The following is a 45,088-nucleotide window of genomic DNA, read 5'->3' as shown; positions in this document are numbered from 1 at the left end:
GTTGCCATTGCCGTTGCCCTGCGTGCCACCCTGGGTGTTGCCCATGCCGCCCCCCTGGGTGCCGCCCTGGGTGTTCCCGCGGCCGTTGCCCTGCGTGCCACCCTGGGTGTTGCCATTGCCGTTGCCCTGCGTGCCACCCTGGGTGTTGCCATTGCCGTTGCCCTGCGTGCCACCCTGGGTGTTGCCGTTGCCTCCCTGGGTGCCGCCCTGGGTGTTGCCGCGGCCGTTGCCCTGCGTGCCACCCTGGGTGTTGTGCTGGTGGTTATTGCTCTGCATGCTGACCGAATGCTGAGCGTGCATGGGCGCGGCCTCGGCGCTGGCCACACCGACGGTTCCTGCGGCCAGTGCGGCGATGCAGGAAATCCCTGCGATGCGGGCCATGTGACGTCGAGCGTTAAACATGAGGAAACCTCGTATGTTCTAGGTGGACGAACCTTCGTAGATTCATTTCAACTCGTCTGGCCTCTGCTGCACGTCCCCTGATTGGAGGAGCAACAGGTTGATGTGTCTGTCGGCCGAGGAGAGAGGCTTGGCTGATGCTGCAGGCAGTAGGTCTTGATGGGCCCCGTTGCCGTCTTCGTTGCCCCGTAATGGAGCGGTCATCGACAGACCGCTGATGGGGAGTTGGGCACCGGTTCTACTCAGCGGATCGGTATGGGTTGGATGCGGATGAGGTCCTACCGGGACGGCTCTGCGGGCCGCGGCCGGTGGAGACATTCGCGCAGGTCGCTTCGGAGCGCGTGGCCACGACGCCAGGTAACCCTGCAACGAACTGGAAGACGAGATGTCCGATCCGGCGTCGTTGCGGCTTTCAACGGCGCCCGGGCGTGATCGTGGACGTCGGCGCTGTCGAGGAGGGAAGGCCTTCACGTCCGGAACATGTGGGCATGCCGCAACCTGAGCCTGTCCGCCGGCGTCGGGGCACCATCGGGATGATCTCCGTGTGACGGGTGCGATCCCGGTGCCCCAGCCGACTTGAGGCAGCTCCGTTGAGTGGGTTGAACCCGGCTTGCTTCTGCAGACGGATGACAGCGGCAGTTGCGCCGCGAAGGCGTGGATGACTGCAGCGGGACAGCCATGGAGCCTGCCTCTGACGGATCGGACACTGGCTGCCGGTGGCAGCTTGCACCGTCGGTCGTGCTGATGGGTGACGATGAGCATCGGCACCCACTCCTCCAGCACATGTGGAAACCGACGAGGCCCCCGGGGCTGTGGTGCGGAGACGCCGGACATCTCGCTCAACACCCCGGGGGCCTCGCCGTCACGACAGTGGCCTCACTCGATCAGTGACCGACTTCAGAAGACTCGTTGTGAACGCCATGGGTGACGCAGAAGGAGATGGGAGCGGCGCGGTGATGATGCGCCCTGCTGTCGCATTCTGGACACCTTGTGTGCCGCCTTGGGTGTTGCCGGTGCCGCTCTGTGTGCCGCCTTGGGTGTTCTTGGTCCCGCCTTGTGTGCCGCCTTGGGTGTTGCCGGTGCCGCCCTGCGTGCCGCCCTGGGTGTTCTTGGTCCCGCCTTGTGTGCCGCCTTGGGTGTTCTTGGTCCCGCCTTGGGTACCGCCCTGGGTGTTCTTGGTCCCGCCTTGTGTGCCGCCCTGGGTGTTGCCAGTGCCGCCCTGCGTAGCGCCCTGGGTGTTCCCAGCGCCGCCCTGCGTGTTGCCGGTGCCGCCCTGCGTGCCGCCCTGGGTGTTCCCGATCTGAGTGTTGTTGCTGTTGCCTTTCACCTCATTAAAAACATTTCCGTAGGACCCGCCGTTGTTGAAAACAATGGTGACTCCTGCGGGGTTTTCAGGATCGTGGCGGAGTTCCGCGGAAGCCTGGCCCGCTGTTGCGCCTGCCAGTGCCACGGCAGCGACAAAAGGCAGGGTTACGTAGATGCCAAACCTTTTCACGGCACCCCTTTCTTGCTGTAGGCAGAGATAGGAATCTTTGTGGACTAAACTGTCGCAACACATCACTCCATAACTACAGCGACACGGCAATGTCACCCATACAGAGTGTTAAGCAGACTGCACCGTGATTGTGGGATTTATTTGTGTGCGGGACCCCTCATGGACCACCGGGTCCAGGCCGGTGCTCCTGCGGTGGACCCGGCCGGACCCGTCGGGCTCGGCGACGTATTCGAGCCTGTCGCGCACAGCCGCCGCCGCGTGGCCAGGAGGTCCGAGCGGCGCGTCGAGCATGTTCTGCTCGGCCGGTCGACCTTTCTCCAGCCGTTCCAACTACTGGTGGGCGAGGCCTGCTTGGCGGCTCGGTCGACCTGCTCGCGAACGCCGTCTGCCCCGCTCCAGAACGGTGAGGCCGTCGCGATCACGGCTGTGTCGTAGCGCGCCCTGGTCCTCCGGCACCAGGACTTCCAGGTGTCTTCTGTGCCGCTCAACGCAGCGACAGCGCCTGCTGCGGTTTGTTGTCGCGATCAACGGCGTGCCGGCAAGTGAAAAGGGAGTGAGAGCTCGAATAGCTCTTCCCGCGGCCGGAGCCTCGGTTGGCTTTCTGGATTACATGCAGCGCGTCAACGCGTTCATGGGACATTCCTCCATGACCGCCCCGCACATGCTGCATTACCGCTGCGCTCCCGCCGCCAGGCCGCCGACCAGAAAATGCAGAAGTATTATTCGACTGGCGCCCACGAAAGGTTCGGCAGAGAGGTTCCTCGCCCCCGGCAGCGGACCAGGGCTTCGGCGTAGTCGCGTGACGTCCGTTTTATGATCAGGTGAGTCCGAGGAGAGCGAGCGGTCGGCTGGCGTTGTGCCGGAGGCCGGCGGCGATGCTGCTCTTCCCGGCGAGGCGAAGGGCGCCGATGGCGAGGTTGCGCCAGGTCGCCAGGTCGCCATGGCGCGGGGTGCGGAGCCGGTTCGCAGCTGGGAAGCGTCCTCGGCGAACGTCACGTCTCGGACGTGGTGCAGGGCTTCGATCTTCCAGTGGCTGCGGATCAGCCGGGCGAGCTCGGAGGGTGTGGACTGTTCCGCAGTGAGGCCGGTGACCGCGTAGACGGTCTTGATGCTGGCCTTGCCAGTCTTGCGGTCCACTCGGCGGCGCTTGAGCTGGACGGCCTGGCGGGTGCCGGGAAAGAGCAGGCTGTTCACCGTGCACATCTTGATGCGGCGGATCTCGCTGCGGCCATGGTCGGTGTCGCGGGTGCGGCCCTGCAGTGGGATCGGCTTCCAGGGAAGGGACTTGAGCTGCTTGTGGAGCTTCTTCTGGTTTCCTTTCACGATCACGATGCAGTGCGCGCCTCGGCCCAGCGGGTAGCTGGCGTGCTCGCGCTGGGTGTGCATGGCGTCGCTGGTCACGACCACGCCCGCCAGGTCGGCGAGGGTCTCCACAGGCTGGAAGCGGGCGATCTCGTTGGTCTTCTCGCCTACGTCGAGCTGAGCCAGGACCAGACCGGAGAGGTGGTCGCAGGCGGCGAGCAGATGAGTCTTGCGGCCCGTGGCCCTGGCCGCTTCGCGCAGGGTCTTGGCGTCGACCGCCACTGCGTGCAGCTGACCGTCGGCCCCAGCGCGCCGGTCGGTCAGCCAGCGGCCCGCCGCCCGGTCCAACGCGTCGCCGTCGATGCGGCCCAGCAGCAGCCGCACCGTCGCCTCCGCCGGCAGGCACCGCTTCGGGGACAGCGGATCGGGCCGTACGCCAAGGCGCTTCAGGACGGACGGCGGGGCGTCGGTGATCCACTCACCCACCGTCGGCAGGGAGGCCGCTCCGGCCGGAACCGCGCACCCGGTCCGCGCGAGCACGACGACCAGAGCGTGCCGTACGCCGCGCGGATCGCGAGGGCCGGGCACCTCGGCCAGTCGTTCCAGCAGGCCCGGGATCTCCTCGGGCACGGCCCCCGGGGTGCTCGCGGAGTTGGTCAAAGGCAGGCGGGATCGGCGATGGTGCGTCGGCAGGTACGGTCTTCCACTCGGATCACGGGGCGTCGAGGTTCCATGATCTTGGAAGCCCGTACTGTCACGTTCCCAGACCCAGGGTCTTTGCGTGATCGCGTTCTGTCCGGTTTCGTCAGGTGAGGCCGAGTGATGACAGGGGCCGTTGGTAGTCGCGTGCGGTTTGGCGGAGGGCGGCGGCGATGTTGGTGTGGCCGTCCTGCCGGTGCACGCTGATCGCGAGGTTGCGCAGGCTGGCCATGGTGCGGGGCAGGTGCCCGGTGCGGATCTTTGAGTCGTCCTCGCGGTAGGTCCGGTCCCGGACATGGTGCAGGAGATTCTCGATGTGCCAGTGGCCCCGGATCCAGGAGGCGAGTTGGGCTCCGGTGGCCTCACCCGGAGCGAGGCTGGTGATCAGGTAAACACGTTGGATGGTGAGTTTGCCGGTGCCCAGTTCGCGCCGCCAGCGGACGATTTGCAGGGCCTGGCGGGCTTCGGGGTAGTCAAGATGGGCGAAGGCGGCGGTCTTCAGTCGGCGGATCTCCATGCGGTGGTGAGCGCGGGTGCGGTCATAGTGGTCGAGGGCGATGTCGCTCCAGGGCAGGTGACGGACGCGGTCAAACAGGCCGGGATGGTTCTTCTTCACGATCGCCAGGTAGTGAGCGTCACGCTCGCGCAGGTAGGTGCCGTGGTTGTGCTGGGTGTGCAGGGCGTCAGCCGTGACCACGGCGCCGGCCAGGTCCATGGTGTCCAGCAGCGGAGCGAAGGCGGGGATCTCGTTGCTCTTGTCGGCAACCTGCCGCTGAGCGAGCACGCTGCCGGTGTGCTCCATCGCCGCCAGCAGCGCCACGGCCGCCTGGCCCGAGTGGCGCGAGCCGCGCAGTGTCTTGCCGTCCACTGCAATCGCGCGCCGGCCGGCATCGTGGCCCGGTCTTGCGGCACGGTCGGTCAGGAAGGCACCGATCACCTCATCGAGGGCGTCCCCGTCGAGCCGGGCGAGCAGGCGACGCAGGGTAGCCGGATGCGGTGCGGGCACATGGCCGGTGAGTGGGTCGGGCGGGAAACCCAGGGTGCGCAGCACCCAGCTGGGAGCGTCCGCGATCCACTCGCCGATCGCAACCATGGATCGGGCGCCAGCCAGCACGCTCGCGGCGGCCCCCAGCAGCGCACCAAGCGGGTAGCGGCGGCCACGCCGGCCGCGGGGATCGGGCAGCAGGTCCAGGAAATTCAGCAGGCGGGCGGCGTCGGGAACCGGCGCTGGAGCATCAACGTGGGCCAGGTGCTCCAGCGCCGCGGGCATGGGGGATGATTCAGGGGCAGGCACGGACTCGCTCGATGGCCAACGGACTCGACACCCACATGATCACCGAGGCCGTGTCTGCGCTGCTTCCCGGGCCCGACAGGGGAGATGACGTCGCGTCATGCGTGAACCGGAACCAACCGCCATCACGCAAAAGACCCTGGTTCCTGAGTGCCCTTCCGTCCGGTCCCGAAGGGGCGAACTCAGGAATAGGCGCGGTTACGTCGCTTCGGAATCCAGCGGTATCTACGGTGCGGAAGGGCCCGACGCCCTGGCGTCCGGTTGGACGAGTCCGGTCTCGTAGGCGAGGACGACCGCCTGGACCCGGTCGCGCAGCTCGAGCTTGCTCAGGAGCCGCGCCACATGCGTCTTCACCGTCGCCTCGCTGAGCGTCAACGAGGCGGCGATCTCGGCGTTGCTCAGGCCACGCGCGACCAGCCCGAGCACTTCGAGCTCCCGCGGCGTGAGAGCGGACAGGTCCCGCCCTCCCGCCGGGGTGCCTCTGGCAGCGGTCGGGACCGTACCGGGACGCGCCGCGTAGCGATGGACCAGGCGGCGGGTGATCGACGGCGACAGCAGCGCGTCGCCGGCGCGGACGAGCTGGACCGAGGCGACCAGCTGCTCGGGGGAGACGTCCTTGAGCAGGAACCCGCTGGCCCCGGCGGCCAGGGCCTCGTAGACGTACTCGTCCAGGTCGAACGTGGTCAAGATGATGATCCGCACTCCGTCGGGCCCGCCCGGGCCGTCCGCCAGGATGCGGTGAGTGGCCTCGATCCCGTCCACTTCGGGCATGCGGATGTCCATCAGCGCCACGTCCGGCCGGTGTTCGGCGACGGCCGCGACCGCCTCCGCTCCGTTAGCCGCCTCCGCCACGACGTCGATTCCCGCCTCCCGCAGGATCAGCCGGAACCCGCCGCGGACCAGCGCCTGATCATCGGCGATGACGACCTTCATGCCGGCAGAACCGCCCGCACCCGCCATCCGCCTTCGGCGTGCGGCCCCGCATTGAAGTCTCCGCCGTACAGCGCCAGCCGCTCCCGCAGCCCGAGCAGCCCCCGGCCCCAGTTGCCGCCCGTGCCCGGGCCGCTGTCACTGACCGTGATCACGAGTTCGTCTCCCCAGTGGATCGTCACGGCGGTGGCCGCGTTCGCGGTATGTCGCAGAACGTTCGTCAAGGCTTCCTGAACCACCCGGTAGGCGGCGAGGTCCGCGCCCGGTCGCAGCGACCGCGGGGTGCCGCTGACATCCAGCGTGACCGGAAGCCCCGCGGCGGAGACCCGCTCGATCAGGGCAGGCAGGTCATGCAGGCCCGGTTGCGGGTGCAGAGCGACGCTCTCGCCGTCCCGCTGCGCCGGGCTGAGCAGCCCGAGCAGGTTCCGCAGCTCGGCCATGGCGACCCGGCCGCTGGCCTCCGCGGCCAGCAGCGCCTCCTCGGCCTCGCCCGGGGAGGTCTTCAGCATCTTGCGTGCCGCGCCAGTCTGGATCACCATCACGCTGACGTTGTGCGTCACCACGTCGTGCAGCTCGGCCGAAATCCGGGCCCGCTCGGCCTCGATCGCCTGCAGTGTGGCGGTCTCCTGCTCGTCCGCGGCGCGCCGTAGCCGCGCGGCGGAGTCTTTGAGCCGCCGCCGCAGTTCGCGAATACCGAGCCCGGCGATCACCGTGGGCGCGATGGTCAGCACCGCGGTGAGTCGGCCGGGGAACCTGGGCAAGGGAGAGTACGCGGTGGCGGCCAGCGTGACGACTACCGCACCGGCGATGGCCAGGTTCCGGTACTTGCTGTAGGCGATGGCGCTGTAGGCGGCGAACACCGCCGCACCGAGGGTCACCGGCGGGACCGTCGCCTGCTGTACGACCATGATGGCGGCGATGATCACCAGCCAGGCGGCGATGGGGAACACCCGCCGAAGCGCGAGCGGCAGCGCGGTCAGCGCCACGAGGACCAGAACCGGCCCATGGCTGGTGGCCTGCGCTGCTTCGAACACAGCGGCGACGGCCGCACCCACCGCGATCGCTCCGTCCAGCGCGATCCCCCAGCCGGACGCGGCGGTGCGAGGCTCGGCCTGCCGAAAGAACCCGAGCAGCGCCTTCATTATTGCCGCCATAGGAATCATTGTCGCCGCCTCCCCACTGCTGGGCGTCATCCAGCAGGGGTAACTCGCTTACATCCAAAGGATGACAGCGGTCCATGGCCGGCCGATTACGGTAGGCGATTTCGCCATAGCGAGCGACGCGAGATGCGGACCCGGCGACCTACCTTGCCGGGGATGGAGACACTTGTTCACCTGCAGAACGTATCGAAGCAGTACAACGGGGCCGCAACGCCTGCGGTGACCGGAGTAAACCTGGCGATTGCGCAGGGCGAGGCAGTCGCGATCATGGGCCCGTCCGGGAGCGGCAAGTCGACGCTGCTCAACCTGATTGCGGCGATGGACCGGCCGACCACCGGAACGGTGCAGGTCGGCCGGGACCGCGTGGACAAGATGAACGAGACCGCCGCCGCCAAGTACCGGCGGCGCCAGGTCGGCATGATCTTCCAGTTCTTCAACCTGCTCGACGACATGACCGTCATGGACAACATCCTGCTGCCCGCCCAGCTCGCCGGGGGCCGGTCGGACGCCGCGCGGCAGCGGGCCGACGAGCTGCTGGACAGGCTCCGGCTGAGCCACCGCCGCGACGCCTACCCGGCGCGGCTGTCCGGCGGTGAGCGGCAGCGGGTGGCGATCGCCCGAGCCCTGATCAACCGGCCCGCGCTGCTGCTCGCCGACGAGCCGACCGGTGCTGTGGACACCAGGGCCGGCGAGGAGATCGGCGCACTGCTGCTGGACCTGAACTCGACCGGGCAGACACTGATCCTCGTCACCCACAACCCGGAGCTGGCCGCCATGTACGCGAGCCGGGTGATCTCCGTCGCCGACGGCCGGATCAGGTCGGACTCGGCCAACCCGGCCGGTTCCGCGGGCACACCGGGCATGGGGGCCCAGCGATGACCGCGGTCCTCCGCGCGGCCCTCAGCGGTCTGCGCGGACGCCGCCTGCAGGCGCTGATCATCGGCGTGGTCATGCTGTCGGCCACCGCGACCTCGATGGTCGCGCTGGGTCTGCTCGCCAACTCCCACGGCGCGTTCGACCGCGCGTTCGCCAAACAGAACGGCGCCCATGTCACCATCACCGTGAACACCTCGGTCGCCGACGCACACCAACTTGCCGCGACGTCCCGGCTTTCGGGCGTGACGGCTGCGTCCGGCCCGTTCGGCGAGGTCGAGGTGAACGCGCGGGTCGCGGTTCCCGGAGTACCCGGCTCGTCGACGAGGCCGCTCCGGATCGTCGGCCGGTCCACACCGGACGGTCCGATGGACCACATCACGCTGGTCGACGGCCACTGGCCGAACGGCGGCGGGCAGATCGTGGTCGACCGAGGCAACGGGGTGTTCACCGGGTCGACTCTCACCATCGGCTCGCAGAGGCTGACCGTGGTCGGTACCGCAAACTCGATCACCCACACCGCCGCCGGCTGGGTGACGCCGTCCCAGATCGCCTCGCTCCGGAGTGAGGGGGGAACCGGGGAGGCTCAGATGCTCTACCGGTTCACGCGCGCCGAGTCGCAGTCCGCGGTCGCCGCCGACATCGCCTCGGTACGATCGGCGCTGCCGAGCGGAGCGGTGCTCGGCAGCGCGTCCTATCTGGACGTTCGGCAGGCGGAACAGGGTGGGATCCAGCCGTGGGTGCCGTTTATCATCGCGTTCGGCGTGATCGCGCTGGTGATCTCGGTGCTGATCGTGGTGAATGTGGTGGCCGGTGCGGTGATCGCCGGAACCACCCGGATCGGTGTACTCAAGGCGATCGGTTTCAGCCCGGTGCAGGTCGTCGCCTCGTACGCGCTGCTGGTGCTGGTTCCCGCGCTGGTCGGCTGCGCCGTCGGGGTCGTGGTCGGCAACCTGCTGGCGATTCCCATGCTCGAGGTGAACGCGCACGTCTTCCAGGTGGGGACGCTGACCGTCCCTCTTTGGGCCGATGTCCTGGTTCCGCTGGCGGCACTCGTGCTGACCGCGGTCGGCGGGGTCCTTCCCGCGCTGCGAGCAGGCCGGATGAGCGCCATCCAGGCGATCGCCACCGGCCGTGCCCCCCGGCCGGTCCACAGCTTTTTCGCGCACCGGGCCGCGGCGCGGCTGCGGTCACTCCCCCGGTCGATCACGCTCGGCCTGGCCGCCCCGGCCGCCCGGCCTGCCCGGACGGTGACGACCTGGGTGGTCATCGTGTTCGGCGCCGCGGCTGTGACGTTCGGCATCGGGCTGGGGTCGACGCTCAACCGGGTCGGCGACGACTCGCCCTACTCGCGCATGCCCGTGCAGGTGTCGGGCGGCTCAGGCAACCAGGCCCCCTCCCTGAGCGACGCGCAGCAGCGCACGGTCGAGTCGGTGCTGAAGGCACAGGCCGGAACGCGGCACTACATGACCGAGACCGACGCCCAGTTCAGCCTGCCCGGCGCGGCGCAGAAGGCGTCCGCCGTCGCTTACGGCGACACCCCCTCCCTGAGCGGGATTCCGCTGATCTCCGGCCGCTGGTACTCCGCCTCCCCGGGAGCCGCGGAGGTGGACGTGAACACTCTGTTCCTCACCAACACCGGCACCTCGGTGGGGTCGACGTACACACTGATCTCCGGCAGGCACCGGCTGACGGTCCGCATCGTGGGCGAGGTGTTCAAGACCGGCAGTCAGGCCAGCCTGTATCTGAGCCCGGCCACGCTCTCCCGCCTGGACCCGGGCGCACAGCCGCAGTACTTCGACGTGGCCCTCCAGCCCGGCACCAGCGCGCAGGCGTACACCAACAAAGTGTCCGCGGCGCTCGGCCACTCCTACCGGGCCACCTCGTCCCAGGCTTCGACCACGCAGTTCCTCGCCGTACTCACCCTGATCACGATGCTCACCGTCCTGATCACCGTGGTCGCCGGCCTCGGCGTGCTGAACACCGTGGCCCTGCAGATCCGCGAGCGAGCTCACGACATCGGCGTGTACAAGGCGATCGGCATGACGCCGCGCCAGACCCTCCTCATGGTGGTGTCCTCGGTCGCCAGCGTCGGCCTGGTCGCCGGAATCGTCGGAGTCCCCGCCGGAGTTTTCCTGCACCATGCCGTGGTGCCAGTGATGGCACACGCCGCGAGCTCCGGGTACCCGCAGACCCTGCTGACGGTGTACTCCCCGTGGGAGCTGATCCTGCTGGGACTCGCCGGGTTGCTCATGGCGATCGTCGGCGCGCTCGGCCCGGCCGGCTGGGCGGCGAAGGCCGGAACGGCAAACGCCCTGCGCGCCGAATAGACGGCCGGGGGGCGGGCGCATACCGGCCCCAAGGCGCCCGCCCCCGGCCTTTACCTGTAGACGTGAGCCGAAGAGAAGAAGGAGGGGAGTGGCTCAGGACATGGCCACCAGCACCCGGCGCATCACCCGGCCTCACCTGACGAAACCGGACAGAACGCGATCATGCAAAGACCCTGTTCCCAGACCCCCGCCGAACTGACAGATCATCACGAATCAGGTGCCAAGCGGCTACGGCGAAGCCCTGGCTGTCCGCCCGGCGGCGAACTCCCGCCCTTCCGCGCTGGAAGGACGGGGGTTCGCCGCTGGAGAGGTCACGTTCGCAGGTGGCGATCGTCGACCAGGACGGTGCGGCGCAGGTCACCGGAATCCACCCAACGGGGTCAGGACGGTGCTGCGGGTGATCGGCGATCCACGCCCATGTGGTCCACGTGCCGTGTCAGGCCGGTGGGGACAGGCGTTTTCACGTCCGCCCGGGGGCACGTCATCCGCCCGCGGCGTCCTCGGCCTCCCAGCGCAGCAGGTCGCCCGGCTGGCACTTGAGCACTTCGCAGAGCGCGGCGAGCGTCGCGAAGCGCACGGCCTTGGCGCGGCCGTTCTTGAGTACCGCCAGGTTGGCGGGCGTGATCCCTACGCGGTCCGCGAGATCGCCCACGGACATCTTCCGCCTGGCCAGCATCACGTCGATGTCGACGATGATCGGCATCAGATCACCTCGTCCAACTCCGCCTGCATCTGCGCCGCTTCGACGTCGCGCGCGACAGCCTGGGTGAGCAGCATTCGCAGCACGAGCACGATGAGCGCGACCCCCAGGATGGCCAGGCCGACCCCGCCCATGATGACGGTGACGCCCGGGTCGTCCCGCTGGCCCGGCGCATTGACGGCCGTGACCGTGAACCACAGGAGGGCGGCCGACACGATCGCGCCGATCACGGCGTCCACGTACCGGAAGGCGGCATGGGAGAACACGGTTCCGCGTCGCACCATCGTCACCAGCCGCCATACGCTGACCAGGGCGACCTGGGCCGACACCATGCCCAGGATCGTGATCACGCGCAGCGAGGTCAGTGGGAGCGACCCGTCCTCCGGGTCACTCCCGCTGACCAACACCCACACCATCCCTGCCTGCACGAACACGGTGCCGGCGAGCACCACCACGAGCACGGCGCGCAGCGCACCCACTGCCAGCTTTCCCATGACCCATCCCTCCATCGAATTGCGATGGGAATCTATCGAAACTCGATAGGTGAAGCAAGGGGTGGGGCGGGGGACGGGCGGCGGTTTCGCACCGCGGGACGTCGCCCCCTCTCATGGCAGGGCGTTCGCGCGAACCGTCTTGATCTTGTCGAAGTCGGCCTCACTTGAGTGCAAATCGGACGCCACCAGATCCCGTCGAAGACCTGCCGACGGTCGCGTGGCGGCCGGCCCGTCTTCGGTATCGGCGGCAACAGCGGTTCCGGGACTGGTGCCCGTCTGGGGTACGGGGCCCGGCGATCCGCGACTGCGCCGTGTGGGCGCGACGCCGGCCGCGACCATCCTGACCGCCGTCGGGAGCAGCTTCGCGTCGAACATGGCAGGGCGCATCCGGTCCCGGCACGACATCGCCGTTGACCGCGAAGGTCGGGGTGCCGAGCACCCCGTCCTGCTCGTACGCCTACTGTGAGGCGGATACGAAAACGTCGTACTTCATGGTCCGCACGGCCGCGTCGAACTCCTTGCCGTGCAGCCCCATCACCTGGGACGCCATGCGCAGCAGGAACGCGCTCCTGCGGATTGACGGCATTTCACCTCCGCCCGTGTCGGCCGCGAGCCCGCGCCCCCTCAGGGTGCGGTGTCATCCCCAGATCTGACACGGCTTCGCGCGGTCCGACCGAAGTCGCCCATCGGAACGGGAACTGCGGCTGACTTCACGGCCCGCTTACGCCGGGACGATGGAATGGTCCCCGGAAAGCAGTACCCGTAGGGACAAGCGAGCGTCGTGAGCGTCGCCGGACCCAGTACGGCGGTGGCCGGCCTCGGTGCCGTGGGACAACCGATAGCGAGAGGAAGTACCGAAGGCGGCCAAGCTGCGGAGCCTGGACCCGATTACGCCGATGTTCGCGCAGTTCAAGGAGAAGACCGGGCCCATCGTCCTGGCCAACACCTTCGTCGTCCCGAAGGAGAGGACTGAAGCGTTCCTGACTCTCTTTCGGAGGCAGGCGGAGGATGGTGATGTGAAGCCGGCCGCGCACCAGAACGGGCGCGCCTCGGCGGGTCAGGGGGTGTGGGGACCCGGGCGGTGGACCGGGCCGTGGATGTCTTCCTCTTGCGGCGGCTCCCCGCCGTCCTCGGCGCTGCCGTCCGGGCGGGTGGTGATGTGCAGGAGAGGGCCGGTGCCGGTGCGGTCTTCGCCGAGGTGGTCGACCTGCAGGGTGGCATGGCTGATGCCGTATGCCTCGCGCAGGTGCAGCTGAAGGGCTCGGCGCACGGCGTGGCAGTCACCGCCCGGGGTGACCAGGACGTGCGCGGAGAGAGCGGCCTGACCGGAGGTTATCTCCCAGATGTGCAGGTCGTGGACCTCGACGACTTGTTCAGTGGCGGCCATGCGGCCGCCGAGGATGTCAGGGTCGAGGCCGGCCGGGGCGGCCTCCAGGAAGATTCGCCCGGACTGGCGGACCAGGCTGATCCCGGCCTTGAGCATCAGCACCACGACGAACAGCGAGGCGATCGCGTCCGCGCGGAAGAATCCGGTCAGCAGCACGACGGCGCCGGCAATGGCGGTGGCGATGAACCCGTACAGGTCGGTCAGGATGTGCTGGTAGGCACCTTCGATGTTCAGCGAGGAGCGGTTGGCCTTGGCGATCGCCCAGCCCGCTGCGATATTGACCACGATTCCGATGAGCGCCGTGATCACGACCAGGCCGCCGGTGACCTCAGGCGGGGCGATCAGCCGGCGCACCGCTTCATACGCAAGCCAGGCTGACAGCACCAGCAGGGTGACACCGTTGGCCTGCGCCGAGAGGATCTCCGCTCGCTTGAGGCCGTAGGTGTAGCCGCCGCGCGCGGGGCGGCTGGCCAGCCGCATCGCCACAAGGGCCAACACGATGGAAGCCGCATCGGTGAGCATGTGCGCGGCGTCTGAGATCAGCGCCAGCGAATGCGCCAGGACACCCACGACGACCTCGCCGCACATGTAGGCCACGATCAGGGTCAGCGCAAAGCTCAGCCATCGTCGGTCCGCGTCCGCGCTCACGCCATGGCTGTGTCCGTTGTGGGTTTCGCCGTCTCTGGCGTGGCCGTGCCGGTGTTCGTGGTCCTTCATGCATGGTCCCCGTGGCTGTTGTGCCGACGGCCTGGCGGCGGCCGGCCCCCAGGCCAGTGGACCACGCCCCTGCCGGAAGTTCCAAAGGCCGCAACGGTGACGGTGGCCGGCCACGATCCGGCTGACCTGCAGGTTTCCTGGCGGGGGAGTGCGCCGACCCGCCCGGATCATCTGCCGTCGGCGGCCCCGGGTATCAGTCAGCCGTAACCCGACAAGGTGTCCATGGCCGGGTGCGGCGCGCCGGTGCCGGACAGTCCTCAGGCCACCATGGTGGGCGCGGATCGCATTCCAGCTCGGCGGGGTGCAGCCCACGGCGGAGCCACGGCGGCCCGGGCCCTGGCGAGCGGTGTCAACGTCTTCCGGGCAGGCGGAGGAAGCACTGGAGGGCGGCGGCGGAGCCGTCGAGGGCCTGGCCGAACAGCTGGGTCGAGCACGCTCCATCGCGGCATCCGAGGTTTCGGTGCCCGCCCGGGGCGCAGTCCATAAGCGAAGCTGCTGCGCCCCAGGTCACGAAGACTGTCGTAGCGGCTCGGGCGCAGCAAATCTGGCATGTACCGCGACAGCACGTACCGCGACAGGCTGTCCCGGCTGAGTCGGGGGCGCCTGACAGGCCTGTTCGTCCGGTGCGACGGAGTATGGCGACATGAGGATGGAGAGTCCGTCGTTCCGCGACGGTGACTGGATCCCCGTCGAGCATTCAGTGGACGGGGGCGAGTCCCAGGTGCCGCTGGAGTGCGATGCGGTGCCCGCCGGGGCCGCGAGCCTGGCGCTGGTGGTGCATGATCCCGATGTGCCGCGGGACCGGCGGCCGGACGGGAATTTCGATCACTGGGCGGTGTGGAACATCCCGGCGGGGCAGCGCAGGATCCCCGAGGGCGACGGGCAGGTGGGGGTGGTGGGGGTCACCACGCGGGGGACCAATACCTGGATCGGTCCGGCACCACCGCCGGGCGACGGCCCGCACCGGTACGTCTTCACCCTCTACGCGCTGGACACCCTCTACGCGCGGGACACCTTCCTGGACCTGCCGTCCTCCGCCGGGCGGCCTGAGGTGGAGGAGGCGATGGAGGGGCATGTCGTGGAGCGGGCGGTGCTGATGGGCCGGTTCCAGCGGGATTGACCGGTCACAGGAGCTGGGCCCGGCTGTTCGATCCGGCCCCGGGCAGCAGGCCTGCGGCCCTCGCCGGACTGACCAATGGGGTGGCCGTCGGCTTTCCCCTGCTGGTGGGTGTGGCGGCCGGTGATCCTGCGGCGGGCGCGCTGGCGTGCCTGGGCGCGTATGTGGCGGCGTTCACCAACAAGGGCGGCCCCCGCAGGCAGCGGACCGCGGGTCTGGCTGTGGCCGGCGCCGTCAACGCGCTCGCTTTCTGGGCCGGGGAACTGGTGACCGATCTGTTCGCGCTTGCCCTGGCCCTGCTCATGGCGCTGGTCTTCCTCTCCGCGATGGGGCAGGCGGTGCACGGGACGGTGGCCCGCCTGGGCACGATGCCCGCAACCGCCCTGCTGGCAGGCGCCGGACAGACCGGTTCGGACGCGGTGGGAACCGTGCGTGCGGTCCTCCTCGTGCTGGCCGGAGGGCTCTGGTACGCCGCTGCCACCGGTCTGCTCACCCCTGCGCCCCGTCTGCGAAGTGTGCTGGCCGCTGTCGCCCAGCCCTTTCGGGAGACCGCCCGACACCTCGATCGGATCGCCGCCGCCTCCCACCAGGCGGGCGGCGACCACGCACGCGCAGTGGCCGCACTGCGGCGAGCGGAACAAGCAGCGCAGGCGCTGCGCAGCCCGGACGGCGACGAGTATCTGGCCCTTCTCGTCGCCCCGCTGCTGCACCAGGCATCCGTGCTGGTCGATCTCACCGCGGCGCTCGCGGAGACCGGCGCCCCGCCCCCGGCCGTTCTTCAGCCGTTCACCGCTGCCGGCCGGGCGCTGGCCGACCGGATCGCCCGGGTGGCCGGCCTGCTCACCCGCCGCCCGGGCCACGAAACCTCCCTGAAGGACATGGCTGACGCGATGGCGACGCTCACCCTCGCCTGCGACAGGCTGCGTTCGCGCGTGGCCACCGGGCAGGAGCCCTACCCCGCGATGGCCAGGGCCGGGCGCCAGCGCCGACTGCTGGCCCGCATCCGCACCGCGACCGGCACCGCACACCATCACGCCCGCACCCTTCGAGGTGCGGCCGGCACGCGCATCCACCCGGCTCCAGCCCCGCGGGCTCCCTTCGACGCGGCGCGCCTGCGCGCGGCCATGACATTCAGCTCCTCCGCATACCGCCACGCCCTACGCGTCACAGCCGTCGCCGCCGCCGTGTTCACCCTGGTGTGGGCGGCTCGCCTTCCGCATGGTGAATGGGCGACCCTGGCCGTCCTGAGAGTCCTGCGCCCCCAGTACGGCGCCACCCTCGAACGCGCTGGCCAGCGCATCACCGGCAATCTGGTCGGCGGCACGTGCGCCGCCCTGATCATCGCCGGAGTCAAGGAGCCCGCCCTCCTCGCGGTCATGCTGTTCGCCATCATCAGCGCCGGCTTCGCCCTGAGGCCCGTCAACTACGCCTTCTGGGTCGTCTTCGGCACCCCGCTGGTGCTGCTGATCGGCGACGTGACCCAGCCAGGCGACTGGGGCTCCGCCCTCGAGCGAATCGCCATGACCGTTCTCGGCAGCGCCGCCGCGCTCCTCGGCGGCTACCTGCTGTGGCCCACCTGGGACCACGACCGCCTCACCGAACAGACCGCCGAAGCGACACGGGCAGTCGCCGCCTACCTGGACGCGTCGCTGAACCGGCTGACCCACCCCCGCAGCCCCTCGACGGACCAGACCCGCCGCAGAGCCGAAAGCATCCTGGCCAAGGCCCAGACCTCACAGCAGCACGCGCGCCGGGAGCCCGGCCACGACCCCAGGGCCGTCTCGGATGCCTCCACCACCCTCGCCGTCCTGGCCACGCTCATGGAACATCTCACCGCCCTGACCGCTCACTTCACACAGCAGGCAGCCCTCATCCCAGGGCTTTCCGACTACGGCACACACGCTCCCGCAGCCCTGACCGCATCAGGGGCCGACGAACGGACCGCCCACGCGACAGCCCTGGCCGACGCCCTCGACGACATGCGTCTGTACCTCGAGGGGCTTCACACCCAGCGTCTGCGTGAACTGGCAACACGCCAGGACGGTGACACCCATGTGCGGAGCGCGATCCGCGACAACGAACCCGTCATCGGACTCCTCACCAAAATCCAATCGTGCATCGAGCGCCTCCTCCATCAGCCCGCCTGACCGACGCCACCACCAAGGACCGAGCCGACAATGCCCTGGGGAAGCGAGAAGGGGCGGGTCGGCTGGTGAACCTCCCAGGCCGCCGGGGCGCCTCCACCCGGCGGCCGCCACGACGACGGCGGGCCTGCTGATCTCCCTCCTTGGCGCTCTCCTCTGGTCCTGCCGGGCATGGTCCTGATCACGGCGGGCTTCTTCGCCGGCCACGCGCTCGCCGCCTCGCCGGTCAGCAGGACCGCCGCCCACGGTCGTGCCCGGGCCTGTGGCCGCTGCCAGTCCGCCTACTGCATCGCCTCCGGCGTCGGCAGCACGGTGGGTGCCGCTGCCCTCCATGTGGCGGCCGGTCCGCAACTGCAGGGGTCGGCCTGCCGGCGATGCTGGGCGTCGTGACGGTCACGCTGTTCGGTTCCAGGGCGGCCCGGGCCGCTGCACGGCGGGAGACGGCCGCCGTCCGCTGAGGACCCGCCGGTGACCCCTTCGAGTCTGCCTGCATTACGGCAACGAGCCACACATGGCCCGCCGGCAGGGGCTCATATACCTTAGTAAGAGTCATCGAAAACTTGCCGGCGATCGTAAAGCAGTAAAAGCGCAGACGAAAGGTCGGGATTGCCGTGGCAACGCCAAGCCCTCCTCGTATCCGAGTGGTAATTTCCGACGACCACCCCCTGTTTCGCGAGGGCATCTCACGCGCGCTGCAACTAAGTGGGTTCATTGATGTCGTGGCCGAGGCGGAGAACGGCCGAGATGCACTGGAGATTATTCGCCGAGAAATCCCGCAAGTCGCCGTGCTTGATTTGCGCATGCCTGAACTTGACGGAATCGCAGTGCTTCACGCCCTGGTACGGGACCGAGTCGACACGCGAGTTCTCATGCTCTCCGCTTTCACTGACAGCTCCTCTGTCTACCGTGCATTGGAAGAAGGAGCTGCAGGGTTCCTGACCAAAGACAGCAAACGCTCGGAAGTCGTCGAAGCGGTGCGAGCGATCTCTCAGGGCAAAACTGTCGTGCCACCCGAAGTGACAGGAGGGCTGGCCGACGAAATCCGCATGAGGCGATCCCAGAATTCGCCAACCCTCAGCGAGCGGGAACAGCAGGTTCTGAACGGCATGGCCCGGGGACTCAGCATTCCGCAGATCGCCAAAGAGCTGATCCTCGGTACGAGCACGGTCAAGACCCACGCTCAGCACCTCTACGAGAAACTACAGGTGTCGGATCGCGCCGCAGCGGTTGCGGAAGCCATGCGTCGAGGCCTGCTGGAATGATCGCTCATTTCACCGGTACAACGGCTTCGGCCGTCGTACCGCCGGATTCATTTCTTCGGAGGGTGAAAACACCCCCCAAGCCCTCGATCCGCGCACGGTGCGAAGCGATCCCGATATGGCCTGACGAGAGACTCCTGGCCAAGCATTCGCGAGATATTCCTACACCGTCATCAGAAATCGAGAGTTTGACACTCGCTGAATCATTCCGCTGCAAGGTCACAATGACATTATTTGCTTGCGCATGCTTCACCGCATTCTCCAGAATTTCGCGAGCAAGCCAGTAGAGTGGCTGATCCGCAGAACCTGCGGACGTAATACTGGACCGAACCTCTCCATGAAATCTCCCGCGCTCGGAAGCCTGTTGAGTCAGATGCTCCAGAGCGGGCACCAGGCCCCCTGAAACGAGGACTTCAGGGTGCAGGGTCCGTACCGACGAGCGGAGCTGCTTGCTTGCTGCGGAAAGAGCCAGATCGGCACGGTGCAGCGCATCGGTCGCCCCGGGGCTGCATGCCGCTTCGTCGATGGAGTGCCTGGCCGCCAGAACGTTCTGCAATGCGCCATCGTGCAGCACTTCCGCAATTTTGCGCTGTTCCCTCTCCTCCGTCGCCATGATCCGGTCCAGCAGCCATAGGCGATGTTCCGCCAACTCTATTATCGCCCGCACCCTGTGCTGTTGGACATCCGACAGAAGTACACAGCCTGCGCACACCACAAGAATGAACAGGGTGTGCATGAGTATGAAGTTCCAGTACGGCTGCTGCAGATGGCCGACGGCAGTACCGACGGCGTAGCTCGCCGCTGCGAGCACTCCAGATGCCGCAGTAAGAACCGGCCGCATCTGGAATGAGGCGAGGACGGGTATGAAGAGAAAGATGTCCGCAGATACCGGCGAGCTCCAGTTCGGGTCGGAAAAATCGCCGGAAATCGCTATCAATGCGGTGAGCAAAGCCAGGTCGACCAGTGGATAAACCCAACTTGGATATGGCTTGCGCGACCTCCAGGACTCCCAGAGCATTCCAAAGGTCCATAGAGCATAGATGGCAGCCAGTGTCACCGAAATCTGCATCTGCTCAGTCGGCGGAAACACTGCCAAGTCTGCCGTGAGTGCAATAACGATGGCGATTCGAAGTATTGCCTGCCATCTGAAAGCCCTTTGCAGGTGGAGGGCAGGCACTTCGGCCATGTCCCCTCGATCTGGTAGGCCACCTTCTCGAGCGGTCGGGAATGAGTCCGGAAGTGTCATGTCATCCTCTTGCCGGGTGTCGCCACGTCTGCCTCTGTATGCAGAGAGCTGTGCCTTCCTTACGGGCTATGTCCTGGAGCCGGCTGTGCGCAACGGCATCGCAACCGGATCGACTCCGGCACGCCTGCACGGACGGCGCGCCCGCGCAGATACACCACGGCCGGCTGGCTCCCACCTTTCTCTAAGAAGCCGATGTCTCCGTTGACTTCGCCGTGTGGTGACTATTTTATGGCACAGACGGTGCATGGAGCGGTTTTCGTCTGACTCCGGAGAGGAATACACCTTGGCCGGTCGATACCCTCCCGACCCTCCCGCCCGTTGGTCGGCCGATGGCAGCTAAGGGACCGCAGGGAATCGACAGGTTGCTTCACACGCTGCGCACGCGCGTTCCTGATGACCTCCGTGATCAACTCGCGGTGAAGTCCGGGGTGTTGTTTCCGCAGCTGGACGAGCGGCAGCGCCGACTGCTTGATGGGGGAGGGAGTGAGACCACTGTCCGCAAAGGCAAGGGACGAACCGGATCCGAGATGTCCGTGCTGTGCGAGACCCGGAACACGCGGTCAAGCACAGCATGGACCGTCCGCGGCCGACGGGATGCCCCGCGGGTACGCCCATGTCCGAAACGGCCGTAAAGGCTCCGGCGGCCTCAGCGACCCCGCCGCAGGTCGCTGGAAGGCGCTCGTCTTCATCGCGCTCGCCCAGCTGATGGTCGTCCTCGACGCGACCATCGTGAACATCGCGCTGCCCTCCGCCCAGCAGGACCTGGGTATATCGGACGGCAACCGTCAGTGGGTCATCACCGCCTACGCCCTCGCCTTCGGCGGTCTGCTGCTCTTCGGCGGCCGTATCGCCGACCTGTGGGGCCGCAAGCGCACCTTCGTCACCGGTCTGATCGGCTTCGCGGGCGCCTCCGCCATCGGCGGCGCCGCGCAGAGCTCGGCGATGCTGCTCGGCGCCCGCGCCCTGCAGGGCGCGTTCGTCAACTCCGGCCCCGGGCAGTACCCAGACGGCCGGTTCCGACGCTGGCGAGAGCGCCGAGGATGGGTGTCAGCCGGCGGGCGGTTCTTCACCCTCAGGCGCTCAACTCGTCACACGGCGGCCGCGAGTGCCGTTGGGAAGGCCATGCGCTTTTCAAGTCGGTCCCTGAACGGCGGTCATGGCCAGGCGCTTCGGACTTCGCAGCGGAAAGAGCGGCGGAGGAACGCCGAACCAATCAGTCCGGGCCCGGGGGATCCTTCAAGGTCGCGGACATGCCCGGCAGGACGGATCAGGCCCGGCCCGCAGGCCGTAGGAGCAGCTGCCGGTGACGGGGACAGCCGGGACCGGCTGGGCTGGGCCACAGCAGCCATCAGGCCAGCCGGCACTTCCCTGCGCTAGATTCCAGGACCGGAAGACAATTCCCTGTTTCGATTGGCGCGTTCAAGTACGGCCACCTCATGCTCGGCCGAGGCCCGAAGGAGGTGTTCTCCGATGAACCTTCCGCCGCGGGCGTAGACCTCGAACCGGTCGGCTATCTGCTGAATCGTATAGCCGGCTCGGATCTGATCGGGAGGATACTGACACGCCATGGTTCGTGATCCTTCTCTGCCTTGTGGGCTTCAGGAGTCGTCGATGGAACTGCTCACCATTTGAAGGCATTCCAGTGCCCGGTTGGATCCGTCAACCGGGGGACCGCATGGTGGGTGCTGTCGTAGCCTCGTCGGGGTGCTTGCCGCCGGGTACGCGCTGCTCAGGCGCCACACCGGAGCGGGCCGGGAACCGGTTGACCGGACCGGGTGCATGTCCTGGCGGATGCCCCCGCTGGACACGCTCTCCCGGCCCGTATCGGGTCGGGCCCGGCGATGGCGGTGTTGAAGGCGTGGTGGCCGCCGTGAGCAGCCATGTGGTGGGACGCGGCAGGGGAGGGGATGAGGATCCAGGCCGGCAGCGGGTCCAGGACGAGCGCCGCGGATGTCCCGCGTTGACACCGATCGGGCGGCAGCCGCTGAGGAGTCTGTGGCGCGCCGTACGCCTTCTCGCATGCCTGCTCTCGGTCTGCGACGCGGGGCAACCGGACGCTGCCGATGCAGGCGGCGCAACCCCCAGGGGCACACCCGTCACGGTGGCAGGCCAGGCCAGGCCAGTGTCACCTGCGGCCTGGCATCTGCCACGGTGCACGGTGACCATTCCCCTGCGCCGGCGACCACACATTTCGTGTCGGCGCCGACGACGGCCCGCACTTTCGCCGAGAACCGGTAGCTGTGTGAGGAGGCGCCGGCCTTGCGGCCGTGGAACGGGCTGACGGGCTGACGGGCTTCAGTGATGTTGCTTGCCGTCCATCTCGTCCCACCACTCGTCGGACTTCGGGTCGCCGGACGGGGCGTCCCACCAGCGGTCGTCGGGGCCGCGCCGGTTCGCGACGATGGCGGCCACCGGCGGGATCACCATGGCGACCACGCACATGCCGACCGCCGCGGGAACCGACCAGATACGCACGACGCCCCAGGCCAGGACGAAGAGCGCGATACATGTCCCCATCATGGCGAAGTAGGTGTGACGACGTCGTGCGTACATGACTCCAGGGTGGGTCGTGCGTACACGACTCCGGGTGGGCCGAACGGCGGATCCACCACCCCTCATCGTGACCCCCGATCCGGCCGGCAGTTTCCGGTGGGCGCCCGCCGATTCGAGCTTCCACTGCTGGCGCAGGACCGCGGGCGAGCGGGGGATCCGCCAGCCGGCCGACGCGAAGCCCGCAGCCCGGATACGCGAGATTCACCAGGACGCGGACGGTGTCTCCGCCGCCTCCCCGGCCACTGCCGAACTGCGGCCGTGCAGGAATCCGGAGGAGTTCCGCAAGGACGCCGTCGCGCTGTGCCGCGCGTCCGGCGGCACGCGCACCTACGCGGCGGTGGCCGCGGATCCCGGGATCGCCGGGGAGACGCTGCGCACATGGGTCCACAAGGACACACCGTTCGGTCCGCGCCCGAGCCGTCGCACACCGGACCTGGTCATGCGCGACTTCACCGTGAAGACGTTGAACACCAGCTGATGCAGCGGCATCACATATGTCGCCGTCGGCTCGACGTGGCCGTATCCGGCCACCGGCATCGACTTACGGCAATGCCCTGGCCGAGTCGTGCTTCCAGGGCCTGACACGGGAACTGCTCCACGAACGACGCCTCACCTCGAAGGCGCAGACACGGCTGGAGCTGTTCCGCCGGCCGGCCTGCTGCAACCGTCGCCGCCGCCACTCCGCCCTCGGCCACCTCACTCCAGCCGAGTTCGGGCAACAGCTGATCTCATCACCCACTCTGTCGCTCGTGGCATGAAACCCGGTGTCCACTCCCGAGGTTGAGCCTCAAGAAGAGGCTCCCCCAACAGGCAGGTCACCCCCAAGTCCGCCTGCGGCCTGCCGTTCGATCCGACCAGTGAAGGCCGGATCCGCAGGATCAGACGCTGGAAGACCGCACTCAACACCTTTCATGTCACCTTCGACGGCCGCTTCTCCGTAGTCCGCCGACGACCACAACAGCCCCGCCACACCGGTCGTAGACCCCGGCAAGAGGCGCGCACATGAGCAGGGTCCACCGGCTGGTCCTCCGCTCGGGGGACACCGTCCGGCCCGGGTCGTGCGGCAGTTTTGACAGGGCAAGCGAGACGCCTGGGGGTGTGCTCGCACGGGTGGCGGGTGGTGCGGGGCCGACAGTCGCCCATGAGCACCGCTTCCTCCCGCACCACGCAACGGATGCGGACAGGGACACACCCTGTTCGCCGAACAGCACGTCGGCTGTGGCACTCGACCCTTCTCAACGCCGCGCCGTGGGAAAGGTGCCGTATGACTGAGCTCAGCCTGCCCGAAGGCAACGTGGCCTGCCTTTTCGGCCTCGACGGGGTGGTCACCAAGACGGCTGTGGTGCACGCGGCCGCCTGGAAGAAGTCCTCTTCCCTCTGCACCTTCCCTCACGCCCGTCAGACCGCCCGCGCACCCCCATTCCGTCCTGCAACACCGGCTGCACGAACCACACGCCGAGGGGTGCGTCGCCTGACGGCAGCGAGATGGCACCGTCATCCCGCATGCCGCGACCAGTGGAGTGGATTCCATTGCGGACGCGCGCACAACATGCCAAAACAGGCAAAACCCCCTATTGCGATCACAGCGGGAACGGGTCTGCCGACCCTGCTCGTACGAGCCGCTGACACCCACACTGCCGAAGTAAGGGATCCCCATGTCCACAGCCATCCGGCGTGCGACCTTCGCCGTCCTCTCCATAGCGACCGCATTGGCTGCTACCGCCTGCTCGTCCTCGTCCGCGTCCTCGCCGTCGGCGTCCGCCTCGGCCTCGCCGCTGGCTGCTGACTCCGCCTCGCCGGCCGCGTCCAAGGGTGCTTTCTCCTCCGCGAAGGTCGCAGTCAAGGCCCAGCCGGTCGGCACAGTCAAACTCGGCCTGCCGGACGGAAAGGTCGCCGCCGCGTTCGACATCACCGGTCTCGCACCCGGCATCAGACATGCTGTCGACATAGTGCCGGGCAGCTGCGCCCAACCGAAGTCCGACTCCGCGCTGGTGTCCTTCCCGACCGTCACCGGCGACGACTTCGGCAACCTCAAGACCACCGTCCAAAGCACACAGTCAGGACTTCGGGAGCTGCCCGACAACGCGGTCCTGGTAGTACGGCTGAGCGACGGCGACTCCCAGCAGCAGAGGGAACCGATCGCGTGCGTGCCGCTGCCCAGCGGTAAGCCTGACAACTCACCGGTGAAGGTGCAGCCTGTCGGCTCCACCAAGCGGGAGGGCGACGCCACCGTCGCCTACGACGCCGCCACCAAGACCTACACCTTGAAGGTGAAGGCCACCGGACTGGCAGCGAACTCCCGGCACGCGGCGCACCTGCACCAGGGCACGTGCACCAAGCAAGGCCCGGTCCTGGTGATGCTCGGAGACCTTACCGCCGATGACCAAGGCGTCATCGACAAGACCGTAAAGGTCCCCGATCAGTCCGCCCGGCTGACCGGCGCAACCTACCTCAACATCCACCTCGGCGACGGCTCTCAGATCCTGTCCAAGGACAAGAAGCCCACCGCGATGTTCCAGCCTCTCCTGTGCGGCCCCGTCACTACCTGACCATTCACCCCGCGCAACACCCGGGGCGCTCCCTACGCCTGGAGACATCAGGCAATGTTTCTGACCGTAGTAGCCACGGAGGGATCAGATGAAGTCCCGGCGAACGGTGTGTCCTTGTGGACCCATGTGCGCAGCGTCTCCCCGGCGATCCCGGGATCCGCGGCCACCGCCGCGTACGTGCGCGTGCCGCCGGACGCGCGGCACAGCGCGACGGCGTCCTTGCGGAACTCCTCCGGATTCCGGATACGGAGACCGGCGTCCCACCCGGACCTCCCTCCCCGGACCATCAAGATCCACTGCCAGGGCGTCCACCCCGAAGGATCAGCCCACAGATCGGCGGTCCGTCGGTTTCCGGTTCACCGGCCGCGCAGGCCCACACTGATCACGCGGCCGGTCCGCCGGGCGGCTTGCGCCAGCCGTTCCAAGCGGTGCGCGGGATCGGTCAGGACGCAGAGGGCCGCCACCGGGGCGCCGTCCGCTCCAAGCAGCGGCACCGCCGTGCAGCACACCCCGCTCATCACTTCCTCCTGGTCGAATGCGGCACCCCGGTCCCGGATCGCGGCGGCCTCCTGGAGCCAGGACGCGGGAAGCGGCCCCAGCAGGGGATGCGGACGGGCCCCGGCTACCAGCACCTTGCCCGCCGCGGTGAACCACGGCCAGGTCGTACCGGTCCGCAGCGGGGCCGGCTGCTCCGCCTCGCCGGGACACCACTCGACCATCATGGTCTCGCCCCTCCACAGCACGGCGATCCCCACCGTCATACCCGTGATCTCCACCAGACGCCGCACCGGTTCCCTCGCGGCGGACCTCAGCCGGGGATGCGGCTGCCACTCGCGCCCGAGGCTGAACATCCGCAGGCCCACCCGGTAACTCCCGCGGCACCGCTCCAGCGCACCCAGGTCCGCCAGCTGTTCCAGCAGCCGGTACGCGGTCGTCTTGGGCAGCCCGCATTCGGACGCCAGCCTGGTCGGCCCGGCCTCCACGGCCCGCTCCACCGCTTCCAGCAACGCGAAAGCACCTTCCAGCACGCTCCGTCCGCCCACGCCCGCCGCCGAAGGCGCACCAGCCGTGGCAGCCGTGCCCGCGGCCGCACCCGCAGACTCGGATGCCGGTGCCGGTGCCGGTGCCGGTGCCGGTGCCGGTGGCGGCGACGGAAGATTCCCCGGCATGACCTCCGCCCGCTGCACCGCCACCCGTATCCCCGGTGCGATCACTCCACGTCCGGTCACGCTCCCGCCTTTCCGTCCGCCCGCTGCGCGGCCGGCAGGCGACGGCCCCTGTCGCCGTGCCCGGACGAGGCGCGGTCCTCGCCCGCCTGTTCGACCGCACCCCAGCAGACTGGCACTGGAGTGTGGCTTGAAACCTTGTCGAATGCTTGTCGCCCAGGGGAGGACGCTTCCCGGAGGGGAGGCAGACGACATGGTGGACGTGCAGTTGCTCGGTCCTGTGGAACTGTCGGTGGGGGGCCACGTGGTGGAGGTGGGCCCGCCGCAACGCCGTACGGTGATGGCTGCCCTGGCGGTGGACGTCGGCCGGCCCGTCGCCGTCGACGTGGTCATCGAGCGGGTCTGGGGCACACGTGCGCCAGGCGGGGCGCGGACCGCGGTGCACGCCCATGTCGCCCGGATCCGGCGGATGTGCGAACAGGCCGCCGAGACGGCGAGAGAGCCCTTACGCGTGGTGCGGCGCTCGGGCGGGTACCTGCTGGAAGCCCGTCCGGACCAGGTGGACGTGTACCGGTTGCGGCAACTGATCGACCAGGCACGGGCGGTGGAGCGGACCGACCCGGCGCGGGCGGCGCGGCTGCTGGGCGATGCGCTCGGCCTGTGGCGCGGAGACCCCCTGTCCGGTCTGCAGGGACAGTGGGCGGCGCGGATGCGCGAGGCCTGGCGGCGGCAGCGCCAGGACGCCGCCGTCGGGTGGGCCCGCGCGGAGCTGCGCCTGGGTGATCCCGCGTCCGTCATCGGCCCGCTGACCGGTCTGCTCGGTGAGTATCCGCTGGCGGAACCCCTGGCCGAAGCACTGATGCGGGCGCTGCACCACACCGGGCGCAGCGCGGAGGCACTGGACTGCTACGCCGCCGTCCGTGAGCGGCTGGCGGAGGAGCTGGGTACGGATCCGGGACCGGCGCTGCGGCAACTGCACCAGGCGGTCCTGCGGGGCCACCGGTCCGAGTCCGCTTCGCGGCCCAAGCCTCCGGTGCGGCCGCCGTCCGCGGTGGCGCGAGCGGGCGAACGTCCCGCCCAACTGCCCATGGCCGTACGCGGGTTCACCGGCCGTGACGAGGAGCTGGCCCGCCTTGCGGGGATCCTCGCCTCGGCGGAGGGAGAATCCGCGGCGGTGGTGATCTCGGCGGTGTCGGGCATGGCGGGGGTCGGGAAGACGGCGCTGGCGGTGCACTGGGCGCGCCGGGTGGCAGGCGCGTTCCCCGACGGGCAGCTGTATGTGAACCTGCGGGGCTTCGATCCGCAGGGGGCGGCGGTGCCTCTGACGGAGGCGGTACGGGGGTTTCTGGACGCCTTCGGGGTGCGGCCCGAGCGGGTGCCGCCGGGCCTGGAGGCCCAAGTGGGCCTGTACCGGAGCCTGTTGGCGGGGCGGCGGATCATCGTGGTGCTGGACAACGCGCGGGACGAGGAACAGGTCCGTCCGCTGCTGCCGGGCGCGGTCGGCTGCATGGCGCTGGTGACCAGCCGGAACCGGTTGACCGGGCTGGCGGTGACGGAGGGCGCCCATCTGCTGGCGGTCGACTCGCTGAGTGAGGACGCGGCGCGGGACGTGCTGGTGGAGCGGCTCGGGGCTGGACGGGTGGCGGCCGAGCCGGAGGCCGTGGCGGACATCGTCGCCTCGTGCGCGGGACTGCCGCTGGCGCTGGCGGTGGTGGCGGCCCGTGCGGCCGTACAGCCGGGCAGGCTGCTCAGAGCGCTGGCGGATGAACTGCGGCAGGCGGGCGGCCCGCTGGACGCACTGGACGGGGGAGAGGAGGCCAGCCAGGTGCGGGCGGTGTTCTCCTGGTCCTACAGCGCGCTCAGCACCGGTGCGGCCCGGATGTTCCGGCTGCTGGCGCTGCATCCGGGGCCGGACGTGGGACAGGCGGCGGCGGCCGCGCTGGCGGGGGTGTCACCGGAACGGGCCCGGGCACTGCTGAGTGAACTGACCGGCGGGCACCTGCTGGTCGAGCACGTACCGGGACGCTACACGTTCCACGACCTCCTGCGGGTGTACGCCGGGGAGCTGACGGCCGCCCACGACGGCGAGCGGCTGCGGCGGGCGGCGCTGCACCGGATGATGGACCACTACCTGCACACCGCGAGGGCGGCCGATGTACTGGTGACCCCGCAGCCCCATCCGGTGGCGACGGGGCCGGCCGCGCCGGGGTCCAACGTGGAGGAGCCCGCCGACTACGGGCAGGCACGGGCCTGGCTCGTCGCCGAGCACGCGGTGCTGCTGGAGCTCGTACGGCAGCCCCCGCCGGACTTCGACGGCCATGTGTGGCGGCTGGTCACGGTGCTGACCAGCTTTCTGGACCGGCACGGATACTGGCAGGCCCTGCTGGCGGCCGGGCGCAGCGCGCTGGCGGCGGCCCGGCGCGAGGGCGACCTCGCCGGACAGGCAGGTTCCTACCGCGGTCTGGGGCTGGCGCTGGACCGGCTGAAGCGCCCGGGCCCGGCCCGGGAGCACTACCTGCGGGCACTGGAGCTGTTCGCCACGCTGGGCAGCGACGCGGGGCAGGCCCGTACCCATCAGCATCTCTCGCGGATGTCGGGGGCACAGGGCCGCCCCCGGCAGGCGCTCGAGCACGCGTACCGGAGCCTGGAGCACTACCGGACGGCGGGCGACCGGGCGGGACAGGCCGCGGCGCTGAACCACATCGGCTGGCGGCAGGCCAACCTCGGCGACCACCTCGGCGCGCTGGCACACTGCGAGCAGGCCCTCGAACTCGCGCACGAGGCCGGGGACGTGGACGGGCAGGCCCACATCCTGGACAGCCTGGGCTACATCCATCACCACCTGGGCCGCTACCAGCAGGCGGTCGACTGCTATCGGAAGGCGGCGGAGCTGTTCCGCGTCACCGGCGAGCGCCACAGCGAGGCCGCCTGCCTGCTCTGCCTCGGCGACACACACCACAGCGCCCACCAGCCCGACGCGGCCCGCGACGCCTGGACCCGGGCCCTGTCCCTCACCGGCGAACTCGGCCTGCCCGACGACGACTTCCTGCGCGCCGAGATCCTCGGCCGCCTGAGCTCCGCGGCCACCTCCGGCAGGCCGTCCGGCCACATCCCGGTCCGGCCCCAGTAGGCCGGGGCAGCGGATGGGGCAGCGGACGGGCCGTTTCGGGACTTCGGTTCCGCTGAGTGGAACAGGGCACGACAGGCCGTTCCACGCCCACCACACTTCCGAAGGAGTGACGACGCGCTGGCGCTGGTTTCGCACCTTTCGAGTGCCGGTTCCATCGAGCGGCGGAGGGGAGGGAACATCATGGAGAAGACCGTCGTGGAGAACGACCCGCAGATCGACGATCCGGATTCTGCCCTGGTCACAGTGGGAGTCAGCGTCAGTTTCTGACGCTGTCCAGAAGGACCCCGACCGGATTCCCGCGGGGTCCTTCTCGACGCTTCCGGTGCGACCCGGATCTCCGGGCCGCACCGGAAGCGTTCAAAGAACATCGGCATGGCAGGGCCGCCTCGCCGGGGCGAGCCGAATGCCATGCCCGCCCCGTCACCACCGAGCGGCCGGGGGGAGGAGCGCCATGGAGAAGACCGTTGTGCACAACAACCCGCAGATGGAAAACCGTGAAGACGTCGATTCGACGGTGATATCGGTGATGGTGTACGTCACCTTCTGACCAGCGCGGCCTCGTTTCCCAAGCCTTGCTCCGTGCTTCCGCCCGGGAGACACGGGCTCACGCCGGAGGGCATATGAAGATCACGCTGGTCTGCATGCCGTGGGCCACGACAGCAACCCCTTCGCTCGCACTCGGGATCCTTTCGCGAAGGATCGCGGACACATTCCCGGAAATCGAGACGAAGACCGTCTACGCCAACATCGAGTTCGCCGACTGGATGGACCAGCAAGGGGGGCTCGGCGCCCCCGAGTTCAGCTTTTTCTCCCTGCACAGCTATTTTCTGGGATGCGGCGACTGGGTGTTCTCTTCCGCCCTCTACAAGGACCCTTCGTGGCGGGTCGACGAGTTCACCGCCGGGCTGAGGGGAAAGATCACGGACAACCAGCTGGAGACATGTCTGCGACTGCACCGGATCGTTCCCGACTTCATCGAAGCCACCGCACGCCAGATAGTCGCCGACGGTCCCGATCTCGTGGGCGCGACCTCCACGTTCCAGCAGAACGTGGCGTCACTCGCACTGCTGCGCCGCATCAAGGAACTGGCCCCCCACACGACGACCGTCATGGGCGGAGCCAACTGCGACGGCCCCCAGGGGGAGGCGCTGCACCGCAACTTCGACTTCCTCGACTACGTCGTACGCGGCGAGGCGGAGCGGACGTTCCCCCAACTGGTCGAGGCCCTTCGCGCCGACGGCGAGCCGGACACCTCGCACATACCCGGCCTGTGCCGGCGCGACGCCGGCGCCAGCGTGAGCAACCCGTCCACCGACCGGCTCCTGGCGCCGTCCGAGATCCCCGCACCCGACTTCGACGCCTACTTCGAGCGCCTCAGGCGCTCGCGCGTGCAGTCCTGGTACGAGCCGGTGCTCGTGGTCGAAGGCGCGCGCGGCTGCTGGTGGGGCGAGAAGCACCACTGCACGTTCTGCGGACTCAACGGCTCGGCGATGACCTTCCGCAGCAAGAGCCCGCACACCTATCTGCAGGAGATCCTCACGCTCGCCGGGCGCCACCATGTACTGGACTTCTACGCCGTGGACAACATCCTGGAGATGTCCTACCTCGACTCCGTCCTGGACAAGCTCGCCGACGCCCCCTACGACCTGCGCATCCAGTACGAGGTCAAGTCGAACATGAAGCTGTCGCAGATCGCCCGGATGCGTGCGGCGGGGGTGGTCAGTGTCCAGCCGGGCATCGAGAGCCTCAGCAGCCGCGTACTGAAGATCATGGACAAGGGCGTGAGCGGCACCCACAACATCCGGTTCCTCCGGGACGCCGAGACCCACGGACTGTCGGTGGCGTGGAACTACCTGTACGGGTTCCCGGGTGAGACCCAGGACGACTACCTGCCCCTCATCGAGCAGTTCCCGGCCCTGCACCACCTCCACCCCAGCACCGGAGCGAACAGGATCGCGCTGGAGCGTTTCAGCCCCTACTTCGACCGCCCCGAGCTGGGCTTCGCCGACCGGCGCCCGAACCCGCAGTACCGGATCACCTACGACCTCCCGGAGGCCGAACTGGCCGACCTCGCCTACCTGTTCGACACCCCCGCCCGGGGCATCGACCGCAAGCTCGCCGAACGGCTCGCCGAAGCCCTTCAGGAATGGGCCGACAACTACATCCGCAGCAGCCTGTCCTACACCGACGCCGGCGACCGCATCACGCTCACCAACTCCCGGCCGGGCTTCTCCTGGCGGTCCATGACCCTGGAGGACCCCGTCGAGACCGAACTGTTCCGCGCCCTGCACGACCCCAGGTCCATCGCTCAACTGGCACACCGCGCCGCCCAGAGCGGTCACGCCTGGGACGAGAACCGCATCGAGGCCCTGCTGGGCGACTGGCGACGACAGGGACTGATCTTCGTCGAGGCCGACCGTGCCGTCCACCTCGCCACCGAGGACGAGAACCAGCTGCTGTGCCGCATCCGGCGCGACTCACAGAGCGGCGGACCCGAACTGGCCCTGGAACTGGCCGAGGAGCCCACATGCGTGACGATCTCCTGACCCCGCCGTCCGCCACCTCCGACAGCCCGCTCCCCGCCCAGCAGGTACACGACCTGTACGCGCGCGGCGTGCGCTACGCCGAACTCCACGAGCCCGTCAACCTCAGCTCGCCCACCCCCCGCGATCTGCACGCCCTCGACTTCGTGCGGGTCGCCACCGCCCGCGGCCTGCTGGTGCGCTGGCACCTGCGGGCCGGCCGGCGCGCCGATCCGGCCCTGACCACACGCCACCTGACACACCTTCAGCCCCCGGCCTCCCTCGACGGCGCCCGCCCGGCCGAACGCCTCACCGAGTGGCGCAACCGGTTCTACATCGGCCGCTGCGTCTGGCGCCGAGGCCCCGGCTTCGTACAGATCCGCGACCGGCGCGACGGCGTGCTGCAACGCTTCAACCTGCTCCAGCCCGCATACGTGCAAGCCGTGACCCTGCTGGAGCAGCAGGCGAGCGGCGCCGATCCCGACGTCCTCGCCGCGCTGCGCGCCGAACACCTCGTACTGGACCTCGGCGGCCTCGACTGGTGGGCCCCCTGCCTCATCGACCGGTGGCCCGTCCCGTCCATGGTCCTGTGACCGGTGCCCCCACCTCCTGACCCGACCTCCCCAAGGAGCCGGCATGGTCAATGACGTCGCGGCCGCGGCCCTCGCCTGCGCAGCCCTGGCCTGGCTGGTGTGGCGCGGATTCTTCACCGCACCGGGGTCCTTCGGCTCCTGGGCGATGTTCTCCCACATCGGCGGCTACCGCGCCCGCCTGCACGACATACGCGACGGGCGGCCCGTCTGCCCCTGGGAGTACGAACTGCGCCAGGACCACTTCGGCTCCGCGGACGCGCTCGCCTCGCTGGTGCGCTACCTCGACGAGGAACAAGACCTGCGCGTGGTCGGCGACGGCGTACTCCTGGTGCCCTTCGGCTACATCAGGATCGCGGTCAGAAACGGCAGGATCGTGCGTGCATGACCTGCTGCCGACCGCCTTCCCGGTCCACGGCACGGCGTCCGGACCGGCGCTGTGCTGCTTCCGCCTGATCCTGGCAGCCGCCCTGCTGTGGAAGATCACCGCCGACCACGTCTACGGCATGGCGCGGTTCTTCGACCTCCACCCCAAGTCACTGGTGCGCTGGCGGTACGAGCAGGACGACATGGCCGTCAAGGTGCTGCTGAGCCCTACGGCGTTCAAGGTCTTCTACGCCGCCCGGGCCGTGGCGGTGCTGTGCCTGCTGGCGGGGGTCCTCACCCCGCTCGCCGCGGGAGTCGTGGCCGCCTGGTGCATGTTCGAGTTCACCTTCGACCGCAAGTTCAACATCCTCTTCCTGGGCATGATGTGCGTCCCCTTCGTCTTCGCCTCCGGAGCCGACGCCTATCTGAGCCTGCAGTCGCTGCTGGACGCCCCGTCCCCAGCCGCGTTCTTCGATCCCGCGCGGGCACCCGGGCCCACAGGACCCTCCTGGCCGCAGGCCGCCGCCGTCGTGCTGATGTTCCAGGTGTACTGGAGCAGCGCCTGGTTCAAGGCCGCCTCCCGCCAGTTCACCAGCGGGGACACTCTGCAGAAGATGTTCGAGCAACTGGCCTCCCTGCGCGACGAACTGCCCCCGGGACGGCGCGAATACTATTTTCCCGACTGGTTCACACGCCGTTTCGCCACCGCCGACCCCTCGCTCGCCACCCGCCGCTGGCTCCTGCCCTCACTGGCGACGATCGCCGTGGAGGCCGCGCTCCCTCTCCTGCTGATCTTCCCGGCCACCTGGCCGGCGGGCGCGCTCCTGGGCCTTCTCACGCACGCCGCCTTCACCGCGCTCCTGCCCAAACGCCTCGTACCCTTCAGCCTCGCCTCGGTGGGCACCTATGTGCTCTTCCTTCCGCAGCACACGTTCGTGACCCTGATCGGAGGACTGACGTGACGGACCAGGCGGCGTGGGCGCCCACCAGCTTCGGCGCCCGCGCGCACGACTACGACCGGCTGCGGCCCGGATACCCCCTCGAAGCCCTCACCGGGGCCCTGGCCGCCCTGGACGCCGGCCCGCCGGGCACCGCACTCGACATCGGATGCGGAACCGGCAAGCTCGCGGCCGCGCTGACGGCACTCGGCCACCAGGTCACCGGAATCGAGCCGGACCAACGGATGGCGGAGGTCGCCTCGGCAGGCGGGCTGGCGGTCGAGGTCGGCCCGTTCGAGACATGGGAGCCGGGCGGCAGACGGTTCGACCTCGTGGCGTGCGGCCAGGCCTGGCACTGGCTGCGCCCCGGACAACGGACACAGAAGGCGGCGCGGTGCCTCGGCCCGGCCGGCCGGATCCTGCTCGCCTGGAACTTCGGCTCCTACGCGCTGCGCAACGCGCCCCGCCTCAACGAGGTCTACGCCTCCGTCCTCCCCGGCGGCCTGCCGGCCGGCCCGGGCGGCCGGCTCTCCCTGTCGGAGTCCGACCTCGACGGCTACGCCGAGGAACTGCGATCCCACGGTTTTCGGCACGTGACCAGGACCACCGTGCCCTGGCAGACCCGTCTCACCTCCCGGCAGTTCTGTGCACTGCTGGCCACCGAGAGCCGCCACCTCGCCCTGCCCGAGGCGCTGCGGCACCGGCTGCTGGGCGAGGTGGCCGTCTTCCTCGACGCCGAGGAAGGCGGGGAGATCGGCGTGGACTACACCTGCCTGGTCGTGGGAGCCTTTGCCGCCCGGTGACGTCACCGAGCCCCGGGCCGGCGGCCCGTCTCACAGGACGGCCTGCCCGTCCGGGCCGGTGCGGGGCCCCGGTTCCCCGCCGCCTTCCGGCGGCTCGCCCAACTGGCGCACGACCGGCACGACATGGTTGGCGACCGCCAGCAGCGCCAGGCCGGCAGCGATGGCGATCAGAGGGACCTGGACTCCCAGACCGTCCGCCAGCGCGCCGCACACCACCGGGGCGAGCCAGCCGCACGACTGCGAGGCCATGTTCGCCGATGTCATGACGCGTGCGGTCATCGCGTCCGGAACCATCGCCACCATGCCGCTGGCGAACACGACGTTCAGCGGAGTCACGAAGAGGATGCTCGCGCCCAGACACAGGGCCGCAAGCCACGGCCGGGACGCCAGCAGCACGATCCCGCCGACGCCCGCGGCGACCATCCAGGAGACGATCAGGATGATCCGGTAGCCGGAAAGACGCCGCACGACCCATCCGGCGGCGAGCGCACCGCCCAGGCCGCATGCGGTGGCGATCGACTCGGCCGCGCCGATCTGCGAGGGCGACGCACCGTGGTGCCGCAACGTGACGATGAACATGAAACCGATTCCGGTGAAGAACAGGTTCATCAGCGCCATCCACACCAGCGCGTACCGCAGGAACGCGCTGCCCCGGATGAACGCCAGCCCCGCGCCCAGGTCGCGGCGCAGCGTACGGCGGCCGGGGGGCCCGTCGCCGGCGTCGGGCCCCAGGGGGGTGCGCAGGAACAGGCAGGCGAGGGCGACGGCCCCGAAAGAGAGGGCATCCACGAGGAACGGTGCCCAGCGTGCCCATGAGAACAGCGCCCCGCCGAGCGGTGCTCCGGCCAGCTGGGCCCCGTAGTCACGTGCCTCCACCCGGGCGAAGGCGGTCCTGACCTGGGACGCGGGGACGATGCGTTTCACCAGCGGTGCCGCCGCGCCGGCGAACGCCGCCGACGCCAGGCCCTGCACCAGCGCCGCAGCCGCGACCAGCGGCAGCCACAGGTGCCCGGCGGCCACGATCCAGAAGACGGCACCCATGGCGGCCAGTTGGACCAGCGAGGACCCGATCAGCAGAGCACGTCTCGGATAGCGGTCGGCGGCCACCCCCGCGGGCAGCAGACCGGCCACCAGACCGACACTGCCGCAGGTGCCGACGCCCCCGGCAGCGGCGGCGGACCCGCTGGAAGCCAGGACCAGCAACGGGAACGCCAGGGTGGAGACGCTGGTGCCCAGCCTCGACACCGCCACTCCGGACCACCAGATGTTGTAGTCCCGGTTTCGCCACAGCGGGGTGGGCTCCGGCCCTGGTGGATCGGCTTCCGGTCCGTCGTGTGGGGCCACGGTCCAACGTAACAGCCACCCACCGAAGCGTGTCGACCCATGAGCAGACAAGAACGCACCAACTGGCCTCAGAACGAGGCTAGTTGGCCGAATCCGTCATCGCATCCACAGCGTGGGCGCGGTCAGGACAGGCGCGCGGCGAGCAGGACGGCGTCGTCGTGCCGGCGTTCCTGGATGAGGACCTTTGCTGGAGGCCAGGGAGAAGAGGGTCCGGGAGGAGATCGCGCGGTTGCAGGAGGAGGCCCAGCGGGTGCAGGCCGCGCTCGGTGAGGCCGAACGCGGGCTTCAGCGGTTGGTGGATGCCCGGGTGACAGCGACCGAGGTGCCGGCCGGGCCGCCTTCGATGGTCACGGAGCCGACGGGAAGCGCGGTGACGGGTTCGGCGGTGCCCCGGCGGGAGACGGGCATGGCGGCAACAGCTCTCGTGCCGGACTGCCGGCGGATCTTGTCGGTGCTGGAATCCGAAGCGGGCCGGGAGGGCATGCGCTGCCGGCACCTGGCCGTCGCGCTGGGACCGGAGGCCATCCCGGCGAAGGCCGAGGGACTGCGATCGAAGGCGAAACGACTGGTGGAGCGGGGGTGGGCACTCCAGGTGCGGCCGGGAGTGTTCATCGCGCTCGCGGTGCCGGCCGTCTGAAGCCGGCCGGGCGGCGTCCGGCCGGGCGACCGCTCATGAGCATGGTCATCGACCACGGCACCACGGTTTGCTCCTGTCCTCGCGGCCTCGACGCGGCCTTGACCAGGCCCCACGGAGCCAGGCAAGCGCCGCGCGGGAGGGTCTCGCCGGCTCGCGAACGGGGCTCGTCCTCGCCCGCGGCGGATTCCCCTTCCCACGCGCAGGGGCTCCGCCGGGGCAAGGCCCGCGGAGAGCCGCGTTCGCCCGGTTTACGACCCGGACGCGGAAGACGTTCGGCTTCGCCGCGTCAGCGGGGCGGAGCGCGGATCCTTCCAGGACCGGGCGGCCCGTTCCGGTGTTGCCGATCGGGTTCACGCCTATGGTGTGCACCCGCGCCCCTGGCCGGCCTCACACCGAGAACTCGCGTATCACCGTGTTGCGGAACACCGCGCTGCCGCCGATCGTGAACAGTGCGAGCCGGGTGTCCAGCAGGTACGGGAACACCTGGCTGGTGTGCACGTAGCGGCCGTCGTCGACGAACATCTCCACCGACGTGCGGTCCACCAGGATGCGCAGCTTCACCGTGCCGGCGGACGGGTCGAACGGAGTGTGGCTCTCCTGCCACTTGCCGGACGTGTCGGCGTTCACCGTGCCTCGTCGGTTGAGGAAGGCGTAGTCGGCGTAGATCCCGGCATCGATGTGCCGACCGCCGTCGGGTGAGCGCCTCAGCTGGAGCCCTGCGCCGGTGAGTCGGGACCAGGTGATCTCGGTCGTCACCTCGTAGGAGATACCGGTGTAGTCGAGCACCTTCGTGCCGTCCACGGCCACGTCGCCCAGGTTCACGGTGCGGGAGACATGCGAGTCGAGGCCGGCGACGGGCTGGGAGGCGAGGTAGCAGGTGTTGTCGGATGCCTTCCTCAGGGTGATCTCGCGGACGATGGAGTCGGTGCCGTTGAAGCCGTCGCAGTCGATGGTGGGGGTGGTGCCGGCGTAGTCCCAGTCGTTCACCCATCCGATCGCGTACCGGGCAGCTGCGTCCACCGCACCGCTCGCGTCCCGCTTCTCGAAGGTGACGGCGGCGTACCAGTCCCAGCCGTGGTCGAGCCACTGCGGGTCGCTCGCGTCAGCGGTGAACGCGCTGCCGTCGAAGGAACCCGTCCAGTAGGCGTACGTGTTGGGCAGCCCCGAGCTCTTCCCGTTGGCGCTCGCGCCGAGCACCCATTTCACGGTGCCGTCGCCGGCGGTGATGCGGAACAGGTCGGGGCACTCCAGGACGCCGATGCCGTCGTGGACGAAACCGTTCACGTACGTCCAGGACTTGAGGTCGTCGGAGTGGTAGAAACCGATCTTGTCGTTCTCGGCGAGGGCCATCACCCAGCGGCCCCGGTCCTCGTCGCGGATCACCTTGGGGTCGCGGAAGTCGGCGACGCCCGGGTTGGGCAGGACGGGGTCGGTCCCGTAGTTGCTGAAGGTGACACCGCCATCGGTCGAGTAGTACAGGAACTGCTCCTGGTGGTCGGTGCCGCCGCCGGGGGACATGGTGACGATGACGACGACCGCGCCCGCGCCGAATCCGGCCGTATTGCCGGTGTCGACCACCGCCGAACCCGACCAGAGATCGCCGTTGGGTGTGGTGTCCTTGGGCACGGCGACCCCGCGGTCGGCGAAGGAGACCAGGTCCTTGGTGGTGGCCAGGCGCCACGCGGTGCCGACGACACCGGTGAAGTAGTCGGCGTTGTAGAGGTAGTAGTAGTGGTACTCGCCGTCGATCCAGACGGGCCGCTGCGGGTCGTTCTTCCACTGGTCGGGGACCGTGAAGTGGTACGCGGCGCGATAACTCGCCCCGCTCGCCGCGGCCTTGGTCTTGTTCTTGGCCGTGGCTTCGGGCTTCGGGGCAGCCGTGGCCGTTCCGGCGGACAGCAGTGCGGCGGCGGTGCCCGCGGCCGATCCCGCGAACAGTGATCTCCTGGAAAACCATGATGTTCCGGGCATGACGCATCGTTCCTCTCATGGCGGCTCGTGAGGGCCCGTGGCGGCTCGTGTGAACGAGGACTGTAGACCTAACTCGTTAAAGGTCAAGCGTTCCCGACCCTTGACAGGTCTGCTGCCAGGTTCACATCATCTGGGACATCAACCCTGATCTAACACGAGTTAGGCCCGTTTGATGACTGACTCGCACCTCCCCCGCCGCACGCTGCTGCGGTACGGCGCATACGGGGCCGGAGCAGCCGCCCTGACCGCGACCGCCGCGAGCTGGGACCGGCTCACGGGAGCCGACATCCCCGGCCGTGACGACGGCTCCCTCGTCGTCGCCACCCTCGGCTCCGCCTTCGACCCGGCCACCGTCGACGCCCTCACCAAGGGCTTCCACCGGCTCCACCCCGACATCCCGCTGCGGGTGAATGCGGTGCAGGCCGTCGACTGGTCGGATTTCTTCGCGAAGATCCTCACCCAGATCGCCGCAGGCACCGCCCCCGACCTGGTGTATGTGGCCACCGAGGGCGTGCAGTTGTTCGCCCGGCGGCTCGGCGTGCCCCTGGACCGCTGGGTGCGGCGGGACGCGGCGGAGCTGCGTGAGTACTTCGCCGACGTCCACCCCTCGCTGGTGGAGTCGATGATGTACGAGGGGCACCTCTACCAACTGCCGATGGAGTTCAACGCCGCCGACATGTACCTCAACAAGCAGGTGCTGAAACGGGCAGGCGCGGGTTTCCCGGCGGCCGACTGGAGCCGCGACGACTTCACCGCGCTGCTGCGGGAGATGAAACGTGCCGGCGACGCGCACTTCACGCCGTACTTCTGGACCAACCGGCTGTGGGGCGGCGTGGTGCCCTGGCTCTTCGCGAACGGCACGAACCTGCTGAAGGAGTCGAAGGCACCCGGCGGCTCCTGGCTGTGGGACACCTTCTACCCGGCCGCCGACCGGCAGGGGCGCGGCGGGGGCTTCCGCTGGACGACCCCGCAGGCCACCGACGGCCGGGTCGAGGAGGCGTACGACTATCTCGCTTCCCTCGTCCAGGAAAACCTGTGCACCCGGCCCGAGGGCGGCAACGGCAGCAATCTGGTCGGTGTGTTCTCCACCGGCCGCGTCGGCGTCACACCGGCGGGCGGATTCTGGGCGGGCGGCCTGCACCTGGCCGGCATGCGTGCCGCCGACTACGACGTGCAGTACTTCCCGCGCTGGCATACCCAGCGCCACCAGTTCGGCGCGGCGGGCTACGCCCTGCTGCGCACCTCGAAGAAGCAGGAAGCCGCCTGGGAGTTCATCAAATACGCGGCCCGCAAGGACACCATGACCCGGCTGTTCCAGAGCAACCAGACCACCCCGGCCCGGCGTTCGATGCTGAACGCCGCACGCTACGCCGCGAGCGGCCCGGCACACTGGCAGGTCTTCTACGACACCCTCGACCGGTTTCCCGACACCGGCCCGATCCCCGCGCCGCCGCAGGTCGCCGAGGTGACCGACGTCCTGCTCAAGTACACCGGCACCGCGCTGGCCTCGCCGCGTGCGGTGGGTCCCGCGCTGCGCCGGATGCAGGGCGCCCTGGAGCAGGCCATGGAGCGTGAGGTATGACGAACACCCAGGTCCCGGCCGTACGTCCGCGGCCCGCCACGCCACCCGCCGCCGCCGCGCGGCCCTCCGTCCGCGACCGCGGCGCCCGGTTGCTGTCCGTCCTGTTCCTGGCGCCCACGGTCGTCGGCATCGTCGTCTTCACGGTCGTGCCGATCACCGGGTCCGTCGTGCTGAGCCTGTTCCACTGGAACGTGATCGACCCGCCCCGTTTCGCCGGCGGCGCCAACTACCGCACCACCTTCACGGACTCGACCGTCCTGGTCTCCTTCCGCAACACGCTCCTGTTCATGGTCCTCGCGGTCTCGCTGCAACTGCTGATCGCGCTGGCGCTGGCGCTCGCGCTGGACGGGCGGATGCCGGTGTGGCTGCGGTCGGTGTTCCGTTCGGCGTTCTTCTTCCCGCTGGTGCTGTCCGCCGCTTCGATCTCGGTGGTGATGAAGTACCTGTTCAACCAGGACTTCGGGGTGGTGAACTGGCTGATCGGCCTGGTCGGCGTCGCGCCCGTGCCCTGGCTGACCTCGGAGCACGCGGCGATGGCCACGGTGATCCTGGTCTACGTCTGGCAGCAGTTCGGTTTCTCGTTCCTGCTGTTCGTCGGCGGTCTGAACAACATCCCCAAGGAGATCCACGAGGCCGCCGCTCTCGACGGCGCGACCGGCCTGCGCAAGCACCTCGGCATCACCCTGCCGCTGCTGTCGCCGACGCTGCTCGTCGCGTCGGTGGTCGGCATCATCAATGCCCTGCAGGTCTTCGAACAGCCCTACGTCCTCACCGACGGCGGACCCGGCGACGCCACCCGCACCGTGGTGATGGTGATCTACGAGAGGGCCTTCGAGCAGCTCGACTTCGGTGAGGCATCCGCGGTGGGCGTGCTGCTCTTCGCACTGATCATGGCGGTCACCGCCCTCCAGTTCCGGCTCAGCCGGCGTTTCGTCCACTACCAGTGAGCCGGTGAGCCGCATGAGCCAAGCAACCCCGACCCTGAGTCGCGTACGTCACTCACTCACCCCCTGGGCCCGGATCGCCGCACTGACCGTGTGCGCCCTGCTGACGCTGGGCCCGGTCATCTGGACCGTCGCCACCTCACTGCGCACTCCGGCCCAGTCCTTCGACCTGCCCCCGCAGATCATCCCGACGCACCCGACGACCGCCGCCTACCGCGGGGTCTTCCAGCAGATCGACGTGTGGCTGCTCGCCCTGAACTCCACACTGGTGACGGCACTGATCGCCGTCGGCCAGATGATCACGGCGGGCCTGGCCGGATACGCCTTCGCGCGCCTGGAGTTCCGCTTCAAGAAGCCGCTCTTCGGCCTGGTCCTGGCGACCATGATGGTGCCGTTGCAGGTCACCATCGTGCCGGTATTCCTGGTGCTGAAGTCGATGGGCCTCACCGACACGCTCCTCGGCCTGATCATCCCGGCCTTCCCGACGGCCTTCGGCACTTTCCTGATGCGCCAGTACTTCCTCGGCATGCCGAAGGACCTGGGCGAGGCGGCCATGCTGGACGGCGCGGGCCCCTGGCGGATCTTCCGCTCGGTGTACGCGCCGCTGGCCACACCCGGCCTGGCGATCGTCGGCGTGCTGGCCTTCAACTACCACTGGAACGAGTTCTTCCGCCCGCTGATCCTGGAGACCTCCAGCCAGAACTACACGCTTCCGCTGGGTCTGGTCTCCCTGCAGGGCAACCTCGGCACCGGGTCGATCTCGGTGGTCCTGGCCGGGGTCGTGCTCTCGATGCTCCCAGCCGTCGCCGTGTTCGTCGTCGGCCAGCGCCCTCTGCGCGAGGGCATCACCTCGGCAGGAGTCAACCGTTGAGCAATGACCCCAACGCGCCGCGTTTCAGGGTCCGTCCGCCCGCCGGCTGGATCAACGACCCCAATGGGCCGTTCCGCTGGCGGGACCGCTACCACCTCTTCTACCAGCACAACCCCGACGCACCGGTGCACGCGAACGTCCACTGGGGTCATGCCTCCAGCGCCGACCTCGCGCACTGGGAGCACCACCCGATCGCGCTCACCCCGACGCCCGGCGGCCCCGACGAGGCCGGCTGCTGGTCGGGCTGCGTGATCGACGACGCCGGCACACCGACCGCCGTATACACGGGAATCGACCGTCACCACACCGGACTCGGCACCATCTGCCTGGCGCGGGCGGCGGACCCGGACGACGAGCGGCTGACCGAGTGGAAGCCGCTGCCGACACCGGTGGTGGCAGGGCCGCCGGGACTGGACGTGGTGATGTTCCGCGACCCGTTCGTCTTCCGCCGCGCGGACAGGCGCTGGGCCCTCGTCGGGGCCGGGCACGCCGACGGCACGCCGTCGGTCCTGCTCTACGACTGCGACGACCTGACCGACTGGCGGTTCGCCGGTGTGCTGCTGGACGGCAAGGACCCGGTGGCCGTGAGCGTGTTCGGTGACAAGTCGGTGGGCTGGGAGTGCCCGCACCTGTACCGGACAGCAGGCGGAGACCACGTGCTCCTGGTGTCCCTGTGGGACGGAGATCCCTGCTCCACCGGATACCTGACCGGCCGTCTGCAGGCCGACGGCCGGGGCGCGTTGAGGCTCGTGGCACGCACCGGCGGCCGGCTCGACCAGGGGCGGGACTTCTACGCTCCCGCCGTGCTCCAGGAGCCGGACCGCGCACTGCTGTGGGGCTGGTCGTGGGAGGCCCGCCCGCAGGAGGAGGTACACCGGGCCGGATGGGCAGGCATACTCACCGCGCCACGGGTCGTCGACATCCACCCCGACGGTTCACTGCGTGTGAGTCCGGCCCCGGAACTCGACCTGCTGCGCCCGGCCGAGCCGTTCGTCACCGCGCCGGGCCGGGTTCCGCTTCCCCACACGTACGACCTGACGGTCACCGCATGTGAACCGACCACGGTAAGCCTGCTCCGGGGCGCGGCGGGCCGGGAGCTGACCGTCCGGGCGGACCCCGCCTCGGGGACCGTCGTCCTCGACCGCAGCGCCTGGCCCCGGACCGGCAGGGAAGGCTCTGCCCCGATCACCGTGCACGTGCCGAAGGGGCCGGAACTCGCGCTCCGGCTGCTCGTCGACGGCTCGCTCCTCGAACTCTTCGTCGCGGAACGGGCCATGGTCACCGAGCGCGTCTACCGGTGCCCCGGCGACATCGCCGAACTGGTCGTCGACGGGCCGGGTGCCCGGGTCACCGGATGGGCGCCGGACCCACGGAGGCGCGGCTGACCACAGGGCAGGCCAGGCGCCGGACGGTCGCGGGCGGCGTACGGCCGGCTTCGATGGCGTCCAGGAGCAACCGGGCCGCCGCCTCGCCCATCGCCCGGTGCGGCAGCGCGACCGAGGTGAGCGGCGGTGTGAGGAACGCGGCCATGTGCTCCTGGTCGTCGTAACCGACCACGGACAGATCGGCGGGCACGTCGATCCCGAGCCGGGCCGCGGCGTGCAGGACACCCGCCGCGACCCGGTCGTTGTAGCACAGGACGCCAGTGGGGCGACGGCCCGGCCCGGCCCCGTCGAGCAGGCGCAGCGCCCCCGCGTATCCCGCGGAGATCTCCCCGCCGCCGCGCACGATCCACTCCGCGGGCACGGTGACGCCCTCGGCGCGCAGCGCGTCCCGGAAGCCGCGGGTACGTTCCACCGAGGCGATGTCGTCCAGACCGCCGATCACGGCGAGCCGGCGGTGGCCCGCACCGAGCAGCAGCCGGGCCGCGGTACGGCCACCGGCGCGCTCGGCAGGGACCACGGCGGGCAGGGAGTCGTCCTCGGGCAGGCAGTTGGCCAGCACGGAGTGGGTGCGATGCAGGCCCTCGGGGACGCGGACCCGGCGCAGTGACATGGCCGCGTAGATGATGCCGTCCACGCGCCGGTCGAGCAGTTCCGCTACGGCCGCGTCCTCCTTGGCCGGGTCACCGCCGGAGTCGACGGTGAGGACGAGATGGTCGCTGCCCCAGGCGGTCTCCATGGCGCCGCGCAGCAGCCGACCGGCGAACGGCGAGGACGCGATCTCATCGGTGACCAGCCCGATCACGGCCGTACGGCGACGGCGCAGACCGCGGGCCACCGGGTCGGGGCGGTAGCCCAGCCGGGCCGCGGCCTGCCGGATGCGCTCCTGGGTGGCGGGCGAGAGGTTGCCCTCGGCTCGGCCGTTGAACACGAAGGACACCGCGGTGTGCGACACGCCGGCGAGCCGGGCGACGTCCCGTGACGTCGGGCGCCCGGTGCCCGTGCTCCTGCTCTCCTCGGCACCGCCCACGCCGTCCGCCGCCCTCACCCAGCCCGCCCCTGTCGATCACCGTCCACCCTATCCGCGGGGAGCGCCACGGCACACGGGAGATCCTCAGGGCACCGCGGCGTGGGCGTCCGATTTGATCAGTAGTAGTCAATACAGGCACACGCCGGCCCAGTGAAGTGACGCGGGCCGGGCCAGGCAGGACCGGGCGCGGCTCACCTCCCACCTGACGTTTCAGGACGGAACTTCCCCCGATGGTCGTTTGACACCGTTATGACCAACTCTCACCCTGGTGGGTGCGTGGCTCATTCACCCAAAGGGAGATCATCATGGCGACAAGTACCCGGAAGCGCATCCGGCACATCGTGGGAGCGTCTTGCACTGCTGTGCTGCTCGCCGGCACGGTGGGCATGGTGAGCGCCGAGGCGGTGCCTCAGAAAACGACGTCCATGGCGGAATCGCCGAACGCGGCACCGCACGATTCCTGCACGGGTTACCACTACGACAGCAACCACAACCGCATCTGGGATCCGCCGGGCTGCACCCCGCCATGACATGAGGCAACCACCACCAACCTCGCGTTTTCACCAGAACTGGTGCTGTCGCCGACCAGTGGCCTCACGCCGCCACGAAGCACTCCGCTTCGCGGCGTCCTGCCCGCGCGAAGTTTCCCTTTTCCGGGCGGAGGGCCACGCCGCTGGTCCGAAGAATCGACCGGGGCACAGTCCTGACTTTCGGCCGTCCTCTAGAACGTGATCACCGAAACCGAACTCGAGCTCCCGTTGGCCACGTAGACCTGGCGCCCGTCCGGCGACACGGCCACCCCCGCCGGGCGGGCGCCGACGGGGATGGAGCTGTCCACCGTGCGGTTCGTCGCGGTGTCGATCACCGAAACCGAACTCGAGCTTCCGTTGGTCACATAGACCTGGCGCCCGTTCGGCGACACGGCCACCCCCGCGGGGCGGGCGCCGACGGGGATGGGGCTGCCTACTGTGCGGTTCGTCGCGGTGTCGATCACCGACACCGAGTCCGATCCCAAGCTGGTCACGTAGACCCGGCGCCCGTCCGGGGACACGGCTGCCCCCGCGGGGCGGGTGCCGACGGGGATGGGGCTGCCTACTGTGCGGTTCGTCGCGGTGTCGATCACCGACACCGAGTCCGATCCCAAGCTGGTCACGTAGACCCGGCGCC

At 69.3% G+C, this 45,088-nt stretch carries 36 protein-coding genes and 4 pseudogenes; 22 read left to right on the top strand and 18 right to left on the bottom strand.

Annotated features, from left to right (window positions below):
- The 6 genes from ACZ69M_RS47650 to ACZ69M_RS47625 all read right to left on the bottom strand — a co-directional run.
- A partial coding sequence (locus ACZ69M_RS47650) for a hypothetical protein (protein ID WP_470059954.1) occupies window positions 1-381 on the bottom strand: 381 nt, incomplete at its 3' end.
- An 880-nt stretch (window positions 382-1,261) separates the two neighbouring features.
- On the bottom strand, window positions 1,262-1,894 hold the full coding sequence (locus ACZ69M_RS47645) for a hypothetical protein (RefSeq protein ID WP_470059953.1): 633 nt from the start codon (window positions 1,892-1,894) through the stop codon (window positions 1,262-1,264).
- A 669-nt stretch (window positions 1,895-2,563) separates the two neighbouring features.
- On the bottom strand, window positions 2,564-3,826 hold the full coding sequence (locus tag ACZ69M_RS47640) for an ISAs1 family transposase (protein WP_470059952.1): 1,263 nt from the start codon (window positions 3,824-3,826) through the stop codon (window positions 2,564-2,566).
- Window positions 3,827-4,001: 175 nt separating this feature from the next.
- Window positions 4,002-5,165 carry an ISAs1 family transposase gene (locus ACZ69M_RS47635; RefSeq protein WP_470059951.1) on the bottom strand — a complete coding sequence of 388 codons (1,164 nt, stop codon included), beginning with the start codon at window positions 5,163-5,165 and terminating at the stop codon, window positions 4,002-4,004.
- A gap of 246 nt (window positions 5,166-5,411) precedes the next feature.
- Entirely contained in the window at window positions 5,412-6,119 is a 708-nt protein-coding gene (locus tag ACZ69M_RS47630; protein WP_097288604.1) for a response regulator, read from the bottom strand.
- The gene (locus ACZ69M_RS47625) at window positions 6,116-7,258 is read right to left on the bottom strand and encodes a sensor histidine kinase (RefSeq protein ID WP_470059950.1); all 1,143 of its coding nucleotides are present in this window, start codon (window positions 7,256-7,258) and stop codon (window positions 6,116-6,118) included. Before ACZ69M_RS47625 ends, ACZ69M_RS47630 begins: the two co-directional genes overlap by 4 nt.
- 174 nt (window positions 7,259-7,432) lie before the next feature.
- Between ACZ69M_RS47625 and ACZ69M_RS47620 the strand changes: the two genes are divergently transcribed.
- Together ACZ69M_RS47620 and ACZ69M_RS47615 are read left to right on the top strand one after the other, a co-directional pair.
- Complete coding sequence (locus tag ACZ69M_RS47620; protein ID WP_470059949.1) at window positions 7,433-8,155, top strand: ABC transporter ATP-binding protein; 723 nt, start codon at window positions 7,433-7,435, stop codon at window positions 8,153-8,155.
- Window positions 8,152-10,479 carry an ABC transporter permease gene (locus ACZ69M_RS47615; protein WP_470059948.1) on the top strand — a complete coding sequence of 776 codons (2,328 nt, stop codon included), beginning with the start codon at window positions 8,152-8,154 and terminating at the stop codon, window positions 10,477-10,479. The genes ACZ69M_RS47620 and ACZ69M_RS47615 overlap by 4 nt, the downstream gene beginning before the upstream one ends.
- 481 nt (window positions 10,480-10,960) lie before the next feature.
- Here the strand turns inward: ACZ69M_RS47615 and ACZ69M_RS47610 are convergent, their stop codons facing one another.
- The 4 genes from ACZ69M_RS47610 to ACZ69M_RS47595 form a co-directional block, all read right to left on the bottom strand.
- Window positions 10,961-11,182: a helix-turn-helix domain-containing protein gene (locus tag ACZ69M_RS47610; RefSeq protein WP_403705344.1), complete on the bottom strand. Its 222-nt coding sequence runs from the start codon at window positions 11,180-11,182 to the stop codon at window positions 10,961-10,963.
- Entirely contained in the window at window positions 11,182-11,673 is a 492-nt protein-coding gene (locus tag ACZ69M_RS47605) for a DUF2975 domain-containing protein (RefSeq protein WP_470059947.1), read from the bottom strand. The genes ACZ69M_RS47610 and ACZ69M_RS47605 overlap by 1 nt, the downstream gene beginning before the upstream one ends.
- 457 nt (window positions 11,674-12,130) lie before the next feature.
- Window positions 12,131-12,259, bottom strand: a complete 129-nt coding sequence (locus ACZ69M_RS47600; RefSeq protein ID WP_470059946.1) for a hypothetical protein — start codon at window positions 12,257-12,259, stop codon at window positions 12,131-12,133.
- A gap of 471 nt (window positions 12,260-12,730) precedes the next feature.
- Window positions 12,731-13,777: a cation diffusion facilitator family transporter gene (locus ACZ69M_RS47595; RefSeq protein WP_470059945.1), complete on the bottom strand. Its 1,047-nt coding sequence runs from the start codon at window positions 13,775-13,777 to the stop codon at window positions 12,731-12,733.
- Window positions 13,778-14,420: 643 nt separating this feature from the next.
- Here ACZ69M_RS47595 and ACZ69M_RS47590 point away from each other — a divergent pair.
- From ACZ69M_RS47590 to ACZ69M_RS47575, 4 genes and pseudogenes are all read left to right on the top strand, one after another.
- Entirely contained in the window at window positions 14,421-14,897 is a 477-nt protein-coding gene (locus tag ACZ69M_RS47590) for a YbhB/YbcL family Raf kinase inhibitor-like protein (RefSeq protein ID WP_470059944.1), read from the top strand.
- On the top strand, window positions 14,894-17,041 hold the full coding sequence (locus tag ACZ69M_RS47585) for an FUSC family protein (RefSeq protein WP_470059943.1): 2,148 nt from the start codon (window positions 14,894-14,896) through the stop codon (window positions 17,039-17,041). The genes ACZ69M_RS47590 and ACZ69M_RS47585 overlap by 4 nt, the downstream gene beginning before the upstream one ends.
- 53 nt (window positions 17,042-17,094) lie before the next feature.
- A pseudogene (locus tag ACZ69M_RS47580) lies at window positions 17,095-17,496 on the top strand (MFS transporter); the annotation flags it as partial.
- 153 nt (window positions 17,497-17,649) lie between these two features.
- The gene (locus ACZ69M_RS47575; RefSeq protein WP_470059942.1) at window positions 17,650-18,300 is read left to right on the top strand and encodes a response regulator; all 651 of its coding nucleotides are present in this window, start codon (window positions 17,650-17,652) and stop codon (window positions 18,298-18,300) included.
- A gap of 4 nt (window positions 18,301-18,304) precedes the next feature.
- Here ACZ69M_RS47575 and ACZ69M_RS47570 read toward each other — a convergent pair whose 3' ends face one another.
- On the bottom strand, window positions 18,305-19,483 hold the full coding sequence (locus ACZ69M_RS47570; RefSeq protein WP_470059941.1) for a sensor histidine kinase: 1,179 nt from the start codon (window positions 19,481-19,483) through the stop codon (window positions 18,305-18,307).
- A 673-nt stretch (window positions 19,484-20,156) separates the two neighbouring features.
- On the opposite strand from ACZ69M_RS47570, the pseudogene ACZ69M_RS47565 reads away from it, so the two are divergent.
- Window positions 20,157-20,521: pseudogene (locus ACZ69M_RS47565) on the top strand (MFS transporter); the annotation flags it as partial.
- A 1,317-nt stretch (window positions 20,522-21,838) separates the two neighbouring features.
- Here ACZ69M_RS47565 and ACZ69M_RS47560 read toward each other — a convergent pair.
- The gene (locus tag ACZ69M_RS47560; RefSeq protein WP_470059940.1) at window positions 21,839-22,096 is read right to left on the bottom strand and encodes a DUF3099 domain-containing protein; all 258 of its coding nucleotides are present in this window, start codon (window positions 22,094-22,096) and stop codon (window positions 21,839-21,841) included.
- A 16-nt stretch (window positions 22,097-22,112) separates the two neighbouring features.
- Between ACZ69M_RS47560 and ACZ69M_RS47555 the strand changes: the two genes are divergently transcribed.
- From ACZ69M_RS47555 to ACZ69M_RS47545, 3 genes and pseudogenes are all read left to right on the top strand, one after another.
- Entirely contained in the window at window positions 22,113-22,574 is a 462-nt protein-coding gene (locus ACZ69M_RS47555; protein WP_470059939.1) for a transposase, read from the top strand.
- Window positions 22,575-22,608: 34 nt separating this feature from the next.
- Window positions 22,609-22,854: pseudogene (locus tag ACZ69M_RS47550) on the top strand (integrase core domain-containing protein); the annotation flags it as partial.
- Between the two features lie 897 nt (window positions 22,855-23,751).
- On the top strand, window positions 23,752-24,645 hold the full coding sequence (locus ACZ69M_RS47545) for a CHRD domain-containing protein (RefSeq protein ID WP_470059938.1): 894 nt from the start codon (window positions 23,752-23,754) through the stop codon (window positions 24,643-24,645).
- Between the two features lie 107 nt (window positions 24,646-24,752).
- Here ACZ69M_RS47545 and ACZ69M_RS47540 read toward each other — a convergent pair.
- Together ACZ69M_RS47540 and ACZ69M_RS47535 are read right to left on the bottom strand one after the other, a co-directional pair.
- Window positions 24,753-24,932: pseudogene (locus ACZ69M_RS47540) on the bottom strand (transposase); the annotation flags it as partial.
- Between the two features lie 69 nt (window positions 24,933-25,001).
- Window positions 25,002-25,673 (bottom strand): IclR family transcriptional regulator, encoded by a 672-nt coding sequence (locus tag ACZ69M_RS47535; protein ID WP_470059937.1) that lies wholly within the window; start codon window positions 25,671-25,673, stop codon window positions 25,002-25,004.
- A 391-nt stretch (window positions 25,674-26,064) separates the two neighbouring features.
- Between ACZ69M_RS47535 and ACZ69M_RS47530 the strand changes: the two genes are divergently transcribed.
- The 6 genes from ACZ69M_RS47530 to ACZ69M_RS47505 all read left to right on the top strand — a co-directional run bounded on the left by ACZ69M_RS47530 (window position 26,065) and on the right by ACZ69M_RS47505 (window position 34,160).
- A complete protein-coding gene (locus ACZ69M_RS47530; protein WP_470059936.1) occupies window positions 26,065-28,941 on the top strand; it encodes an AfsR/SARP family transcriptional regulator in 2,877 nt (958 codons plus the stop codon).
- A 620-nt stretch (window positions 28,942-29,561) separates the two neighbouring features.
- Window positions 29,562-31,487, top strand: coding sequence for a RiPP maturation radical SAM C-methyltransferase (locus ACZ69M_RS47525; RefSeq protein ID WP_470059935.1), 1,926 nt, complete (start codon window positions 29,562-29,564; stop codon window positions 31,485-31,487).
- On the top strand, window positions 31,469-32,056 hold the full coding sequence (locus ACZ69M_RS47520) for a DUF5825 family protein (protein ID WP_470059934.1): 588 nt from the start codon (window positions 31,469-31,471) through the stop codon (window positions 32,054-32,056). The genes ACZ69M_RS47525 and ACZ69M_RS47520 overlap by 19 nt, the downstream gene beginning before the upstream one ends.
- 43 nt (window positions 32,057-32,099) lie before the next feature.
- On the top strand, window positions 32,100-32,441 hold the full coding sequence (locus ACZ69M_RS47515) for a hypothetical protein (RefSeq protein ID WP_470059933.1): 342 nt from the start codon (window positions 32,100-32,102) through the stop codon (window positions 32,439-32,441).
- On the top strand, window positions 32,434-33,381 hold the full coding sequence (locus ACZ69M_RS47510; RefSeq protein WP_470059932.1) for a hypothetical protein: 948 nt from the start codon (window positions 32,434-32,436) through the stop codon (window positions 33,379-33,381). Before ACZ69M_RS47515 ends, ACZ69M_RS47510 begins: the two co-directional genes overlap by 8 nt.
- On the top strand, window positions 33,378-34,160 hold the full coding sequence (locus ACZ69M_RS47505) for a class I SAM-dependent methyltransferase (RefSeq protein WP_470059931.1): 783 nt from the start codon (window positions 33,378-33,380) through the stop codon (window positions 34,158-34,160). Before ACZ69M_RS47510 ends, ACZ69M_RS47505 begins: the two co-directional genes overlap by 4 nt.
- 30 nt (window positions 34,161-34,190) lie before the next feature.
- On the opposite strand, the gene ACZ69M_RS47500 is transcribed toward ACZ69M_RS47505, so the two are convergent.
- Window positions 34,191-35,504: an MFS transporter gene (locus ACZ69M_RS47500; RefSeq protein ID WP_470059930.1), complete on the bottom strand. Its 1,314-nt coding sequence runs from the start codon at window positions 35,502-35,504 to the stop codon at window positions 34,191-34,193.
- A gap of 184 nt (window positions 35,505-35,688) precedes the next feature.
- Here ACZ69M_RS47500 and ACZ69M_RS47495 point away from each other — a divergent pair, with 184 nt between their 5' ends.
- Window positions 35,689-36,141 carry a hypothetical protein gene (locus ACZ69M_RS47495; protein ID WP_470059929.1) on the top strand — a complete coding sequence of 151 codons (453 nt, stop codon included), beginning with the start codon at window positions 35,689-35,691 and terminating at the stop codon, window positions 36,139-36,141.
- 387 nt (window positions 36,142-36,528) lie between these two features.
- On the opposite strand, the gene ACZ69M_RS47490 is transcribed toward ACZ69M_RS47495, so the two are convergent.
- Window positions 36,529-38,112 carry a glycoside hydrolase family 32 protein gene (locus ACZ69M_RS47490; RefSeq protein WP_470059928.1) on the bottom strand — a complete coding sequence of 528 codons (1,584 nt, stop codon included), beginning with the start codon at window positions 38,110-38,112 and terminating at the stop codon, window positions 36,529-36,531.
- A gap of 172 nt (window positions 38,113-38,284) precedes the next feature.
- Between ACZ69M_RS47490 and ACZ69M_RS47485 the strand changes: the two genes are divergently transcribed.
- The 4 genes from ACZ69M_RS47485 to ACZ69M_RS47470 are packed head-to-tail and all read left to right on the top strand — an operon-like array spanning window position 38,285 to window position 42,894.
- Window positions 38,285-39,694 carry an extracellular solute-binding protein gene (locus ACZ69M_RS47485; protein ID WP_470059927.1) on the top strand — a complete coding sequence of 470 codons (1,410 nt, stop codon included), beginning with the start codon at window positions 38,285-38,287 and terminating at the stop codon, window positions 39,692-39,694.
- Window positions 39,691-40,641, top strand: a complete 951-nt coding sequence (locus ACZ69M_RS47480; RefSeq protein ID WP_470059926.1) for a carbohydrate ABC transporter permease — start codon at window positions 39,691-39,693, stop codon at window positions 40,639-40,641. The genes ACZ69M_RS47485 and ACZ69M_RS47480 overlap by 4 nt, the downstream gene beginning before the upstream one ends.
- A 13-nt stretch (window positions 40,642-40,654) precedes the next feature.
- A complete protein-coding gene (locus tag ACZ69M_RS47475) occupies window positions 40,655-41,509 on the top strand; it encodes a carbohydrate ABC transporter permease (RefSeq protein WP_470059925.1) in 855 nt (284 codons plus the stop codon).
- Complete coding sequence (locus ACZ69M_RS47470) at window positions 41,506-42,894, top strand: glycoside hydrolase family 32 protein (protein ID WP_470059924.1); 1,389 nt, start codon at window positions 41,506-41,508, stop codon at window positions 42,892-42,894. The genes ACZ69M_RS47475 and ACZ69M_RS47470 overlap by 4 nt, the downstream gene beginning before the upstream one ends.
- On the opposite strand, the gene ACZ69M_RS47465 is transcribed toward ACZ69M_RS47470, so the two are convergent.
- The gene (locus ACZ69M_RS47465) at window positions 42,857-43,921 is read right to left on the bottom strand and encodes a LacI family DNA-binding transcriptional regulator (RefSeq protein ID WP_470059956.1); all 1,065 of its coding nucleotides are present in this window, start codon (window positions 43,919-43,921) and stop codon (window positions 42,857-42,859) included. The two genes, ACZ69M_RS47470 and ACZ69M_RS47465, sit on opposite strands and share 38 nt — an antisense overlap.
- 305 nt (window positions 43,922-44,226) lie before the next feature.
- Here ACZ69M_RS47465 and ACZ69M_RS47460 point away from each other — a divergent pair, with 305 nt between their 5' ends.
- Entirely contained in the window at window positions 44,227-44,451 is a 225-nt protein-coding gene (locus ACZ69M_RS47460) for a hypothetical protein (protein WP_470059923.1), read from the top strand.
- Between the two features lie 191 nt (window positions 44,452-44,642).
- On the opposite strand, the gene ACZ69M_RS47455 is transcribed toward ACZ69M_RS47460, so the two are convergent.
- A partial coding sequence (locus ACZ69M_RS47455; protein WP_470059922.1) for a YncE family protein occupies window positions 44,643-45,088 on the bottom strand: 446 nt, incomplete at its 5' end.

Source organism: Streptomyces sp. NPDC107454 (assembly GCF_055582885.1).
Note: the sequence above shows the minus strand (reverse complement) of the source record. Positions and strands in the feature narration are given on the sequence as shown.

Coding starts and splice junctions, on each gene's coding strand:
- ACZ69M_RS47635 (WP_470059951.1), bottom strand. CDS start 5,165: ATGCCCGCGGCGCTGGAGCACCTGGCCCACGTTGATGCTCCAGCGCCG.
- ACZ69M_RS47630 (WP_097288604.1), bottom strand. CDS start 6,119: ATGAAGGTCGTCATCGCCGATGATCAGGCGCTGGTCCGCGGCGGGTTC.
- ACZ69M_RS47625 (WP_470059950.1), bottom strand. CDS start 7,258: ATGAAGGCGCTGCTCGGGTTCTTTCGGCAGGCCGAGCCTCGCACCGCC.
- ACZ69M_RS47620 (WP_470059949.1), top strand. CDS start 7,433: ATGGAGACACTTGTTCACCTGCAGAACGTATCGAAGCAGTACAACGGG.
- ACZ69M_RS47615 (WP_470059948.1), top strand. CDS start 8,152: ATGACCGCGGTCCTCCGCGCGGCCCTCAGCGGTCTGCGCGGACGCCGC.
- ACZ69M_RS47610 (WP_403705344.1), bottom strand. CDS start 11,182: ATGCCGATCATCGTCGACATCGACGTGATGCTGGCCAGGCGGAAGATG.
- ACZ69M_RS47605 (WP_470059947.1), bottom strand. CDS start 11,673: ATGGGAAAGCTGGCAGTGGGTGCGCTGCGCGCCGTGCTCGTGGTGGTG.
- ACZ69M_RS47600 (WP_470059946.1), bottom strand. CDS start 12,259: ATGCCGTCAATCCGCAGGAGCGCGTTCCTGCTGCGCATGGCGTCCCAG.
- ACZ69M_RS47595 (WP_470059945.1), bottom strand. CDS start 13,777: ATGAAGGACCACGAACACCGGCACGGCCACGCCAGAGACGGCGAAACC.
- ACZ69M_RS47590 (WP_470059944.1), top strand. CDS start 14,421: ATGAGGATGGAGAGTCCGTCGTTCCGCGACGGTGACTGGATCCCCGTC.
- ACZ69M_RS47570 (WP_470059941.1), bottom strand. CDS start 19,483: ATGGCCGAAGTGCCTGCCCTCCACCTGCAAAGGGCTTTCAGATGGCAG.
- ACZ69M_RS47560 (WP_470059940.1), bottom strand. CDS start 22,096: ATGTACGCACGACGTCGTCACACCTACTTCGCCATGATGGGGACATGT.
- ACZ69M_RS47545 (WP_470059938.1), top strand. CDS start 23,752: ATGTCCACAGCCATCCGGCGTGCGACCTTCGCCGTCCTCTCCATAGCG.
- ACZ69M_RS47530 (WP_470059936.1), top strand. CDS start 26,065: ATGGTGGACGTGCAGTTGCTCGGTCCTGTGGAACTGTCGGTGGGGGGC.
- ACZ69M_RS47525 (WP_470059935.1), top strand. CDS start 29,562: ATGAAGATCACGCTGGTCTGCATGCCGTGGGCCACGACAGCAACCCCT.
- ACZ69M_RS47520 (WP_470059934.1), top strand. CDS start 31,469: ATGCGTGACGATCTCCTGACCCCGCCGTCCGCCACCTCCGACAGCCCG.
- ACZ69M_RS47515 (WP_470059933.1), top strand. CDS start 32,100: ATGGTCAATGACGTCGCGGCCGCGGCCCTCGCCTGCGCAGCCCTGGCC.
- ACZ69M_RS47490 (WP_470059928.1), bottom strand. CDS start 38,112: ATGCCCGGAACATCATGGTTTTCCAGGAGATCACTGTTCGCGGGATCG.
- ACZ69M_RS47485 (WP_470059927.1), top strand. CDS start 38,285: ATGACTGACTCGCACCTCCCCCGCCGCACGCTGCTGCGGTACGGCGCA.
- ACZ69M_RS47480 (WP_470059926.1), top strand. CDS start 39,691: ATGACGAACACCCAGGTCCCGGCCGTACGTCCGCGGCCCGCCACGCCA.
- ACZ69M_RS47475 (WP_470059925.1), top strand. CDS start 40,655: ATGAGCCAAGCAACCCCGACCCTGAGTCGCGTACGTCACTCACTCACC.
- ACZ69M_RS47460 (WP_470059923.1), top strand. CDS start 44,227: ATGGCGACAAGTACCCGGAAGCGCATCCGGCACATCGTGGGAGCGTCT.